Raw genomic sequence first — 49,136 nt, forward strand, 5'->3', positions numbered from 1 at the left:
GGGTCGAGCACGCTGAGGCGGCCGCCGTACTCGTGCACGACCAGCAGCCGGCCGCGGTGGGCGAGGACGCCGTCCTGGTACGTCTCCTTGCCGTGCCACTCCCACAGGAGCTCGCCGGAGGCGAGGGAGTACGCCCCGAGCCGGTTGCCCCGGTCGAGCTCGGCCCTGTCCTTGGGGACCAGGCCCACCACCAGGACGTCACCGGCCACGGCGACCTGCTCGCCGAACCTCTCGTAGCCCTCCGGGAGGGCCAGCGTCACGGCCCCCGTGCCGCCGTCGCCCAGGACCAGGAGGCTGTGCCCGCCGCGCACACCGCGCGTCCTCAGGGACGCCACGAAGGGGCGGGCGCTGATGACGGACGCGCTCCCCACGCGCGGGTCGGTGAGTTCGTATGTCCAACTCACCTCGCCCGTGTCCACGTCGAGGGCGCGCATCACCGGCCGCGCCTCCCCGTCCTGCCAGGACTCGCCGGCCGTCGCGAGGAGACCCCCGCCGAGGGCGACCTCGGACGGTATGTGCCCCAGGGGCGCCGTGTCCTGTTTCCGGCGCCGTACGACCTCGCCCGTGGCCACCGCCAGCGAGGTGAGGCCGACCCGTTTCACGTCCCGGCGCCGGCCGGCGTCGTAGTGCATCACCACCCCCACGCCGCTCTCGGCGTCGGCGGACACCACCCCGACGACCTGGTCGCCCGGCGGCCGCCAGGTCCACAGCGGGTCGCCCGTGGTGGCCCGGAACGCCCGCACCCCGTCCGCGCGGGCGATGACGACGGTGTCGTCCGTCAGCCACAGGCCCAGCGGTCTTCCGCCGAGGTCGCCCTTCTCGTCGGGCGTTCTCCACAGCCGACGCGCCGATCTTCGCCACCAGGAGTGTTTCCAGGCCGAATCCGACGCCTTGTCCTCGTACATCCCCACCCCTGGTGATACGCGAAGGGCCCCGCCGTACGAGCAGGGCCCTTCGAAGTCGTACGAAATGCTGTGGCTAGCGCGAGCGCTTCGCCAGCCGCTCCACGTCCAGCAGGATCACCGCGCGTGCCTCCAGGCGCAGCCAGCCGCGGCCCGCGAAGTCGGCGAGGGCCTTGTTGACCGTCTCGCGGGACGCGCCGACCAGCTGGGCCAGCTCCTCCTGCGTGAGGTCGTGCACCACGTGGATGCCCTCTTCCGACTGCACGCCGAAGCGGCGGGAGAGGTCCAGCAGGGCGCGGGCCACGCGGCCGGGGACGTCCGAGAAGACCAGGTCGGACATCGCGTCGTTGGTCTTGCGCAGCCGGCGGGCGACCGCGCGCAGCAGCGCGGAGGCCACCTCCGGGCGGGCGCTCAGCCAGGGCTGGAGGTCGCCGTGGCCGAGGCCGAGCAGCTTGACCTCGGTCAGCGCGCTGGCGGTCGCCGTGCGCGGGCCCGGGTCGAACAGCGACAGTTCGCCGATCAGCTCGCCGGGGCCGAGGACGGCCAGCATGTTCTCGCGGCCGTCCGGGGAGGTGCGGTGGAGCTTCACCTTGCCCTCGGTGACCACGTAGAGCCGGTCGCCCGGGTCGCCCTCGTGAAAGAGCGAGTCCCCGCGCGCGAGGGTCACCTCACTCATGGAGGCGCGCAGCTCAGCGGCCTGATCGTCATCGAGCGCCGCGAAGAGCGGGGCGCGCCGCAGAACGTCGTCCACGAGTTCTCTCCTTGTCGACCTGCTCAGGGGATGGTGTTCCCCCTTGGTACCAGGGGACCGTGCTCCCCATTTTGCCGGACCGTCCAAACAGTGTGATCTGTCACAAGGATGCCGCACAGGTGTCCCGAGGTAAGCGGCAGGGGTCCAATTGGGGGCTGATCTTCGGGGTCCGGGGCGGATGTCAGTGGCGGGCTCTAGGCTGGCCGGGTGTCCAAATCGCCGGTGAGAGCACAGGCCAAGGGGGCTGGGCGGATGGTTGTACCTCGTGATTCCGCTGTGGGCGAACAGGGCCCTGACGGCGGCAAGGATGGCGGCAGGAAAGTGACAAAGGGGGCAAAAGTGATGTCCGGCGTGAAGAGCGAATCGCACACCGCCCTCGTCCGCCGTGCCCGCCGTATCAATCGCGAACTGGCCGAGATCTATCCGTACGCCCACCCGGAGCTCGACTTCGAGAACCCCTTCCAGCTCGTGGTCGCCACGGTCCTGTCGGCGCAGACCACCGACCTGAGGGTCAATCAGACGACCCCGGCGCTGTTCGCCAAGTACCCGACCCCCGAGGACCTGGCGGTCGCCGACCCGGAGGCGGTCGAGGAGATCCTCCGCCCGACCGGGTTCTTCAGGGCCAAGACCAAGTCGGTGATAGGGCTCTCCAAGGCTCTGGTGGCGGACTTCGGCGGCGAGGTGCCCGGACGGCTCGAAGACCTCGTCAAGCTGCCCGGTGTGGGCCGTAAGACCGCCTTCGTGGTGCTCGGCAACGCCTTCGGGCGGCCCGGCCTCACCGTGGACACGCATTTCCAGCGGCTCGTACGGCGCTGGAAGTGGACCGAGGCGACCGAGCCCGACAAGATCGAGGCCGCCGTGGGAGCGCTCTTCCCGAAGAGCGACTGGACGATGCTCTCGCACCACGTGATCTTCCACGGCCGCCGGATCTGCCACGCCCGCAAGCCCGCCTGCGGCGCCTGCCCCATCGCCCCGCTCTGCCCGGCGTACGGCGAGGGCGAGACCGACCCGGAGAAGGCGAAGAAGCTGCTCAAGTACGAGAAGGGCGGCTATCCGGGCCAGCGCCTGAACCCGCCGCAGGCCTATCTGGACGCGGGCGGCAAACCGGCTCCGCCCCTGGGATCGGCGTGACGGGGACCGGCATGACATCGGGGGCCGGATGACGGAACGATCGCGGAGGTATCGGGCGTTGGTCAGTGGGAACGGGGGTGGGGGATGACACACACGAGCAATACCCAGGGTGTGGGGCTAAGCAAGGACGGGCTGCCGGGCTGGCTTGATCCGGTGGTGCACGCCGTGGAGACGGTCGAGCCGCTGCAGCTGAGCCGGTTCCTGCCGCCGGAGGACGGGGCGGGGCGGCAGTCGGCGGTGCTGATCCTCTTCGGGGAGGGCGATCAGGGTCCCGAGCTGCTGCTCATGGAGCGGTCGACGTCGCTCCGGTCGCACGCGGGGCAGCCGTCCTTCCCGGGTGGCGCCCTCGACCCCGAGGACGGTGATCCGACGGGCGACGGGCCCTTGCGGGCCGCTCTCCGCGAGGCCGAGGAGGAGACCGGGCTCGACCCGGCCGGAGTGCAGCTCTTCGGGGTGCTGCCCAAGCTGTACATCCCGGTGAGCGGCTTCGTGGTGACACCGGTGCTGGGCTGGTGGCGGGAGCCGACACCGGTGGGCGTGGTCGATCCGAACGAGACTGCGAGGGTGTTCACGGTTCCCGTGGCGGATCTCACGGATCCGGCCAACAGAGTCACCGTCACGCACCCCAGCGGCTTCCTGGGTCCGGCATTTCTGGTCGAATCGGCCCTCGTGTGGGGCTTCACGGCCGGAGTCATCGACCGCCTGCTGCACTACTCCGGTTGGGAGCGGCCCTGGGACCCCGAGAAGCAGGTCCCCCTCGACTGGCGGTCATGACAAGGTGTCCGTCGTGCTGTGTCTTCCCGGGGGACGCGGCATCCGACAGCCGCGCCGCGGCGGGCCGGACCCCCGGTGGCCCTGGAGTGATCGCGAAGTCATGAGGCGAGGCTTGAACCGGTGAACGTGCTGGACATCCTGCTGCTGGTCGCCGCCGTGTGGTTCGCGATCGTGGGCTATCGCCAGGGGTTCGTCGTCGGCATTCTGTCGGTGATCGGGTTCCTGGGCGGCGGTCTCGTCGCCGTCTACACGCTGCCCGTGATCTGGGACGCGCTGACCGAGAAGGCGGAGGTCAGCACCACCGCGGCCGTCGTTGCGGTCATCGTCGTCATCGTCTGCGCCTCTGTCGGCCAGGCCCTGACCACGCATCTGGGCAACAAGCTGCGCCGGTACATCACCTGGTCCCCGGCCCGCGCCCTGGACGCGACCGGCGGCGCCCTCGTGAACGTCCTCGCGATGCTCCTGGTCGCCTGGCTGATCGGCTCCGCGCTGGCCGGCACCACCCTGCCGACGCTCGGCAAGGAGGTCCGCAGCTCCAAGGTGCTGCTGGGGGTCTCCCGGGCGCTGCCCGCGCAGGCCGACACCTGGTTCGCGGACTTCTCCTCGGTCCTCGCGCAGAACGGTTTCCCGCAGGTCTTCAGCCCGTTCGCGAACGAGCCGATCAACGACGTCCAGCCGCCCGACCCGGCCCTCGCCTCCAGCGCGGTCGCCACCCGCGCCCAGCAGTCCATCGTCAAGGTCATGGGCACCGCCCAGAGCTGCGGCAAGGTCCTGGAGGGCAGCGGCTTCGTCTTCGGCGACCGCCGCGTCATGACCAACGCGCACGTCGTCGGCGGCGTCGACGAACCCACCGTCCAGATAGGCGGCCAGGGCCGCAAGTACGACGCCAAGGTCGTCCTCTACGACTGGCACCGTGACATCGCCGTCCTCGACGTACCGGACCTGAAGGCGCGCTCCCTGCAGTTCGCGACCAAGGACGCCACGAGCGGCAACAGCGCGATCGTCGCCGGCTTCCCGGAGAACGGGTCGTACGACGTCCGTGCCGCACGCGTGCGTGGCCGTATCACGGCCAACGGCCCGGACATCTACCACCGCGGCACGGTCCGCCGCGATGTGTACTCGCTCTACGCGACCGTCCGCCAGGGCAACTCCGGCGGCCCGCTGCTCACGCCCGAGGGCAAGGTGTACGGCGTGGTCTTCGCCAAGTCCCTCGACGACCCTGACACCGGGTACGCGCTCACCGCGGACGAGATCCAGGCGGACATCGTCAAGGGGCGCAGTGCCAACGAGCAGGTGGACAGCGACAGTTGCGCGCTGTGAGAGCTGTGCGCACTGAAAGGTGTGCCCTGTAAGAGGTGGGTGCGTCAGCCTCGGGGATGACGCAGCCGTACCGAGACCCAGCGGGCCCGGCGGCGCAGAATGCGCGGGATCCCCACCCTGAGGTCGGTGCCCTGGAGTTGCGGGGCGCCCCGTTGGTGGGAGCTCAGACCGTGGTCCGAGCGGCGATTTCGTGCTGCGTCACTGTAGTCGTGCGTCCAGCCCATACCCCGACGTCTGCCCCTGCCCCAAGGTCGATAACCACCCCTTGGGCCCCCAATTGGCGTATGCGCGAGGCAAGTGGCCGTTCGTAGTACAGGTGTTCAGATCCGGATACCGGGCGCAGCGGACCGGTCACGGAACGGTCATCGACGGGTGATCGATGAGTGATCGCCGGGTCGTCGACCGGTCACCGGTCGGGTTCGGGATCCTTGAGCCAGTTGACCAGTTCGGTCGAGAAGATCACCGGGTCCTCCTCGTGCGGGAAGTGCCCGAGACCGTCGAACAACCGCCAGCGGTACGGCGCTTCGACGTACTCCCCGGACCCCGCCGCGCTGCGGGTGCGCAGCACCGGGTCGAGCGAGCCGTGCAGATGCAGCGTCGGCACCCGCACCGGCCGCTTCATGCGCCGGTTGAACTGGATGCCGTCCGGGCGTGCCATCGACCGCACCATCCAGCGGTACGGCTCGATCGAGCAGTGCGCGGTCGACGGGATCAGCATCGCCCGCCGGTACGCCTCGACCGCCTCGTCGTCGGGCAGGCTCGCGCCGGACCAGTCCCGGATCAGCTTGCCCACCAACTCGGCGTCGTCGGCGAGGAGTTGCCGCTCGGGGAGCCAGGGGCGCTGAAACCCCCAGATGTAGGAACTCGCCGCCGACTGCCTGACGTCGGACAGCATCGCGTTGCGCCAGCGCCGGGGGTGCGGCATCGAGGAGACGGCGAGCCGGCGCACCAGCTTGGGGCGCATCGCGGCCGCCGTCCAGGCCAGATAGCCGCCCAGGTCATGGCCGACCAGCGCGGCGTCCGGCTCGCCGAGCGAGCGGATCACGCCGGTGATGTCGAGGGCGAGGTTGGCCGGGTCGTAGCCGCGCGGGGTGCGGTCGCTGCCGCCGACGCCCCGCAGGTCCATGGCGACGGCCCGGAACCCGGCGTCGGCCAGCGCGCCGAGCTGGTGCCGCCAGGTCCACCAGAACTGGGGGAAGCCGTGCAGCAGCAGCACCAGCGGTCCGTCTCCCACCTCCGCGATGTGGAAGCGGGCGCCGTTGGCCGCGACATCCCGGTGGGTCACCTCGCGCCCGCCGGGGATGTCGAGCCGTACGACCGAAGCAGGTTGCGCCCAAGGATTGGCGGGGTCCGTCATGAGGACGAGCGTGCCACAGCCTCGATGGCTTCGGGGACACGGTCTTCGATCGCCGCGCGGGGATGCGGCTTGGCGTTGCCCAGGACGCCTGCGGTCTCCTTCACCGAAGCGGCCACCTTCTGCGGACCCTTGCTCTTCGCGGCCTTCTTGAAGAAGAACACGCCCACCAGCCCGAGGACGATGGCGACGAGCACGTTCGCGGCGAAGGAGAGCAGGAAACAGAGCGCCATGTTCCAGCCGCTCCAGGTGCGAATGCCGTACGCCAGCGCGAAGTTGAGCATCGGCAGGGAGAACAGCAGCACCACCGCGGCGACCGTGAACGCGCCGCCGCCCGCGACACCGCGCTTGACGTCCTGCTTGAGCTGCGCCTTCGCCAGCGCGATCTCGTCGTGCACCAGCGCGGACATCTCGGTCGTCGCCGAGGCGAACAGCTGGCCGATGCTGCGTTCGGCGCCGACCGGGCTGCCGTCGGGTGCGCTCATCGCGTACTCCCTCTTCCGCATGTGTTTGTACCGTCTGGTCAGATCATGCCGGACCGTCGTTGTCCTCGCCTGCCCCGCCCGCCACTTCGGCAAGCGCGCGTCGCTCGGCGGCCTTCACCTCGGCGAGCCTGCGGTGCTCCGCGGCCTTGCGCTCGTGGATCTCCGCCATGCGCAGGTGGTACGACGGCTCGTCCTGCTCGTAGATGTCGGGGATGCCGTCGAGATCCTCGTCGCGCTCCTCGTCCTCGCACATTTTGCGGTACTTGGCGTTTCGGACCTTCAGCAACACGGTTGCGCACAGGGCCGCGATGAGGGAGCCGACCAGGACGGCCGCCTTCACCTCGTCGGTGAGCACCTGGTCGCCGTCGAACGCGAGTTCCCCGATGAGCAGGGACACGGTGAAGCCGATGCCGGCCAGCGAGGCGACCGCGAACACGTCCGGCCAGGCGAGGTCGTCGCTGAGCGAGGCCCGGGTGAAACGGGCCGTCAGCCAGGTCCCGCCGAAGATCCCGACCGCCTTGCCGACGACGAGCCCGAGGACCACGCCGAGCGTCTCGGGCTTGGTGAACACGTCGCCCAACGCACCGCCCGAGATGGCGACTCCGGCGCTGAACAGCGCGAACAGCGGCACCGCGAGGCCCGCCGACAGGGGTCGTACGAGATGTTCGACGTGCTCGCCCGGGGAGTGCTTCTCGTCCTCGCGGGTGGTGCAGCGCAGCATCAGGCCCATCGCGACACCGGCGATCGTGGCGTGGACGCCGCTGTTGTACATCAGCGCCCAGATCACGAGCGCGAGCGGGACGTACACGTACCAGCCGCGCACGCCCCTGCGGAGCAGCAGCCAGAAGACGGCCAGGCCGATGACGGCCCCGCCGAGCGCCACGAAGTCGATGCCGGCCGTGAAGAAGATCGCGATGATCAGGATCGCGAACAGGTCGTCGACGACGGCGAGGGTGAGCAGGAAGGCGCGCAGCGCGCTCGGCAGGGAAGTGCCGATGACCGCGAGGACGGCGAGCGCGAACGCGATGTCGGTGGCGGTCGGCACCGCCCAGCCCTGCAGGGAGCCGCCGCCGGTGAGGTTGGTGAGCGTGTAGACGAGTGCCGGTACGGCCATCCCGCACAGGGCCGCCACGACGGGCAGGGCGGCGGCCTTGGGGTCGCGCAGGTCGCCGGCGACGAGTTCACGCTTGAGCTCGATGCCGGCGACGAAGAAGAAGACGGCGAGGAGGCCGTCGGCGGCCCAGTGGGCGACCGAGAGGTTCAGGCCGAGGGCGCCGGGGCCGAGGTGGTAGTGGCTGACGCTCTCGTAGCTGTCGTGCAGGGCGGGGACGTTGGCCCAGATCAGCGCGGTGACCGCGGCGATCAGGAGGAGGACACCGCCGACGGTCTCGGTGCGCAGCGCGTCCGCGACGAAGTTCCGCTCGGGCAGGGACAGCCGTCCGAGCACCTTGCGGGCGGCGGTGGGGCGGGGCGCGGTCACGGGGAGACCTCCGGGGTGGCGGGCAGCACAGAGCACTTGCCGACCAGACTTCCCGGCACACCTTGTCGCGTCCTTGACGCTTTACTTAGCTTACCTAAGGTGCGGCGGGATGAGCCCTGCGGATCTCACGTTATGCGCGAAAGGGGCGCCCGGCATGTTCGCCGCCGGGCGCCCTTCGTCGTCGTATGTGCAGGTCAGTGCTCTGTCCTGGTCAGTCCTCGCTGGGCGCGGCCGGGAGCTTGTCCTGGATCAGGGTCATGACGGTGGAGTCGGTCAGGGTCGTGACGTCTCCGAGCTGCCTGTTCTCCGCCACGTCCCGCAGCAGGCGGCGCATGATCTTGCCGGAGCGGGTCTTCGGCAGCTCGGCCACCGGGAGGATCCGCTTGGGCTTGGCGATCGGGCCCAGGACGCTGCCGACGTGGTTGCGCAGGTCGGCCACGAGGTTCTCGTCCTCGGCGTTCGCCGTGCCGCGCAGGATGACGAAGGCGACGATCGCCTGACCGGTCGTCTCGTCCGCCGCGCCCACTACGGCCGCCTCGGCGACCGCGGGGTGCGAGACGAGCGCCGACTCGACCTCGGTGGTGGAGATGTTGTGCCCGGACACGAGCATCACGTCGTCCACGCGGCCGAGCAGCCAGATGTCGCCGTCGTCGTCCTTCTTCGCGCCGTCACCGGCGAAGTACCTGCCCGGGAAACGCGACCAGTACGTGTCGAGGAACCGCTGGTCGTCGCCCCAGATCGTGCGCAGCATGGACGGCCACGGCTCGGTCAGGACGAGGTAACCGCCGCCGCCGTTCGGGACCTCGTTGGCCTCGTCGTCGACGACCGTCGCGGAGATGCCGGGCAGCGGGGTCTGCGCGGAACCGGGCTTGGTCGCGGTGACGCCCGGCAGCGGCGAGATCATCATCGCGCCGGTCTCGGTCTGCCACCAGGTGTCCACGATCGGGGTCTTGTCGGCGCCGATGTGCTTGCGGTACCAGATCCATGCCTCGGGGTTGATCGGCTCGCCGACCGAGCCCAGGATGCGCAGGCTGCTGAGGTCGAACTTCGCGGGGATGTCGTCGCCCCACTTCATGAACGTACGGATCGCGGTGGGCGCCGTGTACAGGATCGTCACCCCGTACTTCTGGACGATCTCCCAGAAGCGGCCCTGGTGCGGGGTGTCGGGGGTGCCCTCGTACATGACCTGCGTCGCGCCGTTCGCGAGCGGGCCGTAGACGATGTACGAGTGGCCGGTGACCCAGCCGACGTCGGCCGTGCACCAGTAGACGTCGGTCTCCGGCTTGAGGTCGAACACGGCGTGGTGGGTGTACGCCGCCTGCGTGAGGTAGCCGCCGGAGGTGTGCAGGATGCCCTTGGGCTTACCCGTGGTACCGGAGGTGTAGAGGATGAACAGCGGCTGCTCCGCCTCGAACGCCTCGGGCGTGTGCTCCGCCGACTGCCGCTCGACGATCTCGTGCCACCACACGTCCCGCTCGTCGTTCCACGCGACGTCCTGGCCCGTACGGCGGACCACGAGCACGTGCTCGACGCCGCTGTCCGCGCGGTCGACCGCGTCGTCCACGGCCGGCTTGAGGGCGGAGGGCTTGCCGCGCCGCCAGCCGCCGTCCGTGGTGATGACGACCTTGGCGTCCGCGTCCTGGATGCGGGTCGCGAGCGCGTCCGCCGAGAAACCGCCGAACACCACCGAGTGCGCGGCGCCGATGCGCGCGCAGGCCAGCATCGCGACCGCGGTCTCCGGGATCATCGGCATGTAGACGGCGACCCGGTCGCCCTTCTGGAGTCCCAGTTCCAGCAGGGCGTTCGCGGCCTTGGAGACCTCGTCCTTCAGCTCGGCGTAGGTGATCGCACGGCTGTCGCCGGGCTCGCCCTCGAAGTGGATGGCGACGCGATCGCCGTTGCCCGCCTCGACATGCCGGTCCACGCAGTTGTACGCCACGTTGAGCGTGCCGTCCCTGAACCACTTGGCGAACGGCGGATTCGACCAGTCCAGCGTCTCGCTCGGCTCCTTCGCCCAGCTCAGGCGGCGGGCCTGCGCGGCCCAGAAGCCGAGCCGGTCAGCCTTGGCCTGCTCATACGCCTCCGCCGTGACATTGGCGTTCGCCGCCAGGTCGGCGGGGGGTGCGAACCTGCGCTCCTCGCGCAACAGGTTGGCCAGGCTTTCGTTGCTCACGGCATCTGCCTTTCCCAGGGTGTCCGTTGTGTCCCGGGCCAGCTCATCAGACCCGGGGGTCCGATGACAAGGGTCGTCGAAATATTGGTTTAGACCTGTCATCGGACCTGTGGGCAGAGACGTGTGGCGAGGGTCTTTCGTACCCACGGACGCCGGGTGAACAAGGTTCAGGCCGACATGTCCGCCACCCCCACACCGTCGAACAACTCGTCCCCGTCCACCCCGGTCAGCAAGTACGCCTGAGCCTCACCGACATGGAAGTACATCCCGTGCAGCTCCAACGCCCCCTCCCGCAACGCCCGGGCGACCGACTCGTGCCCCCGCAGATGCTCCAACTGCTGCACCACATTGGTCAGACACAACTGCTCCACGGCGTCTGCCGGCGCCCTTCCGGCCAGCCGCGCCCAGGGCCGGCCGTCGTCGGCCATCCGCTCCAGGCTCGGCAGGCCGTGCCGCAGCCACCGCTTGAGCGGCGTCCGGGCGCCCCCGGGCTCGGAGTTGAGCAGCGCCTGCATGGCCCCGCACCCGGAGTGCCCGCACACCGTGATCGATCTCACGCGCAGCACATCCACCGCGTACTCGATCGCGGCGGCCACCGAGTCGTCGCCGCTCTCCTCGCCGGGCGGCGGCACGAGGTTGCCCACGTTCCGCACGACGAACAGGTCGCCGGGACCACTGGAGGTGATCATCGACGTCACCAGCCGCGAGTCGGCGCAGGTCAGGAAGAGCTGCGAAGGCCGCTGCCCTTCCCTGGCCAGCCGGGCCAGCTCGCCCCGCACGAGCGGCGCGGTGTTGCGCTGGAACGCGCTGATGCCACGGGCCAGTTGGTGACCGCCGGGCCCGGTGCCGGCGTCGCCCGGGATGGCGGTGCCGGGTGCGGAACGGTCCGTCGACTCGCCCGGGTGTCCGCTCGGGGACGCGGACCGCGGGGGCTCGCACTGGTGGTTGCGCCACGGCGTCCAGGGGTGGCAGCGGCAGGCGGTGGACGCGATCGGGGTGCCGGTCGCGGTGTCGGCCGGTGTTGCTTCACCCCCGGTGCGGTCCGGCTCGGTGACGCCAACTCCCGTACGCCGCCCGGTCAGTTCGGCGGTGCCTCCGCGTGCGGTGTGCGCGTTCTGCCAGTCCTGCAGCGACTCGTACGCCGCGTGGTCCATGAACGAACCGTCCAACTCCACGACGACGTGGGCGCCTTGGGGTACGTGATGCAGGGTGCGGCTGAGCCGCGGCACCGCGAGGAACGTCAACTGCCCTCGGACGTGTACGTGATGGACTCCTTCCTTCTCGTCGTGCGTGATGCGGGTGTGGGCAAGGCGGTTGAGGGCGACGGCGACGGCCACGGTGACCCCGAGGAGCACGCCCTCCAGGACACCGAGGAAGACCACGCCGAGGGTGGTGACGGCGTAGACCAGCACTTCGCGGTGGCGGGTCACCGTGCGGATGTGGTGCAGGGACACCATCTGGATGCCGACGGCCATCACGAGTGCGGCGAGCGAAGCGAGCGGGATCAGCTCCAGCACCGGGACCATCAGCAGCGCGGCTACCACTACGAGAACGCCGTGCAGCATCGTGGAGTTCCGGCTCACGGCGCCGGCTTGCACATTCGCCGAACTCCGTACGGCCACGCCCGCGACGGGCAGTCCGCCGAGCGCGCCGGAGACGATGTTGGCGGCGCCCTGGCCCAGCAGTTCGCGGTTCAGGTCGGAGCGGCCGACGCGGGCGGAGAGCCCGGGCTGCCCGGCGACCAGCTTGTCCACGGCGACCGCGCCGAGCAGTGACTGCACGCTGCACACCAGCGTGGTGGTGAGCACGGCGGCGGCGATGCCGAGCACCGGGCCCTTGGGCAGTCCGGCCAGCGCGTGGCTGCTCCAGGAGGGCAGGTCGACCTTGGCCAGGCTCAGCCCGGTGAGGGAGGCGGTGAGGGTGGCTCCGGCGACGGCGACGAGGGCGGCCGGGATCTTGCGCATCAGGTGGCCGAGCCGGCCGGGGACGCGCGGCCACAGCAGCAGAAGGGCCAGCGTCAGCATGCTCATCGCCACGTCGGCGGGGTGCAGGTCCGCCAACTGGGCAGGCAGCGCGCGGAGGTTGGCGAGGACCGAGCTCTGCGGGGTGCCCCCGAGCACGATGTGCAGCTGGGCGACGGCGATGGTGACACCGATGCCGGCCAGCATGCCGTGCACGATCGCGGGGCTGACGGCGAGCGCGGTGCGGGCCACGCGCACGCAGCCCAGGGCGAGTTGGGCGAGACCGGCGAGGACGGTGATCGCGCAGGTCGTACGCCAGCCGTAACGGTGGATCAGGTCGGCGGTGACCACGGTGAGTCCGGCGGCCGGGCCGCTGACCTGGAGCGGGCAACCGCCGAGCAGACCGGCGACGAGGCCGCCCGCGGCGGCGGCGACCAGGCCGGCCTGGAGGGGCGCGCCGGTGGCGAGGGCGATGCCGAGGGACAGGGGGAGGGCGATCAGGAAGACCGCGATGGAGGCCGACACATCGGCGCCCGCGATACGGAAGCGGCGGGGCGCGGGCGGCGGTGGGCTGTGGGGTGGGTGGACGCGCTTCGTCCGATTCTCGTTCGCATTCGAGTCGGTGGCGCGGGTGGGTACGCAGGCTGACATGTCTTCCCGTCTCCTCCGGGGCAGCGCGGTCGCGGAACTGGTGGTCCCCGTCGATGGCGGGGGTCGGTCGCGGCCGTGGGTCACGGCGTGCAGCGGCGGGATATCTCTACGCTCGGTAAATGGATCGTAATGCAGAGTAAAGGTCAAGCATAGGTTTTGCGAGCAAATGGGCTAATAAGTCACTGTAGAGAGTGAAGTGAGAATTTCATCGGCTTGTCGTACTAATCCCACCTTCGGCCCCGTGCGACCTTGGCGGCGCTGCCGGGATTCCCGGCACATCGCCAGAAAACGCCCTGATCGGCGTCGGTCCGAACGAAGGAAGAAGGTGGGCGGACATGGCCGCCACCCAGAGGATCACCGCGGGCGCCGTGATCGCCGCGGCCTGTGCCGCGTCGCTCGCCGGTTGCGCGATCGGTGACAACGGTTCCCCGCACGGAGCGCACGGTCCGCACAAGGCGGCGCCCGCCCCGGCACCCAAGAGCGGAGTCCGCCTGATCGGGGACGGCTCCACGTCGTACACCGGGGTGCAGCCGCATCTGCCCAGACCCGAGCGGCTCAAGCCCGGCCAGAAGCCCCCGCAGTTCGTGGTCTTCTCCTTCGACGGCGCCGGCGAGGACAGCCAGAAGCTGTTCTCCCACTTCCGCAAGGTCTCCAAGGCCAACCACGCGAACATGACGTACTTCCTCAGCGGCGTGTACATGCTGCCGGAGAACAAGCGCGACCTCTACAAGCCCCCGGAGCACTCACCCGGCAGCTCGGACATCGGCTTCAACGACGAGCAGGGCATCGCCGACACCGTGAAGCAGCTGCGCCTGGCGTGGCTGGAGGGCAACGAGATCGGCACCCACTTCAACGGTCACTTCTGCGGCAAGAACGGCGGGGTCGGCGAGTGGTCGGTCGCCGAGTGGAAGAGCGAGATCGCCCAGGCGAAGCAGTTCGTGAAGACCTGGAAGACCAACTCCGGGATGAAGAAGGCGTCTTCGCTGCCCTTCGACTACGACAAGGAACTCGTCGGCGCTCGCACGCCCTGCCTGGAGGGCCAGGCCAACTTCATGAAGGCGGCGAGCCAGTTGGGCTTCCGCTACGACACCAGCGGGGTCAACGACCAGATCTGGCCCAAGAAGAAGGAGGGGCTGTGGGACCTGTCCATGCAGCTCGTCCCCTTCCCCGGCCACTCCTACGAGCAGCTGACCATGGACTACAACTTTATGGTCAACCAGTCCGGCACGCAGACCCAGGGCGACCCCGACAAGTACGACCAGTGGGGCGACGAGATGCGTGACGGCCTGCTCAAGGGCTTCGACCGTGCCTACAACGGCAACCGCGCGCCCCTGGTCATCGGCAACCACTTCGAGTCCTGGAACGGCGGCACCTACATGCGTGCCCTCGACGAGGTCATCGAGAAGGTCTGCAACAAGTCCGAGGTGCGCTGCGTCTCCTTCCGGCAGCTGTCCGACTGGCTGGACGCCCAGGACCCGCAGACCCTGGCCAAGCTGCGCGGCCTGAACGTCGGCGAGGCACCGAAGGCGGGCTGGACGTCCTTCCTGACCGGCCGCCCCGCGCCGGCCCCGAAGGGTGTCCCCGGGGCGCCGGCGGTCAAGCAGTGAGCACTGACGGTCAAGCGGTCAGCGGTAGTTGGGAGAGGGTGCGCCTCACGCATCGCTTCACGCGGAGGCGGTGACACTCTCGTCGAGCACGAACCCGGGGTCGACCTGCGCCGCCAGGTCGGCCCCGGTGCGCTCATTGCCCCAACTCTGCGCGTTCTTCAGGTGGAAGTGCACCATCTGGCGCGTGTAGCGCTCCCCGTCACGCAGTTCGTACGTCGCGTCGGCGGCGATCTCCAACAGGCGCAGGGCACGGCGGTTGGCGTCCTCCAGGAGCTCGAACCGGGGCGGCCGGCCCTTCTCCATGGCACGCACCCAGTCCGAGTGCCCCACCGTCACGAGCAGATCGTCCCCGACCTCGGCGCGGAGGAAGTCGAGATCGTCCTGGTCTCGCACCTTGTTGCCGACGACCTTCAGGACGACCCCGAAGTCGCGGGCGTACTCCTTGTACTGGCGGTAGACGGAGACTCCCTTCCGGGTCGGCTCGGCCACCAGGAACGTGATGTCGAAGCGGGTGAACATGCCGGAGGCGAAGGAGTCCGAGCCCGCCGTCATGTCCACCACGACGAACTCGTCGCGCCCGTCCACCAGGTGGTTCAGGCACAGCTCCACCGCTCCCGTCTTGGAGTGGTAGCAGGAGACCCCCAGGTCGGCGTCGGTGAAGGGGCCCGTGACCATCAAACGGACGGCGCCGCCGTCGAGTTCCACCGGCCGCGCGCAGGCGTCGTAGACCGGATTGTTCTCGCGCACCCGCAGCAGCCGGGAGCCCTCGCCGGGCGGGGTGGTCTTGATCATCGTGTCGGCGGAGGCGATGCGCGGGTTGGTGCCGCGCAAGTAGTCCTTGATCAGGGGGAGGTGCTCGCCGAGTGCGGGCAGTGCGGCGGCCTCGGACTCGTCCAGGCCGAGGGCGGGGCCCAGGTGCTGGTTGATGTCCGCGTCGACGGCGACGACCGGTTGGGCGGTGGCCGCGAGGTGGCGGACGAACAGGGAGGACAGGGTGGTCTTCCCGCTGCCGCCCTTCCCGACGAAAGCAATTTTCATGTTCATGGAGCGTAGTCGTGACATAGCTGTGCGTGGCAGGTGTGCGTGAAGAAGACCACTCAATCGTGGGGCGTGCCCCGGGGATGGCTAGTGTCGTACTCATGAGTACGACAGGTGCGACCGCCGATCCGCTCGCGGCCCTGGGCACGCTGCCCGGAGTGGCCGAGTCCGTCGAGTCCATGCGCAAGGCCGTGGACCGGGTCTACGGGCACCGCGTGATGCGGCGCCGCAGCAACGAGCTCACCGCCGAGGCGGCACTGCGCGGCGCGCGTGGCTCGGCGGCGCTGTCCGGGGCCGACTGGGCACTCGAAGAGGTGCGCCGGCGCACCGACTTCAGTGGTGACGCGGAGGCCCGCACGATGGGCGCGGCCCTGCGGCTGTCCTCCGAGGCGGGCCAACTGCTGTCCATCTGGCGGCAGTCGCCCCTCCGGGTGCTCGCCCGGCTGCACCTGGTGGCGGCCGCGAGCGACGAGGACGCGGTCGGCCGGCCGCGACAACAGGGCGAGCCGGTCGACGAGCCGCTCGTCGAACTGCCGCTGCCTGGCGCGGCCGAGGTGTCCGGACGCCTGGACGGACTCGCGGACCTGATCATCGCGGGCGGCTCGGCACCGGCGCTGGTGACGGCCGCCGTCGTGCACGGCGAGCTGCTCGCCCTGCGCCCCTTCACCTCCCGCAACGGCCTGGTCGCGCGCACGGCCGAGCGGATCGTCCTCATCGGCAGCGGCCTCGACCCGAAGTCCGTGTGCCCGGCGGAGGTCGGCCACGCCGAACTGGGGCGCGCGGCCTATCTGGCGGCGCTGGACGGTTACGTGTCGGGCACCCCGGAGGGCATGGCCGCCTGGATCGCGCATTGCGGCAGGGCGGTCGAGCTGGGGGCGCGCGAGTCGACGGCGGTGTGCGAGGCGCTCCAGCGCGGGGCCGCCTGACATGAAAACGGCCCTCTACGGAGGGCCTTTACAGAGGTGCGGCGGTACGAGGATTCGTACCGCCGCTGGCATGTTCCACCGGGTTACCAAGCGTCCTCGAAATATTGCCCATCAGGTCGGGAACTTCGCCCGTCACCTGGTGCGGCTGGCCCGTAATCGACGGGTCGACGTCGCGTGGGTGCTCGGTGTTCATGCGCGGTCCGTGGGGCCAAATGCGTTATTAAGGTGATCCTTTCGGATGTCCTTGGTCTCGCGGGCCGTTGAATCCTTTGTACTCCAGCCCTGGAGGAAGCGGAACCCCTGGCCGCGGTTCTTTACTTTTATGTTCAAAGGGTCACTAACCGGCGTAAACGGTCGCCGCTTTGCGTCGGCTCGCGTACCAGACGAGCCCCGCCGTGGCCGCCGCGGCACCCACGGCCGCGGCCACGACCAGTGCCGGGCGGGGCGGTACGGAGAGCGCGGGCAGCCGCTGCTTGAGCCGGACCGGGCGGTTGAAGTCCAGAATCGGCCACCCGCGCGCGAGTGCCTCGCGGCGCAGCGCACGGTCGGGGTTCACGGCGTAGGGGTGGCCCACGGACTCCAGCATCGGCACATCGGTCGCCGAGTCGCTGTAGGCGTAGCAGCGGTCGAGGTCGTACCCCTCGGACTGCGCCAGCTCCTTGATCGCCTCGGCCTTCGTCGGGCCGTACGCGTAGTACTCCACCTCGCCCGTGAAGCAGCCGTCGTCGCCCACGACCATGCGGGTCGCCACCACCCGGTCCGCGCCCAGGAGTTCACCGATCGGCTCGACCACCTCGGCGCCGGACGTGGACACGATCACCACGTCGCGGCCGGCGGTGTGGTGCTCCTCGATGAGGGAGGCCGCCTCGTCGTAGATGATCGGGTCGATCAGGTCGTGCAGTGTCTCGGCGACGATCTCCTTGACCTGCTGGACGTTCCAGCCGCGGCAGAGTGCGGACAGGTACTTCCGCATCCGCTCCATCTGGTCGTGGTCGGCGCCGCCGGTGAGGAAGACGAACTGTGCATAGGCGGTCCGCAGGGCGGCCCTGCGGTTGATCAGTCCGCCTTGGTAGAAGGACTTGCCGAAGGTGAGCGTGCTCGACTTCGCAATGACCGTCTTGTCCAGGTCAAAGAAGGCTGCTGTGCGGGGCAAGGAGTGGTTTTCCACAACCCAGAGCATAGGCGCAGCCCATTCGGCGTAAGGTGAGGCGCGTGGGTTTGCCTGAGAGGCCTCTCGGGTACACCATGGAAGTCACGGATCGTTCGCGACCGTGCTAACGCGGTCCGGCTCCTCCCCCCCCGAGTCGGCCGTGAAGGCGACCCCCACTCTCCCCCCCGGTGGGGGTCGTCGCATGTCCGGACGCTTTTTCCCTCCCTGTGCGTGGTCGTGAGGCCAACCCGAGGCGGCTGAGGCCGCCTCTTTTTCATGCCCAGAACTCGTCACCGTGTGTAGTTGGCGGACTGCGCTGCGGAACTAGTACAGAGGTCGGTACAGGGGTCACCGGTATGGGTGAAGGCGATATTCACAGGGCCTGAGTTGTCCACAGTTTTCGACCAAGATCCACACGATTTCCGCGATGCCCGCACCGTGATTCCAACGCGTCCTCGCTCGCGGCGAGTTCATGGCCCGTTCCGTTTGTCGGACGCGTTTGGCCGGTTTCTGTCGGCCGTGCATATGGAGGGCCGGTCGCCGGTTCTCCGCACCTTTGGAAATCGCGGGCCACAGGGGTGACGCGAGAGACACAGCGATGGGGGATGGAAAACATGGCCGGAACCGTCACACACGATCCGCCGCACGCGGCCGGAGGGCGACAGGGCGGACCGCTGATCGTCACCGAGGACGTCGAACTCCTCGACGACCTGCTGCGCCTGTGCGCGGCGGCCGGCGCGACACCCGAGGTGCATCACGGGGTGCCGGAGCGCCAGGGCGGCTGGGAGACGGCCCCGCTCGTCCTGGTCGGCGACGACGCGGCTCGCCGGGTGCGCGGGGCCGCCCGACGGCGCGGGGTGGTGCTGGTCGGCCGGGACCAGGACGACTCGGGGGTCTGGCGGCGGGCCGTCGAGATCGGCGCCGACCACGTCCTGATGCTGCCCAGGAACGCACGTTAAACACACTCTATCGCGCAGACCCCTGGAATGTGACTGACCTGGCGGTTCACATCTGAGGGCCCTGCCCACCAAGTGCCGGACGGGGCTTGGTGGTTGGTCCGTGGCACGACAGAACCCCATGTTTCCTGCCTGCTAGGAAACATGGGGTTCTCGGTCGAGTCGCTACACGTTGGCGCTGCGTGCCAACGCCACGAGGCCAGCGAACCCTTCGGGCGAGAGCATGAGCGCCGGAGCGCTGGGGATCTTGCTGTCCCGTATGGGGACGACACCGTGAGTCATCGCGTACGACGGTGCCCACTCGATGCAGTTGCCGCCCTGCCCGTCGCTGTACGTGCTTTTGACCCACACAACGCCGCGTGGGGCGGGGGTGTTGCTCATCTGGCGTGCTCCTCCATGATCGAGTGGATCAGGGCCAAGGAACGTGTCTCTGACTCCGCTGCCGCACGTAGCCGCTCATAGGTAGCCGACCAATCCCGCACAGCAGACGGAGAGTCGTTCACGGACCCCTTGCCGGTGGTCTCTGAGTACAAGACCGTCGCCCCGTCGTCTGGCGTAAGCAGGATAAACGGCAGACCGGACGCGGGGGCACCCGCCCCGAAGGCCAGAACCTGAAGCGTGACGTGCGGGCTTTCCGCCATCTGAACAAGGTGCTGTAGCTGTCCGGCCATGACTCCCGGACTGCCCACAGTCGTGCGCAAGACGGACTCATGGAAGATGACCCACAGGAACGGCGGTTCCGGCCGGTCCAGGACGTCACTGCGGCGGAGACGGAGTTCGACCCGCGCTTTGATCTGGCTTTCAGTCTCGCGAGGATGCGCCGCCCGGAAGACTGCTTGCGCGTACTCGGGCGTCTGCAACATGCCCATGACGAAACTGGTGCTGTAGTCCTCAATCTTGGTGGCAGCCTTCTCAAGCTCCACGTACGGCACGAACCACTCAGGGTGTCCGTGCTGCGAGATCCTGATCAGCAGCCGCACGAAAGATCCACTGGTGTTGAAGAAGCGGTCACACCCCTCCGCGAAGTGGAGTGACGGAAGCGCCTTGCCGTTCTTGACCTTGGACACGTACGGGGCCTTGTAGCCGGTGAAATCTGCTAGCTCTTGTTGCGTTGCCCCTTTGTGCTCTAACGCTGCGGCTAGCTCTTGCCCGAACCACTCAAGGCCGTTCGCCGGTTCCGGTTCTTCGCTCACCTGTTCAACTCACCAGCCTTTCCACCTGCGTTGGAAACCCCTTCCCTCTGTTGAGCGTACGCGTCGCCCGCCATGGTGTGAGGGAGAAGTCACACACAGCAGCGAGATGTGGAAGGTACGGCAACCGGCCATGACCAGCACCCCCACCGCTACCACAGGCACGCCAGACGACGTGGCGGAGCTGGTCGCGCTACAGCGGGAGTTGGGCCCCTGGGCCTTACTCGGCTGGCGTCCGCGCGGTGGCTTCACTGACCCGAACACCGTCGACCTCCGGGCCGTTGAAGCCGGACTGCGGCGGCTGAGCGTATGAACGGGAACCCGCCCGTCGGGACCACCGTCACGGACTCTCAGCGCGGAGCCGTCGGCCTCGTCATGGGGCACGTCGGCGGACGCGTCCAGCTTCGCCCCCTTGGGGGGGGCCGAGAGTGGGACGCCAAGACGATGAATCTCGAATACGTGCCGCTGTCCGAAGCCCTGAGTACGGCCGTCTCTGAGGTCAATTCCTGTAGTGCAGGGGGAATTTGAAGTGAGTCGCAGCGTCTTTCGGTACGTGCCCTACACGAGTCGCCAGGACCTCACCGTTGAACCCGAGTATTCCGCGTACTGCGTGGTGGGTGACGAAGAAGCCTGCGGGGCCCAATCCGAAAAGCATGACAACCCCACCGATGTGGACGACTGGATGAGGGGGCATATGAAGGAGACCGGGCACATGCATTTCAGGCGCCGGTTCGACGACTTCGCGGAGTTGACCGTTCAGGGTCTTCCGGCCGGTCTTGAACCGGCCCGTGTCGAGAGGGTAAGGGCATGAGGCGAATCCCTTACGCCGCTCAGTGGGTAGGCCTATTAGTGATCATCTTGCTCAGCGGTGCGTGCGGTTTCGTTGTCGGTGCTGTTTTTGGTATGGCGTAGATGTTGGTATCCCTCTTCACGGAGTGTGGCGCAGCGCTCGCCGTGCCGGAAGGCATGCGTAACGCAGCGCTCGAATTGGCCAGCAATGCGGCCACGCGGGACATGGCTCGGGAATACGTGAGTTGTGAACTCGACTCCCACCGTTACGGCGATCACGCTGCCCTACTTCTGGATCTCGAAGCGGAGCAGGGCGACGGAGACATTTGGGTTACCTGGGATGCGGATGGCAGTGACATTGCAGTCCGGATCCGACCCTATTGCCCTTCTAAGAGTCCGTCGAAAGAAGACGCCTGTTGGCTGTACGACGCACACAGGGGAGGTCACACATGGGAGCGATACGAATAACCTGATGAGCAACGATGAAATGGGCGCGCGCGAGCTGTACGACCAGACACTTTCAGCGGCCGAGAGATTAACCCATCCTGAATACACGGGGACCCTCAAAAATGCGGCCAGTTGGAAGGCGGCGGCAACTGGTCTGGCGCATCTCGTGAGGAATCTCGACGAGGCACTGATTGAGGGAGGTGACATACCTATGGAATGGGTTATTGGCGGCCTTACCGATGAAATATCGAACGATGATGATTGCCCGTAGAGGAACGGGTAACACCCACAGACTCCGTCCCTGCCGGACGGTAGCCGGTTTCCGTTCCCCCACGGTAATTGGTGATCCTGGCAGGGGCGGGATAGATCCCGTCCGGCTGTCTTATGACGGTGGCAGCCGGACGGGGCCGGAAGCCGAAGTGGAGGAATGCATGCACCAGGTGATCGCAAGTCCCCAACATGACAAGTTCGTCATTGTTCATCCCGGTGCGCGTAACGGGATGCAGATTCCTCATGCCATGTTCCGTGAGCTGTCATGGCTGGTCGAAAATGGCGGCCCCGTTCCGATATGGCTCACCGATGCATCCCGAACGGCTTGGGGTCTCGAACTCACCGACCGGTCCAGCGACGCAATCATTGTCCGACCCGTTACCCGGCTCAACTACAGCCGCGCGTCATGGGAAATCAACAAGGGCTGCAACTTCAACTGCGAGCACTGCTATCTGGCGGAGCGAAAGTTCGCTGGTCTACCTTTGGACGGCAAGCGGGAACTCCTCTCCCTGCTTCGTGACGCTGGCGTTCTGTGGCTTCAGATCACAGGCGGAGAACCCACGATCGACAGGGACTTCCTTGCGGCCTATGAATATGCGTACCGCATGGGAATGATGATCGAGATCCTGACGAACGGCTCTCGGCTTCACCGACCCGAAGTGGTCGATCTCCTCGGGGACATGCCGCCGCACAAAGTCAAGGTTTCGCTCTACGGCGCGACAGCAGAGAGCTTCGACTCTCTGACCCGAAAGCCGGGAGCTTTCAAGCTCTTGCTCAAGGGACTCAAGTCTGCGAAGGATGCAGGGATTCCCCTTGAGCTGACCTTGATCGTCACGAAGCACAATGCGCACGAGGTGGAATCCATGCGTGCCATGGCAGCGGACTACGCCGAAACGTACGCGGAGTACTCGAACATCTCTCCCACCTACGATGGCACCTCGGAGCCGCTTGCAGCCCAAGCCCCAGGGCTATTGGACAAGTCCTCGGTATTCGAGGGATGTCCAGCCGGGCACACCTTCTTTCATGTCGACCCTCACGGGTTCGCAACCATGTGCAAGATCGGGCGGGAAAACCCAATCAGCTTGATAGCTGAGGGGCTTGACGGCCTTTTGCGTCTGCCAGCAATCGCAGATGCCCAAATGCTTCGCACCGGTGGCTGTAGTGGCTGTCGGCTCTCGGGAACATGCCGAGTGTGCCGACCGCTCGCAAAGGCATACCAGGCTGCGAAGGCACCACTCGAAAACTACTGCCAACACGAAAAGGGAGCTGTCGCATGACTGCTGTTGCTGTCGAGATCACCACCCGCCCCGTATCGGGGTTGATGGTGCCGCCCCTTCCGCTGAGTCCCCCGCCCGTTGTCCGTCCGGCGAGCATTGAGCCGCTCGGGCTCGTCATCGTGGAGGACGTCGAGTCACTGACTCCGACAACGCTCCCCGGGTGCAACGACGACAACCCGTATCAGGGATAGCAAGTAGCGCGATCCGCGCGGGCCTCATGGCGTTGACTCGTCATGGGGTCCGCGCGGGCCGTTACATGAGAGTCTGGGGAGCTGTGGCCACAACACGAATCACCTTTGAAGACCTTCCACTTGCCGTGCTGGCTGCGGTCGAGAGGCAGACCGGACCGGTAGTCAAGACCGAGACTGTAAGCCAGGGATTCAACAGCGAACTTGCAGTGCGTGTATTCACAGAATCCGGGTCATGTTTCGTCAAGGGACTGCGCGCCGACCACAGATGGGTAAGGACTCAGCGTCGCGAAGCTGAGGTGAACCCGTTCCTTCATGGAATCGCTCCTGCCTTGTTCTGGCAGATCGAGGAAGCCGGTTGGGTGCTCCTAGGGTTCGAGAACCTGAAAGGCCACCATGCCGATTACTCGCCTGATTCACCAGACTTGCCAAAGGTCGCCGAATTGTTGGGACGGCTCGGAGAAGTCGCCTGTCCCGAAATCCCGTTGCGGCAGGCGGAGCAACGTCTAGAGGTGTACGCGGTCAAACCGTCAGACCTCGATTTCTTCGCTGGCAACTCGCTGCTTCACACGGACCTGAACGACCACAACGTGATCGTTGACGGCTCCGCTTATCTCGTCGATTGGGCATGGGCAACGCGCGGAGCGGCATGGCTGGATGCCGGGTACTGGGTCGTGTGGCTCATGGCTGCCGGACACCACGAACCGGAGTCGGCCGAACAGTGGGCGCGTGAAATCCCCTCGTGGCGCGTCGCTCCCACGGAGGGAATCACCGCTTTCGCTCAGGCGACCGCGAACGTGTGGGAAGAAATCGCGGGCGACGATGCAGACGAATGGACGGCACGAATGCTCAGTGCCGCTCGACGCTGGGCTACGTTCCGGCAGCGGGCCTGACCCTGCGCCTGCTCTGTCCGTCCGTCGTTCCCTGCGACGGACGGACCGGGCTCCGGCGTCAGGCGCCAACTCATTCGGATAAGTGGTTGACCCGAGTGGCGTGGCTGTCAGATGCTGGCCACTCATCCGGATGAGTGGCTACCTGGTGGCAAGTTGGCGGCTGCTCCTCCTCTTCTGAACCGAAGGGGTTTTGATCATGGGACGTAATGCATTGCGGTCGCTGGCCGTGTCGACTGCGTTGGTGGCCGGTGTCGGCCTGGTGGGTGTCTCGGGTGCGTCGGCGCTGAGCCCGGACCTGGAGCGGTCGGGTGTCCAGTCACGTCAGGTGGTCACGATCAACGGCGTGAACGACGGTCCGTATAAGACAGCCACGGTGAACGGGTTGCGGGTGCGCACGGGTCCGGGTACGAACCGGATGATCCTCGGCCTGATCTACCGGGGGCAGCGCGTGCGGGCCATCGCGTCGGCGCGTGACCGTCGTGGGCAGCGCTGGGACAAGGTCAGGCTCGTGAAGGCTTCGCGGGGTGGCCTTCCCCGTGGCTTCACGGGCTGGGTGACCGAGATGTATCTGTACTGATCGAGTACCGGGAGGTCTGGCCTACCTCGACGGCCCTTCTCCGCTGTGGCGGGGGAGGGCCGTTCCTGTGTGATCGCAGTCCGAGAGTATGGATATTCAGTGAAGGAAGTGTGTAGACAGTGTGGTGATTGACTCAGTTCCGTGACCGCGCTGCCGGTGCCCGGACCCTCGTGTGACGCATGGGCATATTCTGTTGATCTATTTGCTCGTGCTAAGTAATGCTCTACCTCCCGTGACGTGGCGGGCTTCATTGGGGGTATGGGCGGCAACGATGGGGATAGGGGAGCGTGTGCGATGGTGAATAGTTCGGCGGGTGGCTATGGCGAACCTGAGGACGCCGCGTACGTGCCGGGCGTCGACTACGTGTCGGGCTGGCGCATGGCGGCGGAAGCGGCCGACGAGGTGAACGGCGCGCTACGGGACATGGGCGTTGACGAGGGGGCAGTGCGGGCGGTGCCTCACTCGGGGGCGCACGGTGAACCGGTGGTGTGGCTGAGACCGGAGGATGCACGGCTGATAGCTCGGGTGTTACGGCGGGCGCGATGACACATGCTGGGAGATGAGAGGGAAGGGGAGCGGGGATGGCGCGGGACGACTGGAAGACGGCGAAGGGCTCTCGGGTGAGGGTCGAGACCGATCGGCACGGCGAGTTCATCGTGTGCACGGGATGCCGGAAGCGGATCAAGATTACGGGCGCGGGTCCTGTGATCTTCGCCGTTCGGCAGCACACGGCGAGCTGCACCCGGTAGCGGGAAACGGCTGCTTGGCAGGCTGGGCCGGCACATGGATGGAAGTCTGCTGAGTACCCGATGATTAGGGAAAGTGGCTGGTCAACGTGCGTGATGACCTCAATCGCACACGGATCTGTGCCACGGCGAAACCGGCATCTGCGATTGAGGTTGTCACGCCTGGGCGGGGTCCAGGGGTGTGCTGTAGCACCCCTGGTACCACCGCCCGCAACCACTCTCGTCACGGCGCTGGGTGCCACGCTGAGCGGCGTTGGCGCCCTTGGTGAACTGCGGTGTAGGCGGGCGTAGTTGGGGCCCGCGGAGGACGGGTGTGGGCCTCGATCTCGTGGGGCGCCCCACCCTGGGCGACGGACTGGACAGACGACAGAAGCCCCTCACGCTGACTGCGCGGGGGCTTCTCTGCTTGGTCGGGGCGTGTGGGGTGTCGGGCGGTTGCCGACCGGACGGGACCGGCCGAAGGCCGCACGCCCGGCCGGGGCGGCAGGACCGCCCGGCGCGCCGAAGGCGCGCCCTTGAGCAAGTAAAGAGAAGTTACTCCGATGCGGGGCGGCGACGGGCTGGGCGCTTGGCGGCGGGCGCCTTGGTCGGCGTCATGGGGTAGGTGAGCTGGCACGTGGCCGCGGGCGCCTTCAACTCCTCGCACAGCAGCGGGCGGCCGTGGTCCGCGTCGCCGGTGACCCGGTAGGTGATCAGGAGGGGGCTGGCGTCGCCGATGCCCAGTGCGGTCCGCTCGTCCGGGTAGGGAGTGCGGGCGGTGACGTGCTCGGTGAACGTCAGATTCAGTCCAGCGTCGGCAAGCTGCTGGTACAGGTCGCTGATCTCGGCGTCGGGCTGCTCGGCGATCGAGGGAACGTCGGCTGCGGTGGACAGGGGGATCAGGACGCGATGGGCCATGCGGGCGCCGGTCGCCGGGTCGTGGATCATGCGGTCAACGCTGATGGCATCTTGGTCCTGCTGGTTCAACAGGAGTGCCGGGGGCCCCTCCAGTGTGGTCCGGCTGACGGCGGGCGGCTCCGTCTCCATCGCCTCCGGCAGGCGCCAACTCCCCTTTGTGGTGCGCTGGATGGAGCGTTCAACACGGGTCGCGGGCAGGACTCCGCCGGAGGGAAGGACGATGCTGCCCCTGCCCTGCTGCGACTCGACGAGCCCCATGGTGCGCAGCTCGGAAATGGCGGCCCGCACGGTGTGTTTGCCGACCCCGTACATCTTGACCATCTCGGTCTCGGACGGGAGGAGTTCGCCGGACTGGTAGCGGCCTCGCCGGATGTCGCTGGCTACACGCTGGGCGACCTGCATGTACATGGAGGGGGCACGTTCGATGTGCTCTCGGGCTGCTGCCATGTCTGGTGTCCTTGTCAGTCGCCGGTAACTCGTTCAACGGGTGCCGGGCGGTGGGTGGTTGGGCCGGTGCGCGGGTCGGTTGTCAGTGGTGCGTGGTACACGCGTACCACGCCACTCATGAGGATAAGTGGTTGTCCGCCATCCGTACACGTAGCCCAACTCATTCGGATAAGTGGTTGACCGTCGTAGCGTTTGCGAGTGAAAATGATCGCTCCACCTCGCCCGGACGGATGTTCGGGTCTGGTGCCTAGTGAGGGGAGAGGTGAACTTCCATGGATAACAAGCCGATCGATGTAGCGCGGCTGGGTGCCATCCGCTGTGTGATCGCTCCGGAGCCGCGCACCACGCTGGAAGGTGACCAGCGCCGCGACCGTGAGGGCAACCCGTTGTGGATCACGGGTCTGTCCATCCGGCAGGCGGCTGGGCGGCGTACGGACGTCGTCCACGTGGTCACCAGCGGTCAGCCGCAGGGCGTCACGGAGGGCAGTGAAATACAGGTCACGAACCTGTGGGCCAATGAATGGGCGGTCGACGGCCGGACCGGTACGACCTACCGGGCCGATGCAATCATCCCCGTGTCGGCCTCGGGTGGCGGGGCGGGGCCGACTCCTGCTCCGGCCGGACTGCGTGGCAAGTCGGCGGGCGGTGATTCGTGATGGAGCGCTACTTCTGGCACCTGAGCGGCCCACAGGCTGACGGCCTGGCCTGCGTCGTGTGCGCCGCGAATTTCCTGATGCAGAGGATCACGTCGATTGCGGTCGGCCGGTCCCCTGCGGACGAATCGCAAGTGTTTGCATGCAAAGAACCGTGTGCGGGACGCATCGCCGAAGAGGCGGAACGCATGGCGCGCGAGATGCGGACGGCGACGGGAACCACCGCCCTGGACATGCCCCAGGGGGACGACTCGCCGTTCGGTGTCGACGGTCCCTTCGGCTCCCTGCTGCGGGACCTGCGGACGCTGGCCGGTACCGAAGCACTGCTCACCACGTCCGACGACATACCCACGATCAGGTTCCTGCTGTCCCTGGCGGCCCGTCATGCCGAAGCGGCCATGATGCGCGCCCGGCTCGTGCTGGCGCAAACCCCGGAAGGGGAGGAGTGATGCCCGGCTCCCTGCTGGCGTGGGCGCTCTTCGCGCTCGTCCTGGTCGGCGTGCTCACTCGGAAGTCGTGGGTACCGCGTCTTGAGGCTCGCGGCGTGCTGCTTCAGCGGTGGCCGTGGCGTTGGTGGCTGACCGGATATCCGGGTACCGCGCTGCGGGTCCTCACGACCTGGCGGCGGTTGGCCTACCTCAACGGGCTGTCGGTGAGCATGCGGCCGGACCGCCGTGTGATCGGCCGCGACCTGGTGGTGCAGGGGACCGCGCTACGGCCCCGGCCTCCCCGGCTGGTCTGGCCGATGCCGACGAAAACCGGGCTCACACTGCGGGTGCTGCTGCATCCGGGACAGACTCCGGCCCCGTACTACCAGGCGGCCCAAGCCATGGAACACGCCTGGCGCGTCTACGGCGTGCGGGTCACCTCGCCTCGCCGGGGACAGGTCCTCATCCAAGTCACGGCCCTCGATCCGCTGACCGGTGAAGTCCCCTCTGCCCGAAGGCCGTTGCCTGTGCTCCTGTCCGCAGACGTGGGCCGCATCGAGGACGGCGAGCCCTGGCTGATCGACCTGCGGCGCGTTCCCCACTGGCTGATCACGGGGGCTACACAGTCCGGCAAGTCCTCCTTGCTGGCCTCCCTGGTGCTCGCGCTGGCGCCCCAGCCGGTCGCCCTGGTCGGCATCGACTGCAAGGGCGGCATGGAACTCGGCCTCTTTACCCGTCGTCTGTCTGCGCTGGCGATTGACCGCACGGAAGCGGTCGGCCTGTTGTCCGCCGTGGTCGACGAGATCCAGGCACGCATGCGGGTATGCCGGGCGGCAGGCAAGCGGTCCATCTGGGAACTGCCCCCCTACGACCGGCCGGTGCCCCTGGTCGTCATCGTCGACGAGCTGGCAGAGCTGTATCTCACGGACGGCTCGCGGGAGTCGCGCGACGAGGCAGAGCAGTGCGGAACGCTCCTGCTGCGCGTCGCCCAACTCGGCGCAGCGCTCGGCGTCCACCTCGTGGTGGCCGGACAGCGGGTCGGCTCCGACATCGGCCCCCGCGTGACCGCACTGCGGGCCCAGCTCGGAGGACGCGTCGCCCACCGAGCACATGACGAGGCGTCAGCGGAGATGACCCTCGGGGATATCAACCCGGACGCCGTGGTCACCGCGCAGAACATCACGGAGGACGAACAGGGCGTGGCCGTGGTCGCCATGGGGGGCCGGTGGATGCGCGCTCGGTCCCGACTGATCACCCCTGCCGATACGGCCGAGATCGCCCGAACCGATCCCCCAGTGAATCCGTTCCTTCCTCAACCCGACTCCGCGACATTCCAGAAAGGAGAGACAGCGTCATGAATCAGACAGACATGTGGGTCGTCGACTCGTTCCTGTTCCTGTACGTCGTCATGGTCGCCCGCTCGCGGGAAATCCACTGGTACCAGGCAACCCTTATTTCAATGTTCGGATTCCTGCTGGCCGGAACTCCGTTCGCTTATCCCGTGTGGTTCATGGTGCAGAAAATCGGGGGAGTCTTTTTCGGCTGACACAGGAACAACTGTTAGGGCCACTAGAGATCATTCCTCAACTTTAAATACAAAATACATTCTCATAGCTAAGCGAAGCCAAGCCGAATTTATAGCCAAGCAGAGACAAGCCAGGAGCTGACTTATGAACGCCGTGCCTATCCCTCGCGAAAGGGGTCCTCCCCATGTTTCCGATATCGGATGAGGCGCGGCGCTCGGTCCTCAATGAGGCTGAGCGTCTGTGCCTTCTTTCTTCTACCGAGCGCGACCTTATACGGCTTGTTCACGAACCGGGATTCCCGCGCTGGCTCGATCAGATCAAATCCATTGGCGGCTGTGCCCACCCGATCTATCTCGCCGGGCGCACGACCACCCGTGACGCTCGCACCGGCGAAGTACTGCGGCACTACGACACAACCGAGGAACCTGGCGGCCGGATGCCGGTGCGCTGCCGCAACCGCCGAGAAACGCGCTGTGAACCGTGCTCCTACCTTCACGCGGGAGACACGTTCCACCTGGTCCGCTCCGGCCTGCTGGGCGGTAAGGGTGTCACGGACGGCGTTCGGCATCACCCCCGGCTCTTCGTCACCCTCACTGCCCCCTCTTTCGGGCCGGTGCACCGTGCGGGCGGCTCTGACGGGAATGTGTGCCGTCCTCGACGCGATGGCGGAGCTTGCGAACACGGGCGGCCTGTCGGCTGCGGTCAGAAGCATGCCGACGAGGATTCCGCCGTGGGTCAACCACTCTGCCGGGACTGCTACGACTACCCCGGACACGTCCTGTGGCATGCAAGTGCCGGCTCACTGTGGAACCGCTATTGCCACATGCTCAGACGGCATATAGCGACTGCCGCAGGAATCACACAAACCCGCCTCGGCGAACACCTAAAAGTCTCCTTCGCGAAAGTCGCCGAATACCAGCGACGGGGCGCCGTTCATTTCCACGCGGTGATCCGAGCCGACGGGCCGGAGGGCCCTTCCTCGCCTCCGCCTTCTTGGGCCACAACCGAACTGCTCTCGGGCGTGGTGCGCTCTGCTGCGGAATCGGTGGAGGTTCACACACCGTATTCTCCAGCGACCGGTGAACGGGTCATCAAGTGGGGCGAGCAGATCGACGTACACCCCATTCGCAGCGACGCATTCACGGAATCCTCGGCGGTCACCGACAGTGCCGTTGCGGCCTACGTCGCGAAATACGTCTCAAAGAGCGTCGGCGACGCAGGCGGCATCGACTACCGCATCACTGACTTTGAGAGCATCCGCCTAGCCTCGGTGAATGCCCACCTGCGCGCCCTCATGGCTGTCTGCTGGCGCTTGGGCGGACTGCCAGAACTGGAAGCGCTCAACCTCCGCTCCTGGGCTCACACGCTCGGCTACCGGGGACACGTCCTCACCAAATCTCGCCAGTACTCCACCACATACGGGGCGCTGCGCGCAGTCAGGGCGAACCACCAGGGCGGTGGCCTGTTCGCTATGGAACATCGAGACACAGTCACCGAATCGTTCTGGCGCTATGTCGGCTCCGGTCATTCCCTCGCTGAATCAGACATTGCGTTCGGTATCGCGGCAGATCTGGGGAACCTCCGGGAAATCAGAAGGGAAATGATCGCTGAAGGGTGGAAGTATGCCGCGTGAAGAAAATGCGGGATGCTTTCATGCGAGCCGCATTATGAACGGTCGAACGGAAATTCTGCGCGCGTGGCGTGTCACGGCAGGAACTCGCCATGCGGCCAGCGTAGTGGCAAGGAAGCTCGGTGGCGTAGTGCATGCAATGGACAATTCATTGAACGATAGATGGGAGGTGCTAACCGAATCCCCTGCCGTCGAGATTCTGGTTAACGGTATATCCGGTAATGATATTACCTTTACCTTGCCGGGTGAGGCGGAGATTGGGGAATTCGCCTTTAGTTCTGAAATGTGGAACCCGGTAGAGATATCTCGAATACCGGTCGGCGGTCCTGATTTAGTGCGGTGCGATATGGCGTTAAAAGCTGTGGAATTCACAACGCGAACGGGATTGACGTTCCTCTATGTTCTGCCGTCGATCGAATTTCTCGCCTCGGGTGCATGATTCCTGAAGGCACAAAGAAGCCCCGGCGAGTCTGTGTCCTCGCCGGGGCTCCCGTGGTTCAGGGTACTACGTGTTTTCCGGCCAGATGTCCGCACCCGTGATCTGAACCCGCTCCTCGGCCCGCGTTGAGAATACTGTGACCCGTACGTCGAATCCGTTGAGTAGTTCACGGCGTGCCGCGTCGTCATGTGCGGCGTTCCACTCGTCGGCCACGGTCTTTCCAGTGGGTATCATTCTCATCCCGGGGGGGCGCTCGGGCATCTTCTTGAGTTCGCCGATCTCTCGTCCCATGCGGGCGTATTCGTGCCGGTACCATTCCGCATCGTCATCCGAATCGTACAAGCCTGCTGAACGGTCGGCTCGAAGGCGTTTTCTGTCCGCCTCTAGTTCGGCGATTCGAGAGGCGTAGCCGGTTCCGGGGTCGAACTCGCGTTGCATAAGCTGACCATGTCCGTACTTGGCGAGAAACCAATCTTCAACTTCTTTATCCAGCTTGACGGCCTGGATTGATGGGGCGGGTTTACAGTCCTGGGATGTGCGCACTCCGTCTAGTCGGGCGGTGCATGCGTAGCCAATTTTCCTCCCTGCCCGATAATAGACGTAGAGTCGAACTCCACATTTTCCACAGAAAGACAGTCCGGAGAGGAGGCGTGTACCTTTCTGAGCGCGCCGTCCGGTCTGCTTTGTTGCAGTCTTTTCTATCAGTGCGTCTCGTGTCGCATGATCCCACAAGGGAGGGGCTAGCCGTACGGGATGCCCATTAGGGCCAATTACCGGGCGTCCCTTATGCATTAGGTATCCCAACGACCCCTCCTCTGTGAGCAGTCTCATTATTGTGCTGCTTTTCCAGATGGAACCCTTCGGCTTGCGCCCGTATGCGACAGCTCGGTAATCGGCAGGTGAGGGAACTCCTTCCCGGTTAAGTCTGGCGGATTCCGTGAATACGGTCACCTGGCCGGTCTCGTCTGCAAGAATTCGCCGGGCGACGTTGCGGATTACTTTCGCTGCGTCGGGGTCTATCTCGACATGGTCAACCTTTCCCGTGGGTATGAGGCGGATGAAACGGTACCCATACCGGTTCTGTTGCTTTGGCTGACCTGCCTTGCGCGCCCTCTCGGTTTCCTCCCGATTGCGCTTCTGGATTGCTCGCAGCTCCATTTGTGCGCCGAAGGACTCCATGGAAAGGCGCATCTCGTCGTTGGCGTCGTTGAGGTCCCATGGGCCGTCATGGCCATACGTGATCAGTAGACGGTTCGACTCATGGATCATGTAGGCGGTGTTCAGCACGTCGCGTTGATTGCGGCCGATCCGGTCGACAGCCGCGCCGACGATCCCTGAGTACGGGCCCGCCTCTCCTCGGAGCCAAGGGCCAAGTCCCGGACGTGTGAGCGGGTCTGTGGCACCCGAGACTTCCCAGTCGTCGGCCCACGCGATGATGTGACCGCCGACAGACTCAGTTGCACTCAGAACCTGGGCTTCCTGCTTCTCAGGGCTGCTACTTGCCTCGCTCTTCCGTGACAGGCGGCGGACGCCTACGAGGCAGCGCCCGCACCCGTCGTAGTCAGTTGTGACCATCTGGTTCATATTGCTCGCCCTCCAGAGAAAACGCATGTGTGTTTTGCCTTCGCTCCTACCCGACGGCGAGCAGTGGCTCGTCGACCGCATCGCCGACGTGGCCGAGGGCGTCGGCCGTCCCGCGCTCACCGTGGGCGTCATCGGCGGCCGCGGCGGCGCCGGAGCGTCCACGCTCGCGTGCGCCCTCGCCGTCACCTCCGCGCGTGAGGGGCTGCGCACGCTCCTGGTGGACGCGGATCCGCTGGGCGGCGGACTCGACGTACTGCTCGGCGGTGAGACGGCGGAGGGCCTGCGCTGGCCCGCGTTCGCCGCCTCGCGCGGCCGGGTCGGCGGCGGCGCGCTGGAGGAGTCCCTCCCCGAACTCCACTCGCTCCGGGTGCTCAGCTGGGACCGCGGCGACTGCGTCGCCATCCCGCCCCAGGCGGTGCGGGCGGTGCTCGCCGCGGCCCGACGGCGCGGCGGCACGGTGGTGGTCGACCTGCCGCGCCGCATCGACGACGGGGTCGCCGAGGCCCTCGCCCAACTCGACGTCGGCCTCCTCGTGGTCCCCGCCGAACTCCGCGCCGTCGCGGCGGCCGGCCGGGTGGCGTCCGCCGTCGGCATGGTCCTGCGCGACCTCCGCGTGGCGGTACGCGGACCGTACGCCCCCGGCCTGGACGACCGCGAGGTGTCCCGCCTCCTCGGGCTGCCGCTGGCCGGTGAAGTGCCGGTCGAATCGGGGCTGTTGCGGCCGCACGAGGGCAAGTCGCCGCCGGGCACGGCGGGGAGGGGGCCGTTGGCGCGGTTCTGCCGGGAGTTCCTGGAGCGGGCGTTGGTCGAGGTGGGTGGCGTATGAGGCGGCTGGTGAGGAGCGCGGCGAACTCCGAGAGGGACGGTGCGGCGGGTGTCCTGGGGAGCGGGGTGCCTGGGCTTGCGGGGATGGGTGGTTCGGCGGATGCGCCGAGGGGCGCGTCGTTCGGGGACGGCGGTTCGACGGGTGTCCCGGGGAGCGGGGCGGTCGGGGTTGAGCGGGTGAGGGACTCGGGGGGTGCTTCGGGGCGGTGGCCTTCGGGTGGGGCCGGGGTGAGCGGGACCGTCGGGGTCGGTCGGGTGCGGGGTTCGGGTGAGGTCGGGGTGAGTGGGGCGGTCGGGCGTGAGCGGGTGCGGGATTCGGTGGGGGCCGCGGGGCAGTGGGCTTCGAGTGAAGGTGGGGCGAGTGGGGCCGTCGGGGCCGATCGGGTGAAGGGCTCGGTGAGGGCCGCGGGGCAGTGGGCTTCGCGTGAGGGTGGGGCGAGTGGCGGGGCAGGGATGCCTGTCGGACTGCTCGACGGTGTGCGGCGGTGGCTGGCCGAGAGCGGGGGTGAGCCGACGCCCGCGCGGGTGGCGCAGGCGTTGCGGGAGCAGGGGCGGGTGCTGGGGGACGCCGAAGTGCTGGGCGCGGCCGAGCAGTTGCGGTCCGAGCTGGTGGGCAGCGGTCCACTGGAGTCCCTGCTCGCCGACCCCTCCGTGACCGACGTCCTGGTGTCGGCCCCGGACCGGGTGTGGGTCGACCGGGGCGGCGGCCTGGAACTGACCACCGTCTCTTTCCCGGACGCGGCAGCGGTACGACGCCTCGCGCAACGCTTGGCCGCGGTGGCCGGACGCCGGCTGGACGACGCGCGCCCCTGGGCCGATGCCCGGCTGCCCGACGGGACCCGCCTGCACGCCGTACTGCCCCCGGTCGCCGTCGGCTGCACCTGCCTGTCGCTGCGCGTCGTACGACCGCGCGCGTTCACGCTGGACGAGTTGGTCACGGCGGGCACGGTGCCGCCGGGCGGGGACCGCATCCTGCGGGCGTTGATCGAGGCGCGGCTCTCGTTCCTGATCAGCGGCGGTACCGGCACCGGCAAGACGACGTTGCTGAGCGCGCTGCTGGGGCTCGTCGGACCGGGTGAGCGGATCGTGCTCGCGGAGGACTCGGCGGAGTTGAAGCCGGACCATCCGCACGTCGTACGGCTGGAGAGCAGACCCGCCAACCAGGAGGGCGCCGGGCTCGTCACCCTCCAGGACCTGGTCCGCCAGGCACTCCGGATGCGGCCGGACCGGCTGGTCGTCGGCGAGGTGCGCGGGCCTGAGGTTGTTCATTTGCTCGCCGCGCTCAACACGGGTCACGAGGGCGGCTGCGGCACCGTCCACGCGAACGCGGCGGCCGACGTCCCCGCCCGCCTGGAGGCCCTGGGTACGGCCGCGGGCCTCGACCGGGCCGCGCTGCACAGCCAGTTGGCGGCGGCCCTGTCGGTGGTCCTGCATCTCGTACGGGACCGGGCGGGGCGGCGACGGATCGCCGAGGTGCATGTCCTGGAGCGGGATCCGTCGGGGCTGGTGCGGACGGTGCCGGCGTTGCGGTGGGGGGTGGAGGCGTTCGCGTACGAGCGGGGGTGGGAGCGGTTGCGGGAGTTGATTCGGGGTGGGGGCGACGGGGGTCAGGGGCCGGGGTGAGGAGGGGCGTGGGGTCGGCGGAGCGGTTACGGGTGCCGTGCGGGACAGGCGGCAGGTGGGCCGGAGTGGTGATGGGCGTGGGTGCGGGATGGGCCGCAGTGACAGCGAGTGGGAGCGGTGATGGGCGTGGGGATGGGTGAGGTGTCGGTCGGGGTGGTCGCGGTGTGTGTCGGGGGCCTGGTCTGGTTGATGGGTGGGCGGCGATCCGGGGCTCGGCGGGCGGAGTTGTTGTTCGCGGGTGGTGGTGCGGTGGGCATCGGGCCGCCCTCGTGGGAGCGGGCCTTGGGTGAACTGAGGCGGATCCAGGGGCGGTTGCGGGCCGAGTGGTGGGCGCTGGGTGTCGGGCTCGTGTTGGCGGTGCTGGGGGCCTCGGTCGTTCCGGTTGTCGCGGGGGCGGTCGGGGTGCCGTTGCTGCGGCGGGTGCGGCTGGCCGGGGAGGCGCGGCGGGCGCGGGAGTTGCGCGGGGACGCGGTGATCGCGCTGTGCTCGGCGCTCGCCGGGGAGGTGCGTGCTGGGCGGCAGCCCGGGGAGGCGTTGCTGCGGGCGGCGCGTGACTCCGGTGGGCTCGGTGAGGCGCAGGCCGGGGTGTTGGCGGCGGCGCGGTTCGGCGGGGATGTGCCGGGTGCGCTCACCTCGGCGGCACGACAGCCGGGCGCTGAGGGGCTGTTGGGGCTGGCCGCGTGCTGGCGGGTCGCCGTGGATCAGGGCGCGGGGCTCGCGGCGGGACTGGACCGGCTCGAAGGGGCGTTGCGTGCCGACCGGGATCAACGGGCCGATCTTCGCGCTCAGTTGGCGGGGGCGCGGGCCACCGCGGTGATGCTCGCCGGGTTGCCGGTGCTCGGGTTGCTGTTGGGCGCGGCGATGGGTGCGGATCCGTTGCGGGTGTTGCTGCACAGCGGGGCGGGGTTGGGGTGCCTGGTGGTCGGGGGGTTGTTGGAGAGCTTGGGGTTGTGGTGGGCGTTGCGGATCGTGCGGGGGGTGGAGGCGGTGTGAGCGGGGGTGGGTGAGCGAGGTCGGGGTGGGGTGGTGGGGCCGGGTTGGGGGTGGGTGGCTTCGGAGGTGTGCGGGGTGCGGGTGGGTGGGGGCTGGTCGCGCAGTTCCCCGCGCCCCTGAGGGGGTTGGGGGTGGGCGGGGTTGGGGGGTGCGGGTGCGCGGCGGAGCCGCATATCGATACAGCCCCGCGCGCCTAAAGGCATCAGTGTTCGCGGGGTGCCGCGGATCGCTTGGTCGTCGCGGGCTTGACGGGGTGCGGTGCTCGGTGGGAGCCCGGAGCGGCGGTCTGGGTGTGGAAGCGGAAGTCGGTCGTAGTCGGAGAGAGGAGGCGGCGTGAGTGCGGAAGTTGTCCACAGGCTGGGGGTCGTTTTGGGGACCGTGTTGGTCGTGGGGTGGTTGGTGCGGTGGCTGGACGGGGTGCGGTGTGAGCGGCGGGCGCGGCGACGGCTGGCCGGGCTGCTGCTTCGGGAAGTCCGGGAGGCTAGGGAAGTGGCTTCTGCCGGGCGGCGGTTCGAGGCACGGGACGTTGCCAGGCGGTGGCTGCCCGCAGTGGGTGTGGTGGGTGCCGGGTGGGTGCTGGTCGGCGGGGTCGCCGGGGTTGTGGTGGGTGCGGTCGTCGCCGTCGGGCTGTGGCAGTGGCGGCGACGGCAGGCGGCCGACGACACCGTCGCCGAGCGCGATGCCGCCACCGCTGCCCGCCAACTCCCGCTCGCTGCCGATCTGCTGGCCGCCTGCATCGCCGCCGGAGCCTCGCCGGTGATCGCCTCTCAGGCCGTGGGAGAGGCCCTCTCGGGGCCTGTGGGGGAACGGCTGGCGCGTGCGGCGGCGGAGGTGCGGCTCGGTGGTGAACCGGCTGATGCCTGGCGGAGGTTGGCCTCGCTTCCGGGCGCCGGCCCGCTGGCCCGGCTGCTCGAACGGGCCGACGAGTCGGGGCTCCCCGCCGCCGGGCCGGTCGCACGGCTCGCGGCGGAGGCCCGCGCCGACTGGGCCCGCACCACGACGGCACGGGCCCGGCGGGCGGCCGTCCTGATCACCGCACCGGTGGGGCTGTGCTTCCTGCCGGCGTTCATCGCGGTCGGTGTGCTGCCCGTGGTGATCGGGCTCGCGGGCGGGGCGGTGGGAGGGGGCAGCGGCTGACGGGAGGAGCGAGCGGTGACGAACGTATGACGACGAACGGCCGACGTATGACGGGCGATCGCTGAACCTCAGCGGCCGGCCGAGCGAGCAAGTGAACCGACAGGAACCTCACGGGGGTTGAGATGTACAAGGCAATGCAGGCAGTGCAGGCAGTAGCGGTTCGGGCCGTGCGAGCGGCGCGGGTACGGGCACGGTTGGGTGCCTCGGCGCGTGGGGATGCCGGGATGGCCACCGCCGAGTACGCGATGGGGCTGGTCGCGGCGGTGGCGTTCGCGGTGGTGCTCTACAAGGTGGTGACCAGCGGGGCGGTCAGCGCGGAGCTCCAGAGCATCGTGAAGCGGGCCCTCGATGCGAAGGTGTGAACGGCGGGGCGGGGACGAGGGGTTCGTGACGGCGGAGGCGGCCGTGGTGCTGCCCGTGCTGGTGATGTTCGCTATGGCGCTGGTGTGGGGGCTGTTGGTGGTGGCCGCGCAGATCCAGTGCGTGGACGCGGCCCGCTCGGGCGCCCGCGCCGCGGCTCGGCAGGACCCGGCCGACGCGGTCGTCCAGGTGGTCCGGGACACGGCTCCGCGCGGCGCGGAGGTCACCGTTGCCCGGGAGGGCGACCAGGTCCACGTCGTCGTGGTCGCGAAACCGCCGGTGCTGAGCGGACTGCCCTTCGAAGTGCGGGAGGAGGCCGTGGCGTTGGCGGAGGAGACGGTGGGCGAGGGGAGGGCGGGACCGTGAGGTGTCGTATCCGGGCCCTACGGGATGTGATTCCGGACCTGGGGCGCGTGGTTCCGGTTCTGGGGCGGCATAGGAGATCCCGTCACTCGGACCGTGGGTCCGCCACCGTGTGGAGCCTCGGGGCGATGGCCGTGATGTGTGTCGTGTTCGGGGTCGTGCTGGCCCTGGGGCAGGCCGTGGTGGCCCGGCACCGTGCGGCCGGCGGTGCGGATCTCGCGGCGCTCGCGGCGGCCGACCACTGGGCGGAGGGCGGTACGGGGGCCTGCGCCCGGGCTGAGCGGGTGGCGCGGGCGCAGGGGACGCGGCTCGTGCGGTGCGCTGTCGTGGGTGAGACGTCGGACGTGACGGCGTCGGCGGGCCGGGGGCCGTTCGCGGCGGAGGTCAGGTCACGGGCGGGGCCTGCGGGCCCGGTACCGCCCCTGGCGCCCGCACCGGCCCCTGCGTCACCGGCGCCTGCCCCGCCACCGGGCCCTGCACCACCGGCGCCCGCGCTTCCAGCGGCGCCGGCCTCACCGGCACCCTGAGCCTCAACCGGCACCCTGAGCCGCAGCCGCAGCCGCAGCCGCAGCCGCAGCCGCAGCCGCAGCACGCCGACGCCGTAGCTGGTCCGCAGCACGCCCGTTAGATCCCGCCCACCTTCTCTCCGGGCACCTCTCCCACACCCCCCGGCACCTCTCGCACATCCTTCGGAGCTCCCCGCAGCAGCTCCGTCAGCAGCCGCACGGCCCCCCGCTTGTGCAACGGATCGTTGCCGTTGCCGCACTTGGGGGACTGGATGCAGGACGGGCAGCCGGCGTCGCATTCGCAGGAGGCGATGGCCTGGAGGGTGGCGGTGAGCCAGGCGTGGGCGGTGTGGAAGGCGCGTTCCGCGAAGCCCGCGCCGCCCGGGTGTCCGTCGTAGACGAAGACCGTGGGGAGCAGGGTGTCGGGGTGCAGGGGGACGGACACGCCGCCGATGTCCCAGCGGTCGCAGGTGGCGAAGAGGGGGAGCATGCCGATCGAGGCGTGTTCGGCGGCGTGGAGGGCGCCGCCGAGGATCTCGGGGTTGATGCGGGCGGCGTCGAGTTGGTCCTCGGTGACCGTCCACCAGACCGCGCGGGTGCGGAGGGTGCGAGGGGGGAGGTCGAGTTTTGATTCGCCCAGGACTTCGCCGGTGATGACACGTCTGCGGAGGAAGGAGACGACCTGGTTGGTGACTTCGACGGAGCCGTAGCACAACCGGCCCTGACCCCAGGGGATTTCGACGTCCGTCTCCAGGACGGAGATCGCCGTGGTGTCGCGGGCGACCGTCGAGTAGGGCGGGTTGGCCTCCTCGACCAGGGCCACCGAGTCCTCCAGGTCCAGGGAACGCACCAGGTACGTGCGGCCCTGGTGGAGGTGGACCGCGCCCTCGTGGGCGGTCGTGTGGGAGGCGGCCTCGTCGACCGTGCCCAGGAGGCGGCCCGTGCCGTTCTCGACGATCTGGACCGGGTTTCCGCCCCCGCCGCGGATGTCGGTGAGGTCGGCGGCCCGTTCGCGGCGCGTCCAGTGCCAGGCCTTCGCCCGGCGGCGGAGCAGCTTCGCGGCCTCCAACTGCGGCAGCAGATCCGCCGTCGCCGGGCCGAAGAGGTCCAAGTCCTCGTCGGTGAGCGGGAGTTCGGCTGCCGCCGCGCACAGGTGCGGGGCCAGGACGTAAGGGTTGTCCGGGTCCAGGACCGTGGACTCCACCGGCTGGTCGAACAGGGCCTCCGGGTGGTGGACGAGGAACGTGTCCAGGGGGTCGTCGCGGGCCACCAGGATGGCCAGCGCTCCCCGGCCGGAGCGTCCGGCGCGGCCGGCCTGCTGCCAGAGGGAGGCGCGGGTGCCGGGGTAGCCGGCGATCAGTACGGCGTCCAGGCCCGAGACGTCGATGCCGAGTTCGAGGGCGGTGGTGGCGGCGAGGCCGAGCAACTCGCCGGAGTGGAGGGCGCGTTCGAGGGCTCGGCGCTCCTCGGGGAGGTAGCCGCCGCGGTAGGCGGCGACCCGGCGGGCCAGCGAGCGGTCGACCTCGGCGAGGCGTTCCTGGGCGATCAGCGCGATCAGCTCGGCGCCGCGCCGGGACCGTACGAAGGCCACCGAGCGGACGCCCTGGACGGCGAGGTCGGTGAGGAGGTCGGCCGTCTCGGCGGTGGCCGTGCGTCGAACGGGTGCGCCCTTCTCGCCGTGCAGTTCGGTGAGCGGGGGCTCCCACAGGGCGAACACCAGTTCACCGCGGGGCGATGCGTCGTCGGCGACCTCGACCACCGGGAGGCCGGTGAGGCGGCGGGCGGCGACCGAGGGCTCGGCGGCGGTGGCGGAGGCGAGGAGGAAGACGGGGGAGGAGCCGTAGCGGGCGCAGAGGCGGCGCAGGCGGCGGAGCACCTGGGCGACGTGGGAGCCGAAGACGCCCCGGTAGGTGTGGCACTCGTCGATGACGACGTACTTCAGGGACTTCAGGAAGGAGGACCAGCGCGGGTGCGAGGGCAATATGCCGCGGTGGAGCATGTCGGGGTTGGTCAGGACGTAGTTGGCGTACTGGCGGACCCACTCGCGCTCCTCGAACGGAGTGTCGCCGTCGTACACGGCCGGGCGAACGGCATTGCCCAGAGGTTGTGAAAGTTCCTTCACGGAGCGGAGCTGGTCCGCTGCCAGGGCTTTTGTGGGCGCCAGGTAGAGCGCGGTGGTGCCGCGGCCGTTCGGCGCCTCGGAGCCGTCGAGGAGCGCGGAGAGGACCGGTACCAGATAAGCCAGCGACTTGCCCGAGGCGGTGCCTGTGGCAACGATCACTGAGTCGCCGTCGAGGGCGTGCTCGGCGGCCTGTGCCTGGTGGGCCCAGGGGTGTTCGATACCCGCTTCCTGGACGGTGGCGATCACCTCGGCGCGAATCCGGTCAGGCCAGACGGCATGGCGGCCCTCGCGCGGGGGCAAGTGCTCCGTATGAGTGATGCGCGAAGCCCGGCTCGGTCCCGACGCCAGCCGGTCCAGAACCGTGCTCGGCGAGAGGCCGGACACGGGGTCCGCCGAGGGGCGATCGGTTCGCTGATTCTTGGCCATCGGCACCGAGTGTGTCACTGGCGTGACGGACAATGGAGCCAAGGCGTCGTGCACGCCCTGCGGTAAGTGATTGAATGCCATCGCGGCTGGCGAACCGTCCTGGGGGCTCTGCCGAGGTGTCCCATGGGATGACCGCTCGATAGCAAGGTGCTGGAGGATCCGTGGACCTGTCCCTGTCGACCCGTACCGTCGGCGATCGTACGGTCGTCGAGGTCGGTGGCGAAATCGACGTATATACCGCGCCCAAGTTGCGCGAACAGCTGGTCGAGCTGGTGAACGACGGGAGTTTCCACCTCGTCGTGGACATGGAGGGAGTCGACTTCCTCGACTCCACCGGGCTCGGTGTGCTGGTCGGCGGCCTGAAGCGGGTGCGTGCCCACGAGGGCTCGCTGCGCCTGGTCTGCAACCAGGAGCGCATTCTGAAGATCTTCCGTATCACCGGCCTCACCAAGGTGTTCCCGATTCACACCTCGGTCGAGGAAGCGGTGGCGGCCACCGACTGACCGACCGTTCCGGGAGCGGCGTGTGACCGCTCCCCGATCGGCCGTATAGACGACCGGTGGACCGGGCTTTCGGCGGCCCGGCCCTCCGACAGCACGCCCGTAGTCCCGAGGGGGATGCATGGCCACCGTTGAACTCCGCTTCAGCGCGCTGCCCGAGCACGTCAGGACCGCCCGACTGGTGGCGGCAGCGGTGGCGCGCAGGGCCGGAGTGGACGAGGCCGTACTCGACGAGGTCAGACTCGCCGTGGGTGAGGCCTGCACCCGTGCCGTCGGGCTGCACCAGAGCAGTGGGATCACCGCCCCGGTGAAGGTGCTGCTGATCGAGGAGGAGAAGCAGTTCTCCATCGAGGTCGGCGACGAGGCACCACGTTCGGCTCCCGGCGACAAGGCGCCCGGGTCGCCGGGCGACGATCCGGACGCGGAGACCGAGGAGGACGAGATGGGCCTCGCTGTCATCAGCGGGCTCGTCGACGACGTCGAGGTCACCGCGGGGGAGCACGGCGGATCGATCCGTATGACCTGGCCGACGACCCCGCCGGCCACGACGCTTTCCTGAAGACAACGCCGCACACCACAGCCGAAGGGCCCTGCTGAGCAGGGCCCTTCGGCATTTCCGGGAGAGTACCGCGAGCGAGAGTTCTCCGCGCGGTGGAATTCGTGAATTAATTCACGATCAATGCCCGATCAATGCTCTGATCGGCGCCCCGATGATTTGATCAAGCGCCAATGCTTTTAAGGCATTACTATGCGAAGGCCAATTCCGTTTGCCGCGCTCTGTTTTGATCAGGTTCCGGTACCTACAATCCGTCCACATCTTGAGCTCAGCACAGGCGTCAAGGAGGACGAATGGCGGGGCTTTCTACCCCTCAGCAGTTTGATCACCCCACAACCTTCGCAGCAGCAGTTCTGACCGACGACAACCGCATCCTCGTGATGGTGATCGGCCTCGTCGCACTGGCGGCGCTGGTGGTCGCGGGCATCCTGGTCCGCGAGGTCCTCGCGGCAGGCGAGGGCACCGACAGCATGAAGAAGATCGCGGCAGCGGTCCAGGAGGGCGCGAACGCCTATCTGGGACGGCAGCTGCGCACGGTCGGCGTATTCGCCGTGATCGTTTTCTTCCTGCTTCTGCTGCTCCCCGCGGACGACTGGAATCAGCGCGCCGGACGATCGATCTTCTTCCTGATCGGCGCGGTGTTCTCGGCGACCACCGGCTATATCGGCATGTGGCTCGCCGTACGCAGTAATGTCCGTGTCGCCGCGGCGGCCCGGGAAGCGACCCCGGCGGAGGGCGAGCCGGAAAAGGATCTCACCGCCGTCTCGCACAAAGCAATGAAGATCGCTTTCCGCACGGGCGGCGTCGTCGGCATGTTCACGGTGGGGCTCGGTCTGCTGGGCGCCTCGTGCGTGGTGCTGGTGTACGCGGCCGACGCGCCCAAGGTGCTGGAGGGATTCGGCCTCGGTGCCGCCCTCATCGCCATGTTCATGAGGGTCGGCGGCGGCATCTTCACCAAGGCCGCCGACGTCGGCGCCGACCTGGTCGGCAAGGTCGAGAAGGGCATCCCGGAGGACGACCCGCGCAACGCCGCGACCATCGCCGACAACGTGGGCGACAACGTCGGCGACTGCGCGGGCATGGCAGCCGACCTCTTCGAGTCGTACGCCGTGACGCTGGTCGCCGCGCTGATCCTCGGCAAGGCCGCCTTCGGCGACTCCGGGCTCGCCTTCCCGCTGCTCGTGCCGGCGATCGGTGTGATCACCGCCATGATCGGCATCTTCGCGGTGGCACCGCGCCGGACCGACCGCAGCGGCATGTCCGCGATCAACCGGGGTTTCTTCATCTCCGCGGTGATCTCGCTCGTGCTGGTGGCGGTCGCGGTCTTCGTCTACCTGCCGTCGTCGTACGCCGACCTCGACGGCGTCACCGACGCGGCGATCAAGGCCAAGGACGGCGATCCGCGGATCCTCGCGCTCGTCGCCGTGGCCATCGGCATCGTGCTCGCCGCACTGATCCAGCAGCTGACCGGCTACTTCACGGAGACCAACCGCCGTCCCGTGATGGACATCGGCAAGACCTCGCTCACGGGTCCGGCCACCGTCATCCTCGCCGGGATCTCGCTGGGCCTCGAATCGGCCGTCTACACCGCCCTGTTGATCGGTCTCGCCGTCTACGGGGCGTTCCTGCTCGGCGGCGCGTCGATCATGCTGGCGCTGTTCGCGGTGGCCCTGGCCGGTACCGGTCTGCTCACCACGGTCGGTGTGATCGTCGCCATGGACACCTTCGGGCCGGTCTCCGACAACGCGCAGGGCATCGCCGAGATGTCCGGCGACGTCGAGGGCGCGGGCGCGCAGGTGCTCACCAACCTGGACGCGGTGGGCAACACCACCAAGGCCATCACGAAGGGCATCGCCATCGCCACCGCCGTTCTGGCGGCGTCGGCGCTCTTCGGGTCGTACCGGGACGCGATCGTCACCGCCGCCAACGACGTCGGCGAGAAGGTCTCGGGACCCGGCGCGCCACTCAACCTGATGATGGACATCTCCCAGCCCAACAACCTGGTGGGCCTCATCGTGGGCGCCGCGGTCGTCTTCCTCTTCTCCGGGCTGGCGATCAACGCGGTCTCGCGGTCCGCGGGGGCCGTGGTCTACGAGGTGCGGCGGCAGTTCCGCGAGCACCCCGGGATCATGGACTACACCGAGACACCGGAGTACGGCCGCGTCGTCGACATCTGCACCAAGGACGCGCTGCGTGAGCTGGCCACGCCCGGTCTGCTCGCCGTGCTCACGCCGATCGCGGTCGGGTTCACGCTCGGCGTCGGCGCGCTCGGCTCGTTCCTCGCGGGCGCGATCGGCACCGGCACGCTGATGGCGGTCTTCCTCGCGAACTCGGGCGGTGCGTGGGACAACGCGAAGAAACTCGTCGAGGACGGCAACCACGGCGGCAAGGGCAGCGAGGCCCATGCCGCCACGGTGATCGGCGACACGGTCGGCGACCCGTTCAAGGACACCGCGGGCCCGGCCATCAACCCGCTGCTGAAGGTGATGAACCTCGTCGCGCTGCTCATCGCGCCCGCGGTCATCAAGTTCAGCTACGGCGACGACAAGAACATCGGGGTGCGCATCACGATCTCGGTGCTCGCGTTCCTCGTGATCGCCGTCTCCGTGTACATCTCCAAGCGGCGCGGGATCGCCGTGGGGGACGACGGCGACGACGCCGACCGGACAGCCAAGTCGGCGGATCCGGCGGTCGTTTCGTAGGAGGTCCTACGGACCCGGCTCCAGGGTCCTACGAGGCTCGGCTCAACAGGCGGGCGGGTGGCGCGAGTTGTGGGCGCCGCCCGCCCGTTCTGTCTGTGTTCAGACCTCCGCCGTGAGCCTTCTCTCGCTTGTTGCAAATGGCTTCAAAAGGTCTCCTATCGGACATTGGGCCCGGAGGTGCGGCCTGTCCGCCGTGTATGTTCCGGGGCCGAGAGCCATGGAAGGGACCAATCCGGTGAACAAGAAGCTCGCGGCCGCACTGTCCGGCGGTGCGGTACTGGTACTGGGGCTGTCGGGATGCGGCGGCAGCGGCGACGACAGCGACGCCAAGCTGGACGCCTGGGCCAAGCAGGTCTGCGTCGCGGTGCAGCCGCAGGCGAAGAAGATCGAGGCCGCCAACACGGCGATCCAGAAGGAGACCTCGGACAACAGCACCCCGGAAGAGGTCCAGAAGACCGACTCGCAGGCCTTCCAGGACATGTCCGACGCCTACAAGGCGATCGGGGCCGCCGTGAACACCGCCGGGGCACCGGACGTCGACAACGGCGCGAAGAAGCAGCAGGACGCGGTGAAGGAGCTCAACGGCATCTCCACGTCGTACGCCACCCTGAAGGGCCAGGTGGACGCGCTGAACACCAAGGACCAGGCCAAGTTCGCGGACGGCCTCAAGGGTATCGCGACCTCCCTGGACAAGCTCAGCACGAGCGGGAACGACGCCCTGAAGACCCTCGAAGAGGGCGATGTCGGCAAGGCGATGACCAAGCAGGAGGCCTGCAAGGCGGCGACTCCGGTGGCTTCGTCGTCGGCGGCCTGATTTGTTTCAGTTGCTGAAAGATGCCCCGGTACGCGTGTGTGCCGGGGCCTTCGCATGCGCGCGGGGCCGTGTCGGCCGGTGCCACGCGGGTTGTCGGTGGGAGCGGCCACAATGGGGGTGTGAGTAACTCCACCCTGTCCACCCTGCCCGCATCCGACCGCCCGGAGGTCGCCGCCCGGCTCCGGGACGCCCTGCTCGGCGCCGCCTTCACCGCCGACGGACTGCTCGAACTGCTCGGCGCCCCCGCGTACGCGGCGCTGGCCCGCAGCGAGACCGTGCCGGCCCTCCGGGCGACCAGAGGCGATACCCCGCTGGAGACGCTGGTCCGGCTGTTCCTGCTCCAGCAGCCCGTGCCGCACGCACGCGTGGCGGACGTCCTGCCCGTCGCCGCGTGCGTGGAGGACGGGTGGCTGGTCTCGGTCGGCACCGACGAGGTCGCCGCGACCGTGGACGTACGGCCGTACGGCGGGCCCGACGGCGAGGACTGGTTCATCGTGTCCGACCTGGGGTGCGCGGTCGGCGGGGTCGGCGGGATCGGCAGCCGGGACGAAGGCGTCGTCCTCGGGGTGGGCGGCGCGTCCACCACGCTCGCGGGGATCACCGTACGGACGCCGGTCTCCGCCGCGCTCGACCTCGGCACCGGGTCCGGCATCCAGGCGCTGCACGCGGCCCGGCACGCCACGCGCGTGACGGCCACCGACCTCAACCCCCGTGCCCTGCACATCACCGCGCTCACCCTCGCGCTGTCCGGAGCGCCGGCCGCCGACCTCCGCGAGGGCTCGCTCTTCGAGCCGGTCCGGGACGACGAGACGTATGAACTCATCGTGTCCAACCCGCCGTTCGTGATCTCGCCGGGCGCCCGGCTGACCTACCGCGACGGCGGGATGGGCGGGGACGATCTGTGCCGGTCGCTCGTTCAGCAAGCGGGCGACCGCCTGCGCGAGGGCGGGTTCGCGCAGTTCCTCGCCAACTGGCAGCACGTGGAGGGGGAGGACTGGCAGGACCGGCTGCGCTCCTGGGTGCCGCGCGGGTGCGACGCCTGGATCGTGCAGCGCGAGGTCCAGGACGTCACGCAGTACGCCGAGTTGTGGCTCAGGGACGCGGGCGACCACCAGGGCGACACGGCCGCGTACGAGGCGCTCTACGACGCGTGGCTCGACGAGTTCGAGGCGCGCAAGGTCAAGGCCGTGGGCTTCGGCTGGATCACGCTGCGCAGGACGGGCTCCGACGCGCCCTCGATCACCGTCGAGGAGTGGCCGCACCCGGTCGAGCAGCCGCTCGGCGACACCGTGCGGGAGCACTTCGACCGCGTCGACTATCTGCGCGCCCACGACGACGCGGCCCTGCTCGCCGCCCACTTCAGGCTCGCCCCCGAGATCATCCAGGAACAGGTCGGGCTGCCCGGCGCCGAGGACCCCGAGCACGTCGTGCTGCGCCAGCACCGCGGGATGCGCCGGGCGACCAAGGTCGACACGGTCGGCGCGGGTTTCGCCGGCGTCTGCGACGGCACGCTGAGCGCGGGCCGCATCCTGGACGCCATCGCCCAACTCATGGGCGAGGACCCGGTTCTGCTCCGCGACCGGACACCGGCGCAGATCCGGCTGCTGGTGGAACAGGGGTTCCTGGAGCCGGTGGGGTGAGTGGTGCCTACGGCTGACCGGCGTGGTGGGGTGACTGGTGCCGGCGGCTGGCTGGCGCGGGCGATGATCGGGTGCGGACGGCTGACTGGCGTGGGGTGACGGTCGGTTGGGGGCGGCTGACTGGCGCGGGGCGGCGGGCGGTTGCGGGTGGCTGGCCATTTTCCGAGGCCGGAGCTGGCCGGTTGCCCTCAGGCCGACCGGCCACTCCTGGACGGGAGTTGGTGTCGGACGGGAGTTGGTCCCGATCGGGCGGTTGCTCCCGGTCGGCACCTGCTTCTGCCGACGGCTGCACGCAGCGGCCGACCGCGACCCGGCCGCCGGTCTCCCGCACCGCCGAACGTTCCTACGGCCGGCCCGACCATCGCACCGCAATGTGCCCGCCGTATCCGCCGCCCGCCCGCCGTACGGCGCCCCAGCCCCTCCCCGCCCCTGTCACGCCTGAGGCCTCCCCGCACCACTGGGCCGCAGGTGTCCCCATCCGGCGAGATTGCTCGGATCGGTGCGGAAAAGCCCTCTTGTCAGTGGCGGGTGCGAGGCTACTTTCGGAGACAGGTTCCACGCGTCCTCGGGGGAGGCGCGCCGTCTCGGGGGAGGCGTGATGGCCGGGGATACGCCGGAGCAGGGCGAGGGCAGTGTCGTCAACGGGCGCTACCGGCTGCTGCGCATGCTCGGCGCGGGCGGCATGCGACGCGTATGGCTCGCGTACGACGAGGAGTTGGCCTGCGAGGTCGTCCTCAAGGAGATCACGCTGCCGGATGCGTCGGGGGACGGCGGCGAGCGCGCGCAGCGCATCGCGCGGGCGCGTGGCGTGGCGCGACACGCGGCCCGGTTGCGCGGCCATCCGCATGTGGCGACCGTGCACGACGTGGTGATCCACGAGGGCATGCCCTGGATCGTCATGGAGTACGTCCCGGACGGCGTCGACCTCCAGGCGGTCCTATGGCGTTCGGGCCCGCTGCCGCCCGCCCGGGTGGCCCGCATCGGGCTCGCCGTCCTCGACGCGCTCACCGCCGGGCACCGCATCGGCATCCTGCACCGGGACGTGAAACCGGCCAACATCCTTCTGGCACCGGACGCTTCGGGCGATCCGTACGCGCGCGTGCTGCTCACCGACTACGGCATCGCCCTCCAGCCCGAGTCCCACGGACCCCGCCTCACCGCCACCGCCGGCATCGTCGGCACACCCGGGTACCTCGCCCCGGAATGCGCCCGAGGCGAGCCGCCGACTCCGGGCGCGGACCTGTTCTCCCTGGGCGCCACGCTGTACGCCGCCGTCGAGGGTCGCGGCCCGTTCGATCGCGACGGCGACTTCGCGACGCTCACGGCTCTGCTCGGCGAGGACCCGACACCCGCCGTCCGCGCGGGTGAACTGGCGCCGGTACTCCAGGGGTTGCTGGTCAAGGACCCGGCGTTGCGGTCGACGCCGGAGACTGCGGCGCGGGGGTTGGAGCGGGTGGGGCGGCGGGTCGGCGCGGCGCCGGGGAGTCTGACGACGCCGGACGGGGTTGGTCGAGGGGCGGATGGGGACGGGGTCCGTCGGAGGGCGGACGGGGGCGGGCTTGGGCGGAGGGCGGATGAGTTCGGCCCGCTGCCGGACGGGTTCCGCCGGATGCCGGAGGGGTTCGGCCCGCCGCCGGAGGGTTTCGCGCCGGCACCGGGCGGTGGTGGCTCGCCGCCGGATGATTTCGGACCGGTGCAGGACGGTCATGGCTCGGCAGCGGATGGTTTTGGTCCGGTGCGGGGTGGTGGTCCGTCGCCGGGTGGTTTCGGGCCAGTGCCGGGCGGTGGCGCCCCGGCAGCGGACGGTTTCGGGCTGGTGCAGGACGGTGGTGATTCGGCAGCGGATGGTTTTGGTCCGGTGCGGGGTGGTGGTCCGTCGCCGGGTGGTTTCGGGCCAGTGCCGGGCGGTGGCGCCCCGGCAGCGGACGG

At 68.6% G+C, this 49,136-nt stretch carries 45 protein-coding genes and 2 pseudogenes (1 of these 47 cut by a window edge); 31 read left to right on the top strand and 16 right to left on the bottom strand.

Features of this window, described 5'->3' with window-relative positions; genetic code table 11:
- Both ACGFY9_RS02695 and ACGFY9_RS02700 read right to left on the bottom strand, forming a co-directional pair.
- A protein-coding gene (locus ACGFY9_RS02695; RefSeq protein ID WP_393751212.1) for a PQQ-binding-like beta-propeller repeat protein crosses the window boundary here: on the bottom strand, positions 1-905 show its 5' portion. It extends 142 nt beyond the left edge of the window; 905 of the gene's 1,047 nt are visible here — the first part of the coding sequence; it begins with the start codon at positions 903-905; its stop codon lies off the left edge, out of view.
- Between the two features lie 73 nt (positions 906-978).
- The gene (locus ACGFY9_RS02700) at positions 979-1,653 is read right to left on the bottom strand and encodes a Crp/Fnr family transcriptional regulator (protein ID WP_019063754.1); all 675 of its coding nucleotides are present in this window, start codon (positions 1,651-1,653) and stop codon (positions 979-981) included.
- A gap of 342 nt (positions 1,654-1,995) precedes the next feature.
- Between ACGFY9_RS02700 and nth the strand changes: the two genes are divergently transcribed.
- From nth to ACGFY9_RS02715, 3 genes are all read left to right on the top strand, one after another.
- Positions 1,996-2,784 carry an endonuclease III gene (gene nth / locus ACGFY9_RS02705; RefSeq protein WP_393751214.1) on the top strand — a complete coding sequence of 263 codons (789 nt, stop codon included), beginning with the start codon at positions 1,996-1,998 and terminating at the stop codon, positions 2,782-2,784.
- Between the two features lie 84 nt (positions 2,785-2,868).
- A complete protein-coding gene (locus tag ACGFY9_RS02710; RefSeq protein WP_393751216.1) occupies positions 2,869-3,558 on the top strand; it encodes an NUDIX hydrolase in 690 nt (229 codons plus the stop codon).
- A gap of 120 nt (positions 3,559-3,678) precedes the next feature.
- Positions 3,679-4,878 carry a MarP family serine protease gene (locus ACGFY9_RS02715; RefSeq protein WP_393751218.1) on the top strand — a complete coding sequence of 400 codons (1,200 nt, stop codon included), beginning with the start codon at positions 3,679-3,681 and terminating at the stop codon, positions 4,876-4,878.
- Positions 4,879-4,922: 44 nt separating this feature from the next.
- Here ACGFY9_RS02715 and ACGFY9_RS02720 read toward each other — a convergent pair whose 3' ends face one another.
- The 6 genes from ACGFY9_RS02720 to ACGFY9_RS02745 all read right to left on the bottom strand — a co-directional run bounded on the left by ACGFY9_RS02720 (position 4,923) and on the right by ACGFY9_RS02745 (position 12,982).
- A complete protein-coding gene (locus ACGFY9_RS02720) occupies positions 4,923-5,102 on the bottom strand; it encodes a hypothetical protein (protein ID WP_078623198.1) in 180 nt (59 codons plus the stop codon).
- Between the two features lie 182 nt (positions 5,103-5,284).
- Complete coding sequence (locus ACGFY9_RS02725) at positions 5,285-6,235, bottom strand: alpha/beta fold hydrolase (RefSeq protein ID WP_393751220.1); 951 nt, start codon at positions 6,233-6,235, stop codon at positions 5,285-5,287.
- The gene (locus ACGFY9_RS02730; protein ID WP_393751222.1) at positions 6,232-6,717 is read right to left on the bottom strand and encodes a phage holin family protein; all 486 of its coding nucleotides are present in this window, start codon (positions 6,715-6,717) and stop codon (positions 6,232-6,234) included. The genes ACGFY9_RS02725 and ACGFY9_RS02730 overlap by 4 nt, the downstream gene beginning before the upstream one ends.
- A gap of 43 nt (positions 6,718-6,760) precedes the next feature.
- A complete protein-coding gene (nhaA, locus tag ACGFY9_RS02735; RefSeq protein WP_393751224.1) occupies positions 6,761-8,197 on the bottom strand; it encodes a Na+/H+ antiporter NhaA in 1,437 nt (478 codons plus the stop codon).
- Positions 8,198-8,408: 211 nt separating this feature from the next.
- A complete protein-coding gene (gene acs, locus ACGFY9_RS02740) occupies positions 8,409-10,370 on the bottom strand; it encodes an acetate--CoA ligase (protein ID WP_393751226.1) in 1,962 nt (653 codons plus the stop codon).
- A gap of 167 nt (positions 10,371-10,537) precedes the next feature.
- Positions 10,538-12,982, bottom strand: a complete 2,445-nt coding sequence (locus tag ACGFY9_RS02745; protein ID WP_393751227.1) for a bifunctional SulP family inorganic anion transporter/carbonic anhydrase — start codon at positions 12,980-12,982, stop codon at positions 10,538-10,540.
- Positions 12,983-13,317: 335 nt separating this feature from the next.
- Here ACGFY9_RS02745 and ACGFY9_RS02750 point away from each other — a divergent pair, with 335 nt between their 5' ends.
- Positions 13,318-14,589: a hypothetical protein gene (locus tag ACGFY9_RS02750; RefSeq protein ID WP_393751229.1), complete on the top strand. Its 1,272-nt coding sequence runs from the start codon at positions 13,318-13,320 to the stop codon at positions 14,587-14,589.
- A gap of 57 nt (positions 14,590-14,646) precedes the next feature.
- Here ACGFY9_RS02750 and ACGFY9_RS02755 read toward each other — a convergent pair whose 3' ends face one another.
- Entirely contained in the window at positions 14,647-15,633 is a 987-nt protein-coding gene (locus tag ACGFY9_RS02755; protein WP_393751231.1) for an ATP-binding protein, read from the bottom strand.
- Between the two features lie 95 nt (positions 15,634-15,728).
- Here ACGFY9_RS02755 and ACGFY9_RS02760 point away from each other — a divergent pair, with 95 nt between their 5' ends.
- Positions 15,729-16,553: an oxidoreductase gene (locus ACGFY9_RS02760; RefSeq protein WP_393751233.1), complete on the top strand. Its 825-nt coding sequence runs from the start codon at positions 15,729-15,731 to the stop codon at positions 16,551-16,553.
- A 28-nt stretch (positions 16,554-16,581) separates the two neighbouring features.
- On the opposite strand, the gene ACGFY9_RS02765 is transcribed toward ACGFY9_RS02760, so the two are convergent.
- Together ACGFY9_RS02765 and ACGFY9_RS02770 are read right to left on the bottom strand one after the other, a co-directional pair.
- A complete protein-coding gene (locus ACGFY9_RS02765) occupies positions 16,582-16,746 on the bottom strand; it encodes a hypothetical protein (RefSeq protein ID WP_393751235.1) in 165 nt (54 codons plus the stop codon).
- Between the two features lie 144 nt (positions 16,747-16,890).
- Positions 16,891-17,733, bottom strand: coding sequence for an HAD family hydrolase (locus ACGFY9_RS02770; protein WP_393751237.1), 843 nt, complete (start codon positions 17,731-17,733; stop codon positions 16,891-16,893).
- Positions 17,734-18,317: 584 nt separating this feature from the next.
- On the opposite strand from ACGFY9_RS02770, the pseudogene ACGFY9_RS02775 reads away from it, so the two are divergent.
- Positions 18,318-18,647: pseudogene (locus ACGFY9_RS02775) on the top strand (septum formation initiator); the annotation flags it as partial.
- Positions 18,648-18,824: 177 nt separating this feature from the next.
- Here ACGFY9_RS02775 and ACGFY9_RS02780 read toward each other — a convergent pair.
- Both ACGFY9_RS02780 and ACGFY9_RS02785 read right to left on the bottom strand, forming a co-directional pair.
- Entirely contained in the window at positions 18,825-19,040 is a 216-nt protein-coding gene (locus ACGFY9_RS02780; protein ID WP_393751239.1) for a DUF397 domain-containing protein, read from the bottom strand.
- The gene (locus tag ACGFY9_RS02785; RefSeq protein WP_393751241.1) at positions 19,037-19,852 is read right to left on the bottom strand and encodes a helix-turn-helix domain-containing protein; all 816 of its coding nucleotides are present in this window, start codon (positions 19,850-19,852) and stop codon (positions 19,037-19,039) included. The genes ACGFY9_RS02780 and ACGFY9_RS02785 overlap by 4 nt, the downstream gene beginning before the upstream one ends.
- Positions 19,853-20,402: 550 nt before the next feature.
- Here ACGFY9_RS02785 and ACGFY9_RS02790 point away from each other — a divergent pair.
- The 6 genes from ACGFY9_RS02790 (at position 20,403) to ACGFY9_RS02815 (ending at position 24,290) form a co-directional block, all read left to right on the top strand.
- On the top strand, positions 20,403-20,660 hold the full coding sequence (locus tag ACGFY9_RS02790; protein WP_393751243.1) for a hypothetical protein: 258 nt from the start codon (positions 20,403-20,405) through the stop codon (positions 20,658-20,660).
- 450 nt (positions 20,661-21,110) lie between these two features.
- Entirely contained in the window at positions 21,111-21,356 is a 246-nt protein-coding gene (locus tag ACGFY9_RS02795) for a hypothetical protein (protein ID WP_393751245.1), read from the top strand.
- A gap of 160 nt (positions 21,357-21,516) precedes the next feature.
- Complete coding sequence (locus ACGFY9_RS02800) at positions 21,517-22,632, top strand: radical SAM protein (protein WP_393751247.1); 1,116 nt, start codon at positions 21,517-21,519, stop codon at positions 22,630-22,632.
- A complete protein-coding gene (locus tag ACGFY9_RS02805; RefSeq protein ID WP_393751249.1) occupies positions 22,629-22,823 on the top strand; it encodes a hypothetical protein in 195 nt (64 codons plus the stop codon). The genes ACGFY9_RS02800 and ACGFY9_RS02805 overlap by 4 nt, the downstream gene beginning before the upstream one ends.
- A gap of 83 nt (positions 22,824-22,906) precedes the next feature.
- Positions 22,907-23,713 carry an aminoglycoside phosphotransferase gene (locus tag ACGFY9_RS02810; protein ID WP_393751251.1) on the top strand — a complete coding sequence of 269 codons (807 nt, stop codon included), beginning with the start codon at positions 22,907-22,909 and terminating at the stop codon, positions 23,711-23,713.
- A 196-nt stretch (positions 23,714-23,909) separates the two neighbouring features.
- A complete protein-coding gene (locus ACGFY9_RS02815; protein WP_393751253.1) occupies positions 23,910-24,290 on the top strand; it encodes an SH3 domain-containing protein in 381 nt (126 codons plus the stop codon).
- Positions 24,291-25,570: 1,280 nt separating this feature from the next.
- On the opposite strand, the gene ACGFY9_RS02820 is transcribed toward ACGFY9_RS02815, so the two are convergent.
- Complete coding sequence (locus ACGFY9_RS02820) at positions 25,571-26,380, bottom strand: GntR family transcriptional regulator (RefSeq protein WP_393751255.1); 810 nt, start codon at positions 26,378-26,380, stop codon at positions 25,571-25,573.
- Positions 26,381-26,652: 272 nt separating this feature from the next.
- Here ACGFY9_RS02820 and ACGFY9_RS02825 point away from each other — a divergent pair, with 272 nt between their 5' ends.
- The 6 genes from ACGFY9_RS02825 (at position 26,653) to ACGFY9_RS02850 (ending at position 31,056) form a co-directional block, all read left to right on the top strand.
- Complete coding sequence (locus ACGFY9_RS02825) at positions 26,653-27,036, top strand: hypothetical protein (RefSeq protein WP_393751257.1); 384 nt, start codon at positions 26,653-26,655, stop codon at positions 27,034-27,036.
- Positions 27,036-27,482, top strand: a complete 447-nt coding sequence (locus tag ACGFY9_RS02830) for a hypothetical protein (RefSeq protein WP_393751259.1) — start codon at positions 27,036-27,038, stop codon at positions 27,480-27,482. The genes ACGFY9_RS02825 and ACGFY9_RS02830 overlap by 1 nt, the downstream gene beginning before the upstream one ends.
- Entirely contained in the window at positions 27,482-28,819 is a 1,338-nt protein-coding gene (locus ACGFY9_RS02835) for an FtsK/SpoIIIE domain-containing protein (protein ID WP_393751261.1), read from the top strand. Before ACGFY9_RS02830 ends, ACGFY9_RS02835 begins: the two co-directional genes overlap by 1 nt.
- The gene (locus ACGFY9_RS02840) at positions 28,816-29,007 is read left to right on the top strand and encodes a hypothetical protein (RefSeq protein ID WP_393751263.1); all 192 of its coding nucleotides are present in this window, start codon (positions 28,816-28,818) and stop codon (positions 29,005-29,007) included. Before ACGFY9_RS02835 ends, ACGFY9_RS02840 begins: the two co-directional genes overlap by 4 nt.
- A 164-nt stretch (positions 29,008-29,171) precedes the next feature.
- A complete protein-coding gene (locus ACGFY9_RS02845; protein WP_393751265.1) occupies positions 29,172-30,620 on the top strand; it encodes a replication initiator in 1,449 nt (482 codons plus the stop codon).
- A complete protein-coding gene (locus ACGFY9_RS02850; RefSeq protein WP_393751267.1) occupies positions 30,610-31,056 on the top strand; it encodes a hypothetical protein in 447 nt (148 codons plus the stop codon). The genes ACGFY9_RS02845 and ACGFY9_RS02850 overlap by 11 nt, the downstream gene beginning before the upstream one ends.
- A gap of 66 nt (positions 31,057-31,122) precedes the next feature.
- Here ACGFY9_RS02850 and ACGFY9_RS02855 read toward each other — a convergent pair whose 3' ends face one another.
- Entirely contained in the window at positions 31,123-32,640 is a 1,518-nt protein-coding gene (locus ACGFY9_RS02855; protein WP_393751269.1) for a recombinase family protein, read from the bottom strand.
- 43 nt (positions 32,641-32,683) lie between these two features.
- On the opposite strand from ACGFY9_RS02855, the pseudogene ssd reads away from it, so the two are divergent.
- The 7 genes and pseudogenes from ssd to ACGFY9_RS02890 form a co-directional block, all read left to right on the top strand.
- Positions 32,684-33,466 (top strand): annotated as a pseudogene (gene ssd, locus ACGFY9_RS02860) (septum site-determining protein Ssd); the annotation flags it as partial.
- 452 nt (positions 33,467-33,918) lie between these two features.
- The gene (locus ACGFY9_RS02865; RefSeq protein WP_393751271.1) at positions 33,919-35,088 is read left to right on the top strand and encodes a TadA family conjugal transfer-associated ATPase; all 1,170 of its coding nucleotides are present in this window, start codon (positions 33,919-33,921) and stop codon (positions 35,086-35,088) included.
- A 120-nt stretch (positions 35,089-35,208) separates the two neighbouring features.
- Positions 35,209-36,081 (top strand): type II secretion system F family protein, encoded by an 873-nt coding sequence (locus tag ACGFY9_RS02870; protein WP_393751273.1) that lies wholly within the window; start codon positions 35,209-35,211, stop codon positions 36,079-36,081.
- Between the two features lie 333 nt (positions 36,082-36,414).
- Positions 36,415-37,218: a type II secretion system F family protein gene (locus ACGFY9_RS02875; RefSeq protein ID WP_393751275.1), complete on the top strand. Its 804-nt coding sequence runs from the start codon at positions 36,415-36,417 to the stop codon at positions 37,216-37,218.
- A 134-nt stretch (positions 37,219-37,352) separates the two neighbouring features.
- Positions 37,353-37,580: a DUF4244 domain-containing protein gene (locus tag ACGFY9_RS02880; protein ID WP_393751770.1), complete on the top strand. Its 228-nt coding sequence runs from the start codon at positions 37,353-37,355 to the stop codon at positions 37,578-37,580.
- Positions 37,567-37,944: a TadE family type IV pilus minor pilin gene (locus ACGFY9_RS02885; RefSeq protein ID WP_393751277.1), complete on the top strand. Its 378-nt coding sequence runs from the start codon at positions 37,567-37,569 to the stop codon at positions 37,942-37,944. The genes ACGFY9_RS02880 and ACGFY9_RS02885 overlap by 14 nt, the downstream gene beginning before the upstream one ends.
- 125 nt (positions 37,945-38,069) lie before the next feature.
- On the top strand, positions 38,070-38,468 hold the full coding sequence (locus ACGFY9_RS02890; protein WP_393751279.1) for an Rv3654c family TadE-like protein: 399 nt from the start codon (positions 38,070-38,072) through the stop codon (positions 38,466-38,468).
- 97 nt (positions 38,469-38,565) lie between these two features.
- Here the strand turns inward: ACGFY9_RS02890 and ACGFY9_RS02895 are convergent, their stop codons facing one another.
- A complete protein-coding gene (locus ACGFY9_RS02895) occupies positions 38,566-41,076 on the bottom strand; it encodes a DEAD/DEAH box helicase (protein WP_393751281.1) in 2,511 nt (836 codons plus the stop codon).
- Positions 41,077-41,156: 80 nt separating this feature from the next.
- Here ACGFY9_RS02895 and bldG point away from each other — a divergent pair, with 80 nt between their 5' ends.
- The 6 genes from bldG to ACGFY9_RS02925 all read left to right on the top strand — a co-directional run.
- Positions 41,157-41,498, top strand: coding sequence for an anti-sigma factor antagonist BldG (gene bldG / locus ACGFY9_RS02900; protein WP_003975386.1), 342 nt, complete (start codon positions 41,157-41,159; stop codon positions 41,496-41,498).
- A gap of 118 nt (positions 41,499-41,616) precedes the next feature.
- A complete protein-coding gene (locus ACGFY9_RS02905) occupies positions 41,617-42,054 on the top strand; it encodes an ATP-binding protein (RefSeq protein WP_393751283.1) in 438 nt (145 codons plus the stop codon).
- A gap of 290 nt (positions 42,055-42,344) precedes the next feature.
- A complete protein-coding gene (locus ACGFY9_RS02910; protein ID WP_393751285.1) occupies positions 42,345-44,753 on the top strand; it encodes a sodium-translocating pyrophosphatase in 2,409 nt (802 codons plus the stop codon).
- Positions 44,754-44,970: 217 nt separating this feature from the next.
- Entirely contained in the window at positions 44,971-45,567 is a 597-nt protein-coding gene (locus ACGFY9_RS02915; RefSeq protein WP_393751287.1) for a small secreted protein, read from the top strand.
- A 119-nt stretch (positions 45,568-45,686) separates the two neighbouring features.
- Complete coding sequence (locus ACGFY9_RS02920; RefSeq protein ID WP_393751289.1) at positions 45,687-47,207, top strand: methyltransferase; 1,521 nt, start codon at positions 45,687-45,689, stop codon at positions 47,205-47,207.
- Positions 47,208-47,805: 598 nt separating this feature from the next.
- A partial coding sequence (locus ACGFY9_RS02925; RefSeq protein WP_393751291.1) for a serine/threonine-protein kinase occupies positions 47,806-49,136 on the top strand: 1,331 nt, incomplete at its 3' end.

Origin of the sequence: Streptomyces sp. NPDC048504 (assembly GCF_043200035.1) — a bacterium.
Lineage (GTDB): Bacteria > Actinomycetota > Actinomycetes > Streptomycetales > Streptomycetaceae > Streptomyces.

Coding starts and splice junctions, on each gene's coding strand:
- ACGFY9_RS02795 (WP_393751245.1), top strand. CDS start 21,111: ATGAGCAACGATGAAATGGGCGCGCGCGAGCTGTACGACCAGACACTT.
- ACGFY9_RS02755 (WP_393751231.1), bottom strand. CDS start 15,633: ATGAACATGAAAATTGCTTTCGTCGGGAAGGGCGGCAGCGGGAAGACC.
- ACGFY9_RS02895 (WP_393751281.1), bottom strand. CDS start 41,076: ATGGCATTCAATCACTTACCGCAGGGCGTGCACGACGCCTTGGCTCCA.
- ACGFY9_RS02805 (WP_393751249.1), top strand. CDS start 22,629: ATGACTGCTGTTGCTGTCGAGATCACCACCCGCCCCGTATCGGGGTTG.
- ACGFY9_RS02840 (WP_393751263.1), top strand. CDS start 28,816: ATGAATCAGACAGACATGTGGGTCGTCGACTCGTTCCTGTTCCTGTAC.
- ACGFY9_RS02765 (WP_393751235.1), bottom strand. CDS start 16,746: ATGAACACCGAGCACCCACGCGACGTCGACCCGTCGATTACGGGCCAG.
- ACGFY9_RS02825 (WP_393751257.1), top strand. CDS start 26,653: ATGGATAACAAGCCGATCGATGTAGCGCGGCTGGGTGCCATCCGCTGT.
- ACGFY9_RS02815 (WP_393751253.1), top strand. CDS start 23,910: ATGGGACGTAATGCATTGCGGTCGCTGGCCGTGTCGACTGCGTTGGTG.
- ACGFY9_RS02750 (WP_393751229.1), top strand. CDS start 13,318: ATGGCCGCCACCCAGAGGATCACCGCGGGCGCCGTGATCGCCGCGGCC.
- ACGFY9_RS02760 (WP_393751233.1), top strand. CDS start 15,729: ATGAGTACGACAGGTGCGACCGCCGATCCGCTCGCGGCCCTGGGCACG.
- ACGFY9_RS02880 (WP_393751770.1), top strand. CDS start 37,353: ATGCAGGCAGTGCAGGCAGTAGCGGTTCGGGCCGTGCGAGCGGCGCGG.
- ACGFY9_RS02885 (WP_393751277.1), top strand. CDS start 37,567: ATGCGAAGGTGTGAACGGCGGGGCGGGGACGAGGGGTTCGTGACGGCG.
- ACGFY9_RS02720 (WP_078623198.1), bottom strand. CDS start 5,102: ATGGGCTGGACGCACGACTACAGTGACGCAGCACGAAATCGCCGCTCG.
- ACGFY9_RS02855 (WP_393751269.1), bottom strand. CDS start 32,640: ATGAACCAGATGGTCACAACTGACTACGACGGGTGCGGGCGCTGCCTC.
- ACGFY9_RS02710 (WP_393751216.1), top strand. CDS start 2,869: ATGACACACACGAGCAATACCCAGGGTGTGGGGCTAAGCAAGGACGGG.
- ACGFY9_RS02780 (WP_393751239.1), bottom strand. CDS start 19,040: ATGAGCAACACCCCCGCCCCACGCGGCGTTGTGTGGGTCAAAAGCACG.
- ACGFY9_RS02770 (WP_393751237.1), bottom strand. CDS start 17,733: ATGCTCTGGGTTGTGGAAAACCACTCCTTGCCCCGCACAGCAGCCTTC.
- nth (WP_393751214.1), top strand. CDS start 1,996: ATGTCCGGCGTGAAGAGCGAATCGCACACCGCCCTCGTCCGCCGTGCC.
- ACGFY9_RS02890 (WP_393751279.1), top strand. CDS start 38,070: ATGGCCGTGATGTGTGTCGTGTTCGGGGTCGTGCTGGCCCTGGGGCAG.
- ACGFY9_RS02865 (WP_393751271.1), top strand. CDS start 33,919: ATGCCTGTCGGACTGCTCGACGGTGTGCGGCGGTGGCTGGCCGAGAGC.
- ACGFY9_RS02910 (WP_393751285.1), top strand. CDS start 42,345: ATGGCGGGGCTTTCTACCCCTCAGCAGTTTGATCACCCCACAACCTTC.
- ACGFY9_RS02835 (WP_393751261.1), top strand. CDS start 27,482: ATGCCCGGCTCCCTGCTGGCGTGGGCGCTCTTCGCGCTCGTCCTGGTC.
- ACGFY9_RS02870 (WP_393751273.1), top strand. CDS start 35,209: ATGGGCGTGGGGATGGGTGAGGTGTCGGTCGGGGTGGTCGCGGTGTGT.
- ACGFY9_RS02800 (WP_393751247.1), top strand. CDS start 21,517: ATGCACCAGGTGATCGCAAGTCCCCAACATGACAAGTTCGTCATTGTT.
- ACGFY9_RS02730 (WP_393751222.1), bottom strand. CDS start 6,717: ATGAGCGCACCCGACGGCAGCCCGGTCGGCGCCGAACGCAGCATCGGC.
- ACGFY9_RS02820 (WP_393751255.1), bottom strand. CDS start 26,380: ATGGCAGCAGCCCGAGAGCACATCGAACGTGCCCCCTCCATGTACATG.
- ACGFY9_RS02850 (WP_393751267.1), top strand. CDS start 30,610: ATGCCGCGTGAAGAAAATGCGGGATGCTTTCATGCGAGCCGCATTATG.
- ACGFY9_RS02725 (WP_393751220.1), bottom strand. CDS start 6,235: ATGACGGACCCCGCCAATCCTTGGGCGCAACCTGCTTCGGTCGTACGG.
- ACGFY9_RS02845 (WP_393751265.1), top strand. CDS start 29,172: ATGTTTCCGATATCGGATGAGGCGCGGCGCTCGGTCCTCAATGAGGCT.
- ACGFY9_RS02830 (WP_393751259.1), top strand. CDS start 27,036: ATGGAGCGCTACTTCTGGCACCTGAGCGGCCCACAGGCTGACGGCCTG.
- ACGFY9_RS02745 (WP_393751227.1), bottom strand. CDS start 12,982: ATGTCAGCCTGCGTACCCACCCGCGCCACCGACTCGAATGCGAACGAG.
- ACGFY9_RS02915 (WP_393751287.1), top strand. CDS start 44,971: ATGGAAGGGACCAATCCGGTGAACAAGAAGCTCGCGGCCGCACTGTCC.
- ACGFY9_RS02905 (WP_393751283.1), top strand. CDS start 41,617: ATGGCCACCGTTGAACTCCGCTTCAGCGCGCTGCCCGAGCACGTCAGG.